This window comes from Bradyrhizobium sp., from assembly GCF_035484855.1.
GTDB lineage: Bacteria > Pseudomonadota > Alphaproteobacteria > Rhizobiales > Xanthobacteraceae > Bradyrhizobium.
The window spans coordinates 1-48,712 of the sequence record NZ_DATHOP010000081.1 but is presented as its reverse complement, the minus strand read 5'-3'; the positions used below and the strand labels follow the sequence as shown (position 1 = coordinate 48,712).

Annotated in this window: 41 protein-coding genes and 1 pseudogene; 20 read left to right on the top strand and 22 right to left on the bottom strand. The window is 63.7% G+C overall.

All coding sequences use genetic code 11. The features are described from left to right. The 3 genes and pseudogenes from VK804_RS09190 to VK804_RS09180 form a co-directional block, all read left to right on the top strand. Positions 1-308 (top strand): annotated as a pseudogene (locus VK804_RS09190) (hypothetical protein); the annotation flags it as partial. A gap of 52 nt (positions 309-360) precedes the next feature. After that, the gene (locus tag VK804_RS09185; protein WP_325370132.1) at positions 361-1,296 is read left to right on the top strand and encodes a glycosyltransferase family 2 protein; all 936 of its coding nucleotides are present in this window, start codon (positions 361-363) and stop codon (positions 1,294-1,296) included. Between the two features lie 67 nt (positions 1,297-1,363). Then, positions 1,364-1,876 carry an N-acetyltransferase gene (locus VK804_RS09180; protein ID WP_325370130.1) on the top strand — a complete coding sequence of 171 codons (513 nt, stop codon included), beginning with the start codon at positions 1,364-1,366 and terminating at the stop codon, positions 1,874-1,876. Positions 1,877-1,886: 10 nt separating this feature from the next. On the opposite strand, the gene VK804_RS09175 is transcribed toward VK804_RS09180, so the two are convergent. The 8 genes from VK804_RS09175 to VK804_RS09140 form a co-directional block, all read right to left on the bottom strand. Beyond that, positions 1,887-3,044, bottom strand: a complete 1,158-nt coding sequence (locus VK804_RS09175; RefSeq protein ID WP_325370128.1) for a nickel/cobalt transporter — start codon at positions 3,042-3,044, stop codon at positions 1,887-1,889. 11 nt (positions 3,045-3,055) lie between these two features. Continuing rightward, positions 3,056-3,724, bottom strand: a complete 669-nt coding sequence (locus VK804_RS09170) for a DUF1007 family protein (protein ID WP_414642741.1) — start codon at positions 3,722-3,724, stop codon at positions 3,056-3,058. After that, positions 3,721-6,252, bottom strand: a complete 2,532-nt coding sequence (locus VK804_RS09165; RefSeq protein WP_325370124.1) for a TonB-dependent receptor — start codon at positions 6,250-6,252, stop codon at positions 3,721-3,723. The genes VK804_RS09170 and VK804_RS09165 overlap by 4 nt, the downstream gene beginning before the upstream one ends. A gap of 154 nt (positions 6,253-6,406) precedes the next feature. Beyond that, complete coding sequence (locus tag VK804_RS09160) at positions 6,407-6,763, bottom strand: DUF2946 family protein (RefSeq protein WP_325370122.1); 357 nt, start codon at positions 6,761-6,763, stop codon at positions 6,407-6,409. Between the two features lie 165 nt (positions 6,764-6,928). Beyond that, positions 6,929-8,992 carry a hypothetical protein gene (locus VK804_RS09155; RefSeq protein ID WP_325370120.1) on the bottom strand — a complete coding sequence of 688 codons (2,064 nt, stop codon included), beginning with the start codon at positions 8,990-8,992 and terminating at the stop codon, positions 6,929-6,931. A 9-nt stretch (positions 8,993-9,001) separates the two neighbouring features. Beyond that, complete coding sequence (locus VK804_RS09150) at positions 9,002-11,803, bottom strand: DUF4159 domain-containing protein (RefSeq protein WP_325370138.1); 2,802 nt, start codon at positions 11,801-11,803, stop codon at positions 9,002-9,004. Further along, positions 11,803-12,747, bottom strand: a complete 945-nt coding sequence (locus VK804_RS09145; RefSeq protein WP_325370118.1) for a DUF58 domain-containing protein — start codon at positions 12,745-12,747, stop codon at positions 11,803-11,805. The genes VK804_RS09150 and VK804_RS09145 overlap by 1 nt, the downstream gene beginning before the upstream one ends. Beyond that, the gene (locus VK804_RS09140; RefSeq protein ID WP_325370116.1) at positions 12,747-13,751 is read right to left on the bottom strand and encodes a MoxR family ATPase; all 1,005 of its coding nucleotides are present in this window, start codon (positions 13,749-13,751) and stop codon (positions 12,747-12,749) included. The genes VK804_RS09145 and VK804_RS09140 overlap by 1 nt, the downstream gene beginning before the upstream one ends. 273 nt (positions 13,752-14,024) lie before the next feature. Between VK804_RS09140 and VK804_RS09135 the strand changes: the two genes are divergently transcribed. The 12 genes from VK804_RS09135 to VK804_RS09080 all read left to right on the top strand — a co-directional run bounded on the left by VK804_RS09135 (position 14,025) and on the right by VK804_RS09080 (position 25,403). After that, positions 14,025-14,636: a DUF1285 domain-containing protein gene (locus VK804_RS09135; protein ID WP_325370114.1), complete on the top strand. Its 612-nt coding sequence runs from the start codon at positions 14,025-14,027 to the stop codon at positions 14,634-14,636. A gap of 8 nt (positions 14,637-14,644) precedes the next feature. Beyond that, positions 14,645-15,304 carry a CoA pyrophosphatase gene (locus VK804_RS09130; RefSeq protein ID WP_414642740.1) on the top strand — a complete coding sequence of 220 codons (660 nt, stop codon included), beginning with the start codon at positions 14,645-14,647 and terminating at the stop codon, positions 15,302-15,304. After that, positions 15,301-15,564 carry a DUF6111 family protein gene (locus VK804_RS09125; protein WP_325370110.1) on the top strand — a complete coding sequence of 88 codons (264 nt, stop codon included), beginning with the start codon at positions 15,301-15,303 and terminating at the stop codon, positions 15,562-15,564. Before VK804_RS09130 ends, VK804_RS09125 begins: the two co-directional genes overlap by 4 nt. Then, positions 15,561-16,814, top strand: coding sequence for a CCA tRNA nucleotidyltransferase (locus VK804_RS09120; protein WP_325370108.1), 1,254 nt, complete (start codon positions 15,561-15,563; stop codon positions 16,812-16,814). The genes VK804_RS09125 and VK804_RS09120 overlap by 4 nt, the downstream gene beginning before the upstream one ends. Continuing rightward, on the top strand, positions 16,811-17,578 hold the full coding sequence (locus VK804_RS09115) for a sulfite exporter TauE/SafE family protein (RefSeq protein WP_325370106.1): 768 nt from the start codon (positions 16,811-16,813) through the stop codon (positions 17,576-17,578). Before VK804_RS09120 ends, VK804_RS09115 begins: the two co-directional genes overlap by 4 nt. Positions 17,579-18,159: 581 nt before the next feature. Then, complete coding sequence (locus VK804_RS09110; RefSeq protein WP_325370104.1) at positions 18,160-19,401, top strand: MFS transporter; 1,242 nt, start codon at positions 18,160-18,162, stop codon at positions 19,399-19,401. Positions 19,402-19,491: 90 nt separating this feature from the next. Then, on the top strand, positions 19,492-21,312 hold the full coding sequence (frdA, locus tag VK804_RS09105; RefSeq protein ID WP_325370102.1) for a fumarate reductase (quinol) flavoprotein subunit: 1,821 nt from the start codon (positions 19,492-19,494) through the stop codon (positions 21,310-21,312). Beyond that, complete coding sequence (locus VK804_RS09100) at positions 21,305-22,063, top strand: succinate dehydrogenase/fumarate reductase iron-sulfur subunit (RefSeq protein WP_325370100.1); 759 nt, start codon at positions 21,305-21,307, stop codon at positions 22,061-22,063. The genes frdA and VK804_RS09100 overlap by 8 nt, the downstream gene beginning before the upstream one ends. After that, positions 22,060-22,464 (top strand): fumarate reductase subunit C, encoded by a 405-nt coding sequence (locus VK804_RS09095; protein WP_325370098.1) that lies wholly within the window; start codon positions 22,060-22,062, stop codon positions 22,462-22,464. The genes VK804_RS09100 and VK804_RS09095 overlap by 4 nt, the downstream gene beginning before the upstream one ends. After that, on the top strand, positions 22,461-22,841 hold the full coding sequence (frdD, locus tag VK804_RS09090) for a fumarate reductase subunit FrdD (protein ID WP_325370096.1): 381 nt from the start codon (positions 22,461-22,463) through the stop codon (positions 22,839-22,841). The genes VK804_RS09095 and frdD overlap by 4 nt, the downstream gene beginning before the upstream one ends. A gap of 41 nt (positions 22,842-22,882) precedes the next feature. Then, positions 22,883-23,602, top strand: a complete 720-nt coding sequence (gene rquA / locus VK804_RS09085) for a rhodoquinone biosynthesis methyltransferase RquA (RefSeq protein ID WP_325370094.1) — start codon at positions 22,883-22,885, stop codon at positions 23,600-23,602. Between the two features lie 1,267 nt (positions 23,603-24,869). Continuing rightward, positions 24,870-25,403 carry a VIT1/CCC1 transporter family protein gene (locus tag VK804_RS09080; protein WP_325370092.1) on the top strand — a complete coding sequence of 178 codons (534 nt, stop codon included), beginning with the start codon at positions 24,870-24,872 and terminating at the stop codon, positions 25,401-25,403. Positions 25,404-25,914: 511 nt separating this feature from the next. Here the strand turns inward: VK804_RS09080 and VK804_RS09075 are convergent. From VK804_RS09075 to VK804_RS09065, 3 genes are read right to left on the bottom strand one after another with little or no spacing between them, the layout of a single operon-like run. Then, positions 25,915-26,661: an HAD family hydrolase gene (locus VK804_RS09075; RefSeq protein WP_325370090.1), complete on the bottom strand. Its 747-nt coding sequence runs from the start codon at positions 26,659-26,661 to the stop codon at positions 25,915-25,917. After that, positions 26,652-27,539: an oxygen-dependent coproporphyrinogen oxidase gene (gene hemF / locus VK804_RS09070; RefSeq protein WP_325370089.1), complete on the bottom strand. Its 888-nt coding sequence runs from the start codon at positions 27,537-27,539 to the stop codon at positions 26,652-26,654. The genes VK804_RS09075 and hemF overlap by 10 nt, the downstream gene beginning before the upstream one ends. Before the next feature lie 9 nt (positions 27,540-27,548). After that, entirely contained in the window at positions 27,549-28,016 is a 468-nt protein-coding gene (locus VK804_RS09065) for a tRNA (cytidine(34)-2'-O)-methyltransferase (RefSeq protein ID WP_325370087.1), read from the bottom strand. Positions 28,017-28,295: 279 nt separating this feature from the next. Between VK804_RS09065 and petA the strand changes: the two genes are divergently transcribed. The 3 genes from petA (at position 28,296) to VK804_RS09050 (ending at position 31,903) form a co-directional block, all read left to right on the top strand. Then, entirely contained in the window at positions 28,296-28,826 is a 531-nt protein-coding gene (gene petA, locus VK804_RS09060) for a ubiquinol-cytochrome c reductase iron-sulfur subunit (RefSeq protein WP_325370136.1), read from the top strand. A 65-nt stretch (positions 28,827-28,891) separates the two neighbouring features. Beyond that, positions 28,892-30,958: a cytochrome c1 gene (locus tag VK804_RS09055; protein WP_325370085.1), complete on the top strand. Its 2,067-nt coding sequence runs from the start codon at positions 28,892-28,894 to the stop codon at positions 30,956-30,958. A 270-nt stretch (positions 30,959-31,228) separates the two neighbouring features. Next, positions 31,229-31,903, top strand: coding sequence for a dienelactone hydrolase family protein (locus VK804_RS09050; RefSeq protein WP_325370082.1), 675 nt, complete (start codon positions 31,229-31,231; stop codon positions 31,901-31,903). Between the two features lie 116 nt (positions 31,904-32,019). On the opposite strand, the gene VK804_RS09045 is transcribed toward VK804_RS09050, so the two are convergent. Next, positions 32,020-33,024, bottom strand: coding sequence for a VOC family protein (locus tag VK804_RS09045; protein ID WP_325370080.1), 1,005 nt, complete (start codon positions 33,022-33,024; stop codon positions 32,020-32,022). 320 nt (positions 33,025-33,344) lie between these two features. On the opposite strand from VK804_RS09045, the gene VK804_RS09040 reads away from it, so the two are divergent. Both VK804_RS09040 and VK804_RS09035 read left to right on the top strand, forming a co-directional pair. Continuing rightward, positions 33,345-35,513, top strand: a complete 2,169-nt coding sequence (locus tag VK804_RS09040) for an anthranilate synthase component I (protein ID WP_325370078.1) — start codon at positions 33,345-33,347, stop codon at positions 35,511-35,513. Positions 35,514-35,622: 109 nt separating this feature from the next. After that, positions 35,623-36,162 (top strand): adenine phosphoribosyltransferase, encoded by a 540-nt coding sequence (locus tag VK804_RS09035; protein WP_325370076.1) that lies wholly within the window; start codon positions 35,623-35,625, stop codon positions 36,160-36,162. Between the two features lie 29 nt (positions 36,163-36,191). Here VK804_RS09035 and VK804_RS09030 read toward each other — a convergent pair whose 3' ends face one another. From VK804_RS09030 to VK804_RS08985, 10 genes are all read right to left on the bottom strand, one after another. After that, positions 36,192-36,842: an N-acyl amino acid synthase FeeM domain-containing protein gene (locus tag VK804_RS09030; RefSeq protein ID WP_325370074.1), complete on the bottom strand. Its 651-nt coding sequence runs from the start codon at positions 36,840-36,842 to the stop codon at positions 36,192-36,194. 262 nt (positions 36,843-37,104) lie between these two features. Further along, positions 37,105-37,821, bottom strand: coding sequence for a pyridoxal-phosphate dependent enzyme (locus VK804_RS09025; protein ID WP_325370134.1), 717 nt, complete (start codon positions 37,819-37,821; stop codon positions 37,105-37,107). An 8-nt stretch (positions 37,822-37,829) separates the two neighbouring features. Continuing rightward, a complete protein-coding gene (locus VK804_RS09020; protein ID WP_325370072.1) occupies positions 37,830-39,377 on the bottom strand; it encodes a ThiF family adenylyltransferase in 1,548 nt (515 codons plus the stop codon). Positions 39,378-39,512: 135 nt separating this feature from the next. Beyond that, entirely contained in the window at positions 39,513-40,181 is a 669-nt protein-coding gene (locus VK804_RS09015) for a hypothetical protein (RefSeq protein ID WP_325370070.1), read from the bottom strand. A gap of 60 nt (positions 40,182-40,241) precedes the next feature. Beyond that, entirely contained in the window at positions 40,242-40,997 is a 756-nt protein-coding gene (locus tag VK804_RS09010; RefSeq protein ID WP_325370068.1) for a hypothetical protein, read from the bottom strand. 254 nt (positions 40,998-41,251) lie between these two features. Then, positions 41,252-42,466 (bottom strand): M48 family metallopeptidase, encoded by a 1,215-nt coding sequence (locus tag VK804_RS09005; protein ID WP_325370066.1) that lies wholly within the window; start codon positions 42,464-42,466, stop codon positions 41,252-41,254. 121 nt (positions 42,467-42,587) lie between these two features. Further along, positions 42,588-43,148 carry a LemA family protein gene (locus VK804_RS09000; RefSeq protein WP_325370063.1) on the bottom strand — a complete coding sequence of 187 codons (561 nt, stop codon included), beginning with the start codon at positions 43,146-43,148 and terminating at the stop codon, positions 42,588-42,590. Positions 43,149-43,491: 343 nt separating this feature from the next. Further along, positions 43,492-44,469 carry a small ribosomal subunit Rsm22 family protein gene (locus VK804_RS08995; protein WP_325370060.1) on the bottom strand — a complete coding sequence of 326 codons (978 nt, stop codon included), beginning with the start codon at positions 44,467-44,469 and terminating at the stop codon, positions 43,492-43,494. Between the two features lie 118 nt (positions 44,470-44,587). Then, entirely contained in the window at positions 44,588-48,052 is a 3,465-nt protein-coding gene (gene smc, locus VK804_RS08990; RefSeq protein WP_325370057.1) for a chromosome segregation protein SMC, read from the bottom strand. Positions 48,053-48,280: 228 nt separating this feature from the next. Beyond that, the coding region (locus VK804_RS08985) for a DsbA family protein (protein ID WP_325370054.1) at positions 48,281-48,712 on the bottom strand (432 nt) is incomplete at its 5' end.

Genomic DNA, 48,712 nt, shown 5'->3' with positions numbered 1-48,712 from the left:
AGTTCAGTCTCGGGATCATCCGGAGCTACCTCGCAGACACCCAATCCGTCCTGCTGCTGCTGGCGATAGCGGGGACCGCCGCCTTGCTGCTGGTCGCGGGCCGGGGCAGCGGCGCGAGACAGGTCGCGCTCGTCACCGCGGGCAATCTTGCGATCAATCTCGCTTTCTTCCTGAGCCATCCGGTCGTCACGCCTTATTACACGATACCCATCGCCATGCTTTCGATGTGGAGTCTGTTGTTTGCCTGGCTGACGCAGCCGGCGGAAGCGGTGGATGGCGCCGGTGCCGGGCAGGCGGCAAGCGCCTGACCATGGTATGGACTATTGAGTCGACAAATGTGGCCGGACAGGCGTTGCAGCGATGACGACACCGACGATGCGGATTGCGGTCCTGGTGCCGTGCTTCAACGAGGAAGCCGCGGTCGCGACCGTCGTCGCGGATTTTCGTAAAGCCCTGCCGACGGCTGAAATCTTCGTCTACGACAACAATTCGTCTGACCGTACCATCGCGGTCGCGCGCGAGGCCGGCGCCGAGGTGCGCAGCGAGCGCCACCAGGGCAAGGGCCATGTGGTTCGGCGCATGTTCGCCGACGTCGATGCCGATATCTATGTGCTGGTCGACGGCGATGCGACCTATGACGCGGCCAGCGCGCCGCGCATGATCGACCGGCTGAACTCGGATCATCTCGACATGGTGGTGGGCTTCCGCGTCGATCAGGTCCAGGCCGCCTACCGGCCCGGCCACCGCACCGGCAACTGGATGCTGACCAGCTTTCTGTCGTCGGTTTTCGGCCAGGACTTCAAGGATATTCTCTCCGGCTACCGCGTGTTCTCGCGCCGCTTCGTCAAATCCTTTCCGGTGCTGTCGGACGGCTTCGAGATCGAGACCGAGCTGACCGTGCATGCGCTCGAGCTGGCGCTGCCGGTCGCCGAGGTTGAGACGCCGTATTACGCCCGGCCGGAGGGATCGTTCAGCAAGCTCAACACCTGGCGCGACGGTTTCCGGATTCTCGGCACCATCCTGAAACTCTACCGGTCGGAGAAGCCGTTGCGCTTTTTCACGGCCATCGGCATCTTCCTGATGCTGGTTTCGGTCGGGCTCGCGATTCCCGTCATTGTCACCTACCTCGAGGAAGGTCTCGTTCCCCGCCTGCCGACCGCGGTTCTGTCGATGGGCCTGATGATCGTGGCGGTGTTGTCGGTGTCATCGGGGCTGGTGCTCGATACCGTGACGCGCGGACGCCGCGAGATGAAGCTCTTGGCCTATCTGTCGCAACCCCCCATCAACAGGAACTGAGGCGGTTCGGGATTTGGCGGGACTGCGACGATGGACCGCGCCGCCGCCAGATGCTATCCCGCGCGTCATGAGCGACCTCTCTCTCACCATATTGGCCGAGACCGCCAATGACGCGCAGGCGATCGAACGCCTGCATGAGCGCACCTTCGGGCCCGGCCGTTTCGTGCTGAGCGCCTACCGGCTCCGCGAGCATGTCGATCATCTGCTCGAGCTGTCGTTCACGGCCTGGATCGGCACGCTGCTGGTGGGTTCGGTGCGCCAATTGCCGGTTCTGATCGGCGACACCAGGGCTCTGCTGCTGGGGCCTTTGACCGTCGAGCCGCCGTTCCGCGGCCGCGGCGTCGGCCGTGCGCTCCTGGATCGCGCGCTGAAGGATGCGAAGGCAAAAGGCCATCGCCTGGTGCTGCTGGTCGGCGACGAAGCCTATTACAGCCGCGTCGGCTTCAAACTAATCCCGAAGGGACGCGCGAGCATGCCGGGACCGGTCGACTACAGCCGGCTGCTGGTGGCGGAACTCGCCGCCGGCGCATTTACCGACGTGTCCGGCGCGATTCGACCGGACTGGAGCATGGCGCGATAGCGTCCGCTTCTCAGAAGCAGGTCACGCGCTCGGCGGCGACGTAGCCCAGCAACAATCCAACGCCAAACAGCAGCACTAGTCCGGCGGCCCCGAACTCGACCCCGCGCATCAGCAGCGCACCGCTACCCTCGCGGCCGGCAGTCAGCCGCCGCGCCAGCCCTTTTGCCGAGACCGCGATGACGGCGATGGTTGCAACGGTGATAGCGGTGCCGAGCCCCATGACGAAGGTGGCGGCGACGCCGGCCCAGAACAGCCCCTGCGCCAAAGCGAACACCAGAACCAGAATGGCCCCCGAACATGGCCGGATGCCGACGGTGAGAACCGCGCTGAAACCTCGCCGCCAGCCGCCGGGACCGGCAAGTTGCACGGGCTCGGGACCATGGGAATGTCCGCAATGCGCGTCATGGATGTGGCGATGATCGTGATGCGCGGCATTGCCGTGTTCAGGCACATGCTCACAAACGACAGTTGCGTGCGCAGGGGCATGGTCGTGATGATGATGATGATGATGCCCGTGATCGCCGTGATCGTGCGAGAGTTGCCTGTGATTGAGACGAGGTGACGCCGCATGCGCGAGAACGGGCGCCAGTTGCGGGCCGGCCCTTCGCCAGGACGATCGCAACGCCCGGATGAAGCCGGCGCCCTTGCTCCAGACCAGCCGGACGCCGAAGGCCGCGATCAGCGTGTAGCTGGCGATCTCGATCACGCGCTCGGCGCCGCACATGGTTTTCGCGGTGACGTTGAGCAGCCAGGCACCGATCCCGACGATCAGCACCGCGATCAGCGATTGCATCATCGCTGAGACGAACGACAGCACGATACCGCGTCGCGCGGTCTCTTCGTTGGCGACCAGATACGACGAGATCACCGTCTTGCCGTGGCCCGGGCCCGCGGCGTGGAATATGCCGTAGGCGAACGAAATCGCCAGCAGCGTCCAGACCGCGCTGCCGTCGGCCTTGGCGGCGCGAATGGTGGACGACATCTCGCGGTAGAATTCCGATTGCTTCATCAGCAGCCAGCCGACGATGCCACCCACCTGTGCATCGGGCGCCGCGGGCGGGCCGCCAAACGGATTTTGCGCCAGCGCGTCATGCAGGGCGCCGTCGATTGCCAGACCGGCCAAAGCGATCGCCAGGCAACTCAACGCGATCTGTCGGTTCTTTTTCATATTCGTGATCCTCAAGGACAATCCACCGTGATCCTGTTGGCGAACATCGCCCCGTAATTGGCGTTCACGCCATTGAGAAAGGTGTCTTCGCTGAGCTTCTGGGCCGCGGCCGTGCCGTCGCTGGGACGCTGGACTGCGGCGGTGCAAGCGGCGGGCGCGCCGACCAGGCGAACCGGATCCTGCTTTTGCAGCGAAAAATCGACGAAATAGGAGGGGTCGAAGATCTCGACCACGAGCTGCCTGGTCGTGATCGGCGCCGCGAACGGAAGCGTGAAGTGGAGCACCAGCGTGCCATCGTGGTAGTCGAGAAAGTAGTCGGTCGGATTGCGAAATTTCTGTTTTATTCCCTCGACCTTGGTGAAGGTGAAGAAACCGTACGCTTTCAGCGATTCCATATTGGTCTGCGCCAGCGGCGCCAGTTCTTCACGGGTATAGGCGCCTTTCTTTTTTGCGACCGTCCCCTGCAAGGCATAGGCGGAGAACATGTCGTCGAACGTCCAGGCGTGCCGGATCGCCGTAACCGAGCCGTTCGGCGCATAGATCAGTTCGCTCGCCGCGGTAACCCAGACGTGCGGATGGGCCTGCGCCGCGCCTGCGCTGAAGGCGAGCGCCGCTGCAGCCGACAATAGATGAAGCAACCGATGCCAACGGTCCCGGTGGCCGGACCTTGCGCAGCTCATATTTTTTTCGAGATGCCAAGGAAGAAGCCGCGGCGCGGCCCGAATTGCGGCGCGAACACGCCGATGCCCGAACCATCCCTGATCTCGTAGATCTCGTCGAACAGGTTGACGACGTCGAAGCGAACCGTCATCGGCAGGGGATCGTTGGGCAGCAGGAATTCGCGCTTGATGCCGACATTGACCTGCGTGTAGGCCGGCACCGTGCCGATATTGGCGTCGCCGGCCCGCAGGCCGCTGCCGTAGATCATGTCGGCGCTGAGTTTGGTGCCGCACCACCAATTCCCGCCGGTTCCGAACGTTTCCGCGACCGTCGCCGGCCGGCCGCCGCAGAACTGATAGAGCGCGCCCGCCGAGGCAGTGACGAACTGATTGTGGTCGGTATAGACGAAGTGCGTCTGGATGTACTGAAACTCGGTCAGGCCGCCGAGGTCCGCGAGCGGCGTGGTGTTGTTGAACAGGTACTGGTTCGACACCACCTGGCTCGCTCGCTGCTGAGCCACGGCGACGTTGGCATAGGCCTGGAAGTTGCCGCTGTTGTACTTGGCGTGGAATTCGATGCCTTCGTTGTATCCGTTGGCATAGTTGAATGCGCTCAGCACCAGGGCTTGGCCGAAAAGGCCATTGTCGATGAGGTCGGTCGCGATTTTATAGTAGGCATCGACGCCGAGCTCGAGGCTGGAGCAGTCCTTTGGCGATGACGCGGTGCATCCCAACGGAATCTTCTGATCGACGCCGGCGTCGAAATAATGCGAGCGCTCCGGCTGGACGGGATCGTTGGCCTGACCGGCATTCGGCGCGCCCGTCGTGTTGGCAAACAAGCCGATATTGGCGGGAGCCGCCTCCACCAGCGTCGGCGGCGTAAAGTAGCGGGCATAGCCGGCATGGAACGTGGTGTTCTCGAACGGCTTGTAGGTCGCACTCAACCGCGGGCTGAGCTGGTTGGCGCTGACGAATTGATACATCTGGTCGAAGCGCAGGCCGGCATTGATGGTGAACTGGTTGGTCAGCTTCCACTCGTCCTGGGCGTAGACCCCCATCAGCACGCCGAGCTTCGAGACATTGTCGGTGATCGACTCCGGCGCACCATTGTCGCTGCCGTCGCAGACCATGCACGGCTCGACCAGCGAGGTATTGCCGACGAAGGCCTGTTCGCCGCTGACGCTGAAGCCGGCGCGGATCGTATGGGCCGAATTGATCTGGTACGAACCGTCGCCCTGGATGCCGTTGGTGAAGGAGGTGCGGGTGATGGTCGAGGCGATGCCGTTCAGCAGGAGATCGCCGACCGGATCCGGCAGGTAGTGCAGGTTGTTGTAGCGGGTGAAATAGGACAATTGCCCGTCGAAACCCTCGTAGGATTTCTGCACCGACAGCACGCCGAAGTGAGTGACCTCCCACTGGTTTTCGTTGAGCTGCGCTGAATTGAAGCTGTTGATGCCGAAGGCGCTGGTGACCGGCGGGTTTCCGAGCGTTCCGATCGGTTGACCGGGGTTGTTGGGAATCTGAAAATTGTTGTTCGAGGTGCCGGCGATCAGGCTGACCCGGGTGGTCGGGTCGATGAACGCGGACATGTAGGCAAAGCCTTTTTCCTGCTGGGAGAAATCGTGGATCGCGTTGTACGCCCCCGTCGGGGGCTCAAGTCCCAGCGTGGTCTGCAGGTAGCGGCCGGTGAAATAGTACTGGACGCCGGCAAAGCAATCCGCGGACGCGGCCGGTGCCTTGACATAGGTTGGCGTGGTCGCGGGCGTTGCGGGGCAATTGCTGCCGAACGTGCCGCCATATTCGAAGCTCGGCGTAATGGTGCCGTGGCTGCCGCCGTAAATGCCGACGCTGCCGCTGTTGTTGAAAATGTCGCTGCGGGTGGTCATGTCGACCAGGCCCACCGTGCGCAGCCCGTATTCGGCCGGCAGCGCGCCGGTGACCAGTGTCATGGTGCCGATGAAACTGGTGTCGAAGATGCTGCCGAAGCCGGTGACGCCGTCGGGCAGCATGATCCCGTTGATCCGGTATTGCACGTTGGCATGATCGTTGCGGACATGCAGCGAGCCGCTGGCGGCGGAATCCTGCGAGACTCCCGGCGCCTGCAGCAGCACTTTCTCGACCGGCGCGGCATCGCCCCCAGGCAGATCCTGGATGGTTTGGTGGCTGATGGTGTCGGAGGTCGTTCCATTGGTCGTGAACAGATTGCTCCGCGCCTGATCGAACACGCTGGATTTTCCGGCGAGCTGCGCCGCCGGCGAGACCGGCGGCGGTGCGCCGGGCTCCTCGCGCGGGCGCCCGGCAGTTACGCGCGTCTTGGGAGGGCGCGGCTTCGCGGTTCGCGGTGCCGTGACCTCGACCTCCGGGAGCATTTTGGGGCCGCTTGCGGCGGGCGCCGGCGCCGGGGCCGCCGGTGGTGCAGGTGCAGGCGTCGCCGTGGCTTCGGGCGCAGGCACAGGATTGGGCGTCTGCGACCGCGCCGTTTCGATGCCGCACAGCATCAGACAGGCCGCACCGTAGCTGGCCAACATTCGTTTCGAGGATACCGGCATTGTCCCGATCCTGATAAAGCCGCCGCCGTATTCGTCGTCGACGAATGAGGAAAGCGCCTGCCGCCGACGTCAGGCGGACTGATTTCGTCTGATCCATCGGTGCCCCGCCACGCGCGGCGCGGCGGTCCCCAAGGGAATCACGAACCGATCGAGGTCAGGAAGTCGGGGGAGCGCGGGGCTGAAAGGCGACGCGAACGGCGTTCAGATGGACGAACTCGGCGTCGGTGGTCAGGCGCAGAAATTCGATCGCCTGCGGCAGCAGCAGCAGCGGAGGCGTCGCAAACAGCACCGTGTTCGCCATCGCCATGACGGCGCAGATCGCGCAGGTGTCGCCCGGCTGCTGGTCTGAATCGGGGCTGGATGACGGCGATTGCTGCTGGACCGAGGCAATAACCGGCGCGGCGTGCGCGGCGACCCCGTGGAAATGTCCGAACGAAAGTGCAAACTGGATCGCCAGCGCAACGAGCGCCGCGCGCGAACCATGTCTGATGTTCGATCGGAACCACTTCATGCAGCGTTGCACCTTGCGCCGGGAGGCCGAGGCATTTCGACCGCTTGCGACGTTACACTATAACATCGCAAGCGTCTGCGCTGGATGTCAACCGTAGTCCGTCCGTCCCGCTCGAAAATTCGCAAGCGCTGTGTGATTCGCGCAACGCCGCGGCGTGGGCCGCGATCAGCGTCCCTCGCGCAGCCAGGTGGCCGCGAACGCGCCGAGCAGCAGCAGCAACCCGATCAGCCCGGCGAACATCGGCAGCACGCCGACGCCCTTGACGATGCTGGCATCGCGCATCCGCACGCCCATCCAGCCGTCGCCGTGGAACACGCTGGATGAACGCACCGGCACGATGCGCGGAAGCTCGACACCGGAGCCGTCGGCGATGCGCCTGGTGTCGCCGCCGCTGGCCTGCGTCAGCGGCTTGAGCAGGTCGGTGGTGGAAGTGACTTCGGAAAATTCCTTCGGATTGGTCGGGCCGACATTGATCAGCGCCTTCAGCGTGCCGTCGCTGGCCTGCCAGAGGCCGAGTTCGCCGGCAGGGATGGTCGAGCGCCAGGTCCCCGGCTCGCTTTCGCTGAGCGTCACTTCGCGCGTTGCCCCCGTCGGAGAGGTTACCGTCACCGGCGCGACGCTGTCGGCCATGGTCTGGCGCAGCACCACGAGATCGTGGCCCTGGACCTGCAGGCGCAGCGCCTCCTCGTCGAGATCGGGCTGCTGCATCAGCCAGTGCGACATCCGCCGCAACAGATCGAGATGCGGTCCGCCGCCTTCATAGCCGCGCGCCCACAGCCAGATGTGGTCGGATAACAGCAGCGCGACACGGCCCTCGCCAAAGCGCGACAGCAGCAGCAACGGCTTGCCGTCGGCGCCCGTCATCAAGGGCGGGCTGGTCGCGTTGCGGGTGTCGACGGTGCGGAAGAACCGGCTCCAGTGCGGCGGCTCAAAGCTCGATCCTTCCAGCCCGCGCGTCACCGGATGGCGCTTTCCGGCATCGCTCAGATGCGCGTAATAGGGCTTCTCGGTGACGCCGACGGGTTCGGCCGGCAGCACCGAATCCAGCGGCGTGCGCCAGATGCTGGTGTTCGACGCGTAATCGGGACCGGCGGACACCAGCACCGCGCCGCCGGAGCGCACATAACGGGCGATATTGTCGAAATAGGCGATCGGCAGCACGCCCTGGCGGGCGTAGCGGTCGAAGATGATCAGCTGGAATTCGTTGATCTTCTGCTGGAACAATTCGCGGGTCGGAAACGCGATCAGCGACAATTCGTTGATCGGCGTGCCGTCCTGTTTCTCCGGCGGGCGCAGGATCGTGAAATGCACGAGATCGACGCTGGGGTCGGATTTCAGCAGGTTGCGCCAGGTGCGTTCGCCGGAATGCGGCTCGCCCGACACCAGCAGCACCCGCAATTTGTCGCGCACGCCGTCGATTGCGACCACGGCGCGGTTGTTGACCGGCGTCAGTTCGTTTTCCAGCGGAGAGGCCTCGATCTCGACGATGTTGGGTCCGGAATGCTTGATGTCGATGTCGACATTGACGGTCTGGCCGCTCAGCACGGTGCGTTCGTTGATCACTTCGCCGTCACGGCGCACCGTGACCTTGGCGCGGTCGCCGCTGACGCCCTGATCGTCGAGCCGGTAGGTGATGGTCTGGGGCTGGCCGACGATGCCGAAGCGGGGCGCGGCTGATATCGCGATGCGGCGGTCACGTTCGTTGCTGCGTCCGGTGATCAGCGCATGCACCGGGGCCTGGAAGCCCAGCGCTGCGGCGTTGGCGGGAATGTCGTGCACCCGCCCGTCGGTGATCAGGAACGCGCCGGCGACGCGATCGACGGGAACGTCGGACAATGCGGAAGACAGCGCGCCGAACAATTTGGTGCCGTCGGTCTCGCCATCGGCCTGGCCGGCCTCGACCACCCGCACTTCCAGCCCCTTGATCTTCTTCAGGCTGTCGACCAGGGCTTCGCGGGCCTGTTCGGTCTCGCGGGTGCGGTTGCCGAAATTCTGGCTCGGGCTCTTGTCGATCACGACGGCGGCGACCGACGACAGCGGCTCGCGGTCCTCGCGGGTGAACGACGGATTGGCCAGCGCCAGCAGGATCAGCGCCAGCGCGGTGACGCGGATCACTGCACCGCGCGCGCGTCCGAGCAGCAACAGGACGGCGATCACCGCGATGGCGGCGAGCCCCAGCCACAGGACGAAGCTCGGAACCAGCGGCGTGAACGCGATACCGTACTGCATGTCGCGATCCTATTGCCCGAGCCGTTCGATCAGCGCGGGCGCGTGCACCTGGTCGGCCTTGTAGTTGCCGGTCAGCGTGTACATCACGATGTTGACGCCGGCGCGGAAGGCGAATTCGCGCTGTCGCGGTTCGCCCGGCGTCAGCGGCAGCATCGGCTGTCCGTCGGGGCGCATCGCCCAGGCGCCGGCGAGATCGTTCGAGGTGATGATGATCGGCGAGACGCCGTCGCCGCCGCGCGCCGGCCGCGAGGAATCCTCATCGTCCTCGCCGCGCGGCAACGCCTCGACCCAGGTCTGGCCGGTGTTGAAACGGCCGGGAAAATCGCGCAGCAGATAGAAGGTTTTGGTCAGGACGTGCTCGCGCGGCACCGGCTCCAGTTCGGGAACGTCGAGCGAGGACAACAGCTCGCGCAGCGCCACCATGCCCGGCGTCTGCGACGCGCCGTTGTCTCCCGGCGGCGCATCGATGGCGTCGCGGGTGTCGAACAGCACGGTGCCGCCCTGTTTCATGTAGGCGTCGATGCGGTTGATGGCGTCCTGCGGCGGTTTTGCGGCCCCCGGCACGACCGGCCAGTAGATCAGCGGGAAGAACGCCAGTTCGTCATGTGCGGGATCGACGCCGACGGGATCGCCGGCTTCCAGCGCCGTGCGCTGCGCGAGGAACAGGGTCAGTCCGGCCATGCCGGCCTTGACGATGGAATCCACGTCGGCATTGCCGGTGACGACATAGGCGAGCCTCGTCTGCGAGGTGGCCTGCATCGCGAAATCGTCCTTGTCGTCGGCATGCGATGGCGAGGGTGCGAAGGCCATCACCGACAACATCAGCGCCAGTGCGGCCGGCACCGCGCGCCGCCGCAGCAGCGCCGCGATGCCGCCGCCGAGCATCGCCACCACGACGGCGTCAATCAGGAACAGTGCCAGCGCCGCCGACAGCAGGATTCCGCGCAGGTCCCGCGGCTCGGCATTGGTGTAGCTGGCGCGCCGGGCGCGCAAGGAGGCAGTATTGAGCGGCGCGATGCGATCGGCAGCGGCCAGCGTGTTGACCGCGAGCGGACCGTCGGCGGGGCCATAGAATCCGGGCGGATGCTCCGGGTTCGCCCGGTCGCGGAAATCGGCCGCCAGCGGTTTTGCGGTCGAGGGCGGCGGTCCGAACGCGCCGAAACCGTCGAGCGTGTGCAGCGGCGCCACCGTCTCGGTGCTGGCCTGGGTGGCGACGCCGGGGCCCGGTTTGGCGGTGTAGCCGGACATGTCGACGATCCTTCTCAGCATCTCCACGAAAGTGCCGGACATCGGCAGGTCGGACCAGCGCATGTCGGCGCTGACGTGAAACAGGATCACCATGCCCTTGCCGCGGTGTTCGCCGGTCACGAGCGGGGTGCCGTCTTCCAGCGAGGCCCAGCTTTTCGTCGCCAGTACCGCATCCGGCTCGGCCAGCACCTGGCGGTTGACGGTGACGTCGCCCGGCACCGCGATGCCGGCGAACGGCTGATCGGCGGCGAAGGCTGCGAGATGCTGCGGCTTTTCCCAGGTCAGGCTGCCGCCGAGGCTGCGGCCGCCGCGGCGCAGTTTGACCGGCACCAGGTCGTCATCGGCCTGCGCCAGCCGCGGTCCGGCAAAGCGCACCAGCACGCCGCCCTGCTCGATCCACGCGGTCAGCCGTTCGCGGATTTCCGGCGACAGCGTGCCGACATCGGCCAGCACCATCATCGGCAGCTTCTGGTCGAGGAATTGCGTGATCACCTGCTGCGGCGCGCCCTTGTCGCCGAGCCGCACATCGGCGAACGGCGCCAGCGCCCGGGTCAGATAGAACGTCGAGGCCAACAGCGGCTGCGCTGTATCGGTGCTCGATCCGGAGACCACGCCGATCGCGCGCCTGCGCCAGCGCTTGTCGAGCAGCTGCACCGCGCCGGCCGATCGTTCGCCGGAAATCTCGAGCCGCGCGATATCGTTGCGCAACTCGACCGGAAGATCGAAGGCGGCTTCGGTCTCGCGCTCGCCCGGGGCAAAGCTGTAGCGGGCATCGCCGATCGGCGAACCCTTCTGGTCGAGCGCGCGCACCACGCCGGCTTCAATGCCGCCATCGGCGCGCAGCACCTTTACCGTCATCTTCGCGGCGGCATTTTCGGCCGCCGCCAGCGCCAGCGGCGGCGGCGTGCCGCCTTCGAAAATCGTCAAGGTCCGATCCCCGATGGTCTTGTTGAGGCCCTCCAGGAATTCCGGCCCGCGCCCGGTATCGACACCGTCGGTCAGCCAGGCGATCTCGCAGTCGCCGGTCATTTTAAGGAAACGCTCGATTGTGGGCAGGGTTTCGACCCGCTCGATCGAATAGGGTTTTGGCACCAGCTGGCGCAACGCCACGCGCGCGGTGCCGCCCGGCATGATGGTGACGTCGCGGGCGGGCTCGGACAGCGGTACCAGGGCTACGCCGCGCCGGTCGTTGTCGGCGTTGGCGATCAGTTCGTCGGCAGCCTTGATCCTGGCATCCCAACTCGAGGCAGCGCTCCAGCCGTCATCGAGCAGGATCAGAAGCGGCGCGCGCGAGCCGGCAACACCGGTTTGCGGATTCCAGATCGGCCCCGCCGCCGCCAGGATCACCAGCGCAGCCGCGGCCAGGCGCAAGGCGGTGAGCCACCACGGCGTGCGCGCCGGGGTTTCCTCTTTCGGTGCGATGTCGAACAACAATCGCGTCGGCGGGAATTCGATGCGCCGCGGCCGCGGCGGCATCACCCGCAACACCCACCACAGCACCGGCAGGCTCAACAGGCCGAGCAGCAACATCGGTTCGGCAAAGGAAAGCGGAAGACCGGCGATCATGCGCTTCGCCCCGCTTTGACGGTTGAGGTGCGCGCGCTGCCCTTGGCTACCATCATGCCGGAATGCAGGAACAACAGCAGTTCGGCCGCCGAGCGGCTGGTGGTATGGGTCGAGAACAGCCAGTCGAGCTTGTCGGTCTCGGCGCGGATCTGGTCGCGATGCAGCGCCACCCGCGCCACATAATCGCCGGCCCATTTCTCGGCGCGGCCGGCGGTGATGATGCCGCCGCCTTCGGGCTCGACGAATTCGATCCGGCCGGAATAAGGAAAGCTTTCTTCGGCGGGATCGACGATCTGGATCAGCGTGCCGTGCGCGCCCGATGCGGACAGTCCGGCCAGCATGGTCCTGATCTCCGATATCGGCGACCAGAAATCCGACAGCACCACAACCTCGGCCAGCGCCGAGGGCACAAACGACGGCGGCAGGCTCAGCCGTGCGGCATCGTCATGCAGCATCGCCTGCGCCATCTTGTCGATCACGCTGCGGCTCGCGGTCGGATTCATCAGGCCGGGGATGCCGACGCGTTCGCCGCCGGCGACCAGCAGTTCGGCGAGCGCAAACGTCACGATCAGCGCGCGTTCCAGCTTGCTGTCGCGCGACTGCTTCGAGGCGAACGCCATCGACGGCGAACGGTCCGGCCAAAGCCAGACCGTATGGGCGGCTTCCCATTCCTGCTCGCGGACATAGAGATGATCGTCGCGCGCCGAGCGCCGCCAGTCGACGCTCTGCGACGGTTCGCCGGAGACGAAGCGGCGGTATTGCCAGAAACTTTCGCCGGCGCCGGCGCGCCGTCGTCCGTGCAGGCCATGGATCACGTTGGCGGCGATGCGGCGGGCCTCGAGCACGAGACGCGGCAGCGTTGCCGCCAGCGTCCGGCTCTCACCATCGGCACGCCGGATTGCGGTGATCTCCTGGGCGGCGTGCTTGGTTTCTGCGGCCATCAACCGATCCGCGTTTTCAACTGTTTGATCACGTCGGGAATGGTGCGGCCCTCGGCGCGCGCGGAGAAGGTCAGCGCCATGCGGTGCTTGAGCACGGGCTCGGCGAGATCGAGCACGTCGTCGATCGACGGCGCCAGCCGCCCGTCGAGCAAAGCGCGGGCGCGGACCGCCAGCATCAGCGACTGGCTGGCGCGCGGTCCCGGTCCCCAGGCGATCAGCTTGCCGGCTTCGCCGCCCTCGGGGCCCGGTCTGGCCGAGCGCACCAGCGTCAAGATCGCCTCGACCACGGAATCGCCGACCGGCAGCCGTCGCACCAGCCGCTGCGCCGAGATGAGAATGTCGGCGTTCATCGCGGCCTTGGCCAGCGTCTCCTCGGCGCCGGTGGTCTCGAACAGGATGCGCCGCTCGGCGTCGCGATCCGGATAGTCGACGTCGATCTCCATCAGGAAGCGATCGAGCTGCGCCTCCGGCAGCGGGTAGGTGCCTTCCTGCTCCAGCGGATTTTGCGTCGCCAGCACGTGAAACGGTTTCGGCAGATCGTGGCGCGCGCCGGCAACCGTGATGTGCTGTTCCTGCATCGCCTGCAGCAGCGCCGACTGGGTGCGCGGGCTGGCGCGGTTGATTTCGTCGGCCATCAGCAATTGCGCGAACACCGGACCCGAGATGAAACGGAACGAGCGCTTGCCCGAACTGCTCTCGTCCAGCACCTCGGCGCCGAGAATGTCCGACGGCATCAGGTCGGGGGTGAACTGGATGCGCTTGGCATCGAGCCCGAGCGTGATGCCGAGCGTCTCGACCAGTTTGGTCTTGGCAAGACCGGGCACGCCGATCAGAAGCGCGTGACCGCCGGACAGGATCGTCACCAGGGTATTTTCAATCACCCGGTCCTGGCCGAAGATGACGGTGGAGACCGCATCCTTGGCGGCGCGGATTTGTCCGGCGACCTGTTCTGCCGAGCGGACGATCACGTCCTCGAGTTTTTCGACACCTTCTGCGCCAGCCATTGATGAGTTCTCCTTCGACCCGATCCTTCGACTTCAAGCTCGTCTTGGACGCCGCCGATTGCGTCGTCCTGCCATGAACCCCATGCTAAACTTATGCGAAGGCCATGTATTTGTTGAATTAAACTATCCCCACATTATCGGCATTTCGGGGTATGAACGGCATCACGATGTGGCGACTTGATCCGTTATATTACGGGCGGAACTCGTCGAGGACACACGTCGAAGACTTGCACCAATCGTGCCAATTTTCGGCGGTCAGAGTCAGGGCAAACCATGGCGAAGCAAGGGCAGACCACGCAACAAGGCCTTGAAGGGCTGACGGCTGCCGCCAAGGACGCTGCGAACGACAGCGTTGCCGGAAAGGGGCTGCCCCCGGTGCATCTGTGGAATCCGCCGTTCTGCGGCGATCTCGACATGCGAATCGCCAGCGATGGTACGTGGTTTTACCTGGGCACGCCAATCGGAAGGCCGGCGCTGGTGCGATTGTTTTCGACCATCCTCAAGCGCGAGGACGGCAAGCACTTTCTCGTGACACCGGTGGAGAAGGTCGGCATCCGCGTCGACGATGCGCCGTTCCTCGCGGTCGAGATGGTCAGGGAAAGCGATGATCGCGGCCCTCTGCTTTCCTTCCGGACCAATGTCGACGACTGGGTGACGTGCGACGCCGCCCACCGCCTGCGCTTCGAGGCGGCCGCCGACGGCGGATTGACGCCGTATCTCCACGTTCGCGCCGACCTGTGGGCCAAGGTTACCCGCGCGCTCTACTACGATCTGGTTGACATGGGCGAGGAGCGGGTGGTCGATGGTGCCAGGATGTTCGGCGTCGCATCGGGCGGGGAGTTTTTTGCAATGGCCGATGCGGAGCAGGTGAGGGGCGCGCTTTGAACGGACCGATGCTGAAGACCGATCCGGCTGCGATCAGCGCGGCGGAATTTTTCGCCCGCGCCCGCGCGCGGCTCAATTTCGACGTCCCGCCCGGTCTCGTCGACCCCAACATCATCCCGAGGAGCGGCGATCGCGGCAACGACCGCATGCTGGAGATCGTCGCGCGCGAGCAGCCGGTTCGCCCCGCCGCGGTCTTGATTCCGGTGGTCGACCGTCCGCAGCCGACCGTACTGCTGACGCAGCGCTCGGCCCAGCTCAACGAGCATGCCGGCCAGATTTCCTTTCCCGGCGGCAAGATCGACGCCACCGATGCCTCACCGCTCGCCGCCGCGCTGCGCGAGGCCGAGGAAGAGGTCGGATTGAAACGCGAGTTCATCGAGCCGATCGGCTATCTCGATCTCTACGGCACCAGTTTCGGGTTTCGCATCCTGCCGACGGTGGCGCGGGTGCGGCCGGGCTTCGAGCTGCTCATCAGCAAAGCGGAAGTCGATGACGCCTTCGAGGTGCCGCTGGCGTTCCTGATGGACCCGGCCAATCATCAGACGCACACGCGGGAATTTCGCGGCATGGAGCGCTCCTACTACGCGATGCCGTTCGCGGAACGCTATATCTGGGGCGCGACCGCGGGAATCCTGCGGGTGCTGTACGAGCGGATCTGCCTGTCATGATCCGTCCGGCCCTCACCGAGGTCCTGGTTTTCCTGAGCCCGTTCGCGGTCTATGTGCTGTTCCTGCTGGCGACCCGTTCCGGGCTGATCGTGCAGTCGTCGTGGCCGCTGCATGTCATCGCCAAACTCTTGATCGGCGCGCTGCTGCTGGTGATCGCCAGTCTCGTCCTGCTCGCGGAATTTTCCGGCGCGTCGCCGAATTCGACCTACGTTCCGGCGCACATCGTGAATGGCAAATTCGTTCCCGGAGTTGAAAAATGAGCGACGCGCGGGTGCTGGACGCGCCCTGGCTCAGATCCGGTCCGTCCGCCCGCGTGCTGAAACTCCTGAACGGCGACGGCGAGGAGGCGCGCGTGGTCGGCGGCGCGGTCCGCAACGCGCTGCTCGGGATTCCGATCGGCGACATCGATATCGCGACCACCGCGCCGCCCACCGAAGTGGTCCGCCGTGCCAGGGCCGCGGGCATCAAGAGCGTGCCGACCGGCATCGAGCATGGCACCGTGACGCTGGTGCTCGACGCGCAGCCGTTCGAGGTCACGACCCTGCGCGAGGATACCGAGACGTTCGGGCGCAAGGCCAAGGTGGCGTTCGGCCGCGACTGGGTCGTCGATGCCGAGCGGCGCGACTTCACCATCAACGGCCTGTCGGTCGACGCCGATGGCGCCATATACGATTACGTCGGCGGGCTTGCGGACATTGCCGGCAAACGCGTGCGCTTCATCGGCGACGCTGCCCAGCGGATCGCCGAGGACTATTTGCGCATCCTCAGGTTCTTTCGCATCCATGCCGCCTTCGGCGCGGGCGAGCCCGATCGCGCCGGCTATCTCGCCTGTATCGCCGCGCGCGCCGGCCTTGCCACTTTGTCCGCCGAACGGGTGCGCATGGAGATGATGAAGCTGATGATCGCCGATGGCGCGGCCGGCGCGACCATCGCGATGGCGGATGGCGGCTTGCTGCAGACGATCCTCGGCGGCGTCGCCTATACCGGGCCGTTTGCGGCGATGGTCGCAGCCGAGCGGCGGATGGGACTGAAGCCGGACCCGGTTCGAAGGCTCGGCGCGCTCGCGGTCGCCGTCACCGAGGATGCGAGACGCCTCGCGGCACGGATGCGGCTGAGCAATGCCGAGGCCCGCGCGCTGGATTCGATGGGCCATCGCTGGTGGCGGCTCGCCGGAATGGACGAGGCGACCGCGCGGCGCAGGCTCTACCGGCTCGGTGCGGAGCGCTATCGCGACCGGCTGATGCTGGCCTGGGCGCGGGCCGGCGGCGACGGCGATGGCGCGCGGTGGCAAATGCTTGCGACCTTGCCGGAGCGCTGGAGCGCGCCGAAATTTCCGCTGAAGGCCGCCGATTTCATCGCGCGCGGCATGGCCGAAAGCCCGGCGCTCGGGCAAGTGCTGGCGCTCGCCGAAGACGCCTGGCTCGCGGCGGAATTTCCGCTCGATGAGGCCGCGCTGAAGGCCATTGCCGATCAGGCCGTAACGCGATACACGCGCGACATCCGGCCGTGAATATCCTTTCGGGCTTTGCCGATATCTCGCTGTTGCAACTCCTGCTGGTCGCGGGCGTGGCGCTGTTTGCCTCCGTCATCGGCGGGCTCGCCGGCTACGGCACCGGCGCGCTGATGCCGCTGGTGCTGGTGCCCTTGATCGGCGCAGAACCGGTGGTGCCGATCATCGCCATTTCGGCGATCTTCACCAATCTCAGCCGCATGGCCGCCTATCTGCGCTATGCCGACCGCCGTCGCGCGGTGATCGTCATCGTGGCGGGCGCGCTTTCGACCGCGCTCGGCGCCTACGGCTATACGCGGCTGACGAATTCCGGCGCGGCGCTGGTGATCGGCGCCATGCTGATATCGAGCGTGCCGCTGCGCCGCCTGGCCAGGCGCCGCGATATCAGGATCGGCGATACCGGGCTTGGTCTCGGCGCGGTCGGATACGGCGTCGTGGTCGGCGGCACCTCGGGCTCCGGCGTGATCCTGTTGTCGCTGCTGATGGCGGCGGGGCTTCAAGGCGCCGCGGTGATCGCCACCGACGCCGTGATCTCGGTCGTCACCAGCCTGATCAAGATTTCGGTGTTTGGCCTGGCCGGCGTGGTCACCGCGCAGGTGCTCGCCTTCGCACTCCTGATCGGTGCGATCTCGTTTCCGGGAGCGTTTTTCGCGCGAGCCTTCGTCGAACGCATGCCGGTGCATATCCACACCGCGATCCTCGACGTCGCCGTCATCATAGGCGGCGTGGTGATGATATCGTCGGCGCTGCGGAGTTTGTTCTAGTTCAACGATTTCGACGTTCGACTCATATCGGCATCGTCCCCGAACCTCATCCTGAGGAGCATCGCATGAGCGATGCGTCTCGAAGGATGGCCGCGGGCGATGGCCGTGCAAGCCGCCATCCTTCGAGACGCAAGCCATCGCCCTTGGGGCGATGGCTTGCTCCTCCAGCGATAACGGCGAAGCCGTTACGCGGGTATGAGGTCAGAGAGCCTGGAAACGACCGGGTTCAGTTGGCGGCCTCTTTTATTTCAAATGCGAGGGCATGGCGCCTATTGGCACCAAACGGACCAACCGGGTCGGTCTGATGAAGTCCGTTGATCGGGGTAGACCGGAAGTGGCCGGACCACGGTCAAAATGACGCAAATGAACCCAACTCGGACATCAGCAGCCTCCAAGCAACCGGCGCTCGCGGTTGATGCTGATCGAATATTAGCCTCGAGGTGGGAGCCGCAGTGCGCCGGGGCATCCTATTTCCAGAACTGAGCACTATTGACCAGTAAGGCGGCCTCTTAATGCGCCATGATTATCCACCGCCGCCCAGCCCTCGGCACGCAATCTGACGCCGAAATGGGCGACCATTTATGGAAGACTTGGGACGAGTAGTCGTCATTTTAACGAGCACTCAAAAGAAGACCGTTCTCGCCGCATTCCTGGGCTGGATGCTCGATGCTTTTGATTTCTTTCTGCTCGTCTTCTTGTTGGGAGACATCGCTAAGGAGTTCGACGTCAAGGTTTCAGACGTCGCTTACGCGGTTTTTCTTACACTCGCCATGCGCTTCATCGGCGCATTCATTTTCGGCCGCCTCGGCGATCGTTTCGGGCGCAAGCCAATTCTTATGCTGGACATCGTCTCCTACTCTGTCATCGGCGCTCTTGCCGCCTTTGCGCCAACTCTGTGGGCCTTTCTAGCGCTGCGCGCCTTGTTTGGAATAGCGATGGGTGGCGAGTGGGGTCTCGGTAGCGCACTTGCAATGGAAGCAATTCCGCCACAAGCGCGGGGCTTCGTTTCTGGCATTTTGCAATGTGGTTATCCCTTTGGTTATCTGCTCGCCTCGATCGCCTATGGCCTTTTATATAAAGCGAATATCGGCGATTTCACCATAGGCTGGCGCGCGATGTTCCTCCTCAGCGTACTACCCGCGCTCATAGTCCTTTTTATTCGCGCGCATGTACCGGAATCTCCGGCCTTTGCCGAAAGAAAGGACGCCCCTAAGCCTAAACTGATGGAAACGCTGCGCTCGAATTGGGGCGTCGCACTCTATGCGGTCGTGTTGATGATGTGCTTCAATCTGTTCAGCCATGGCACACAAGACCTCTATCCGACATTCCTGCAAAAGCAGCATGCGTTCGATAGCGCAACCGTCAGCTGGATTACGATCGTGGCCAACCTCGGCGCGATCGTCGGCGGCCTGTTCTTCGGCTTCGTTTCGGAGAAAATCGGCCGGGTCAACGCCATCACCGTCGCCGCGCTCATCGCGCTCCCGGCTCTGCCGCTTTGGGCCTATTCATCGACCCCGTTCATGCTGGCGCTCGGCGCCTTCGTTATGCAGATCAGTGTGCAAGGCGCCTGGGGCGTTATTCCGGCGCATCTGAATGAAATCTCGCCGGGCGCGGTGCGCGCGACCTTGCCGGGCTTCGTCTATCAAGCCGGCAATTTCCTCGCTTCCTACAATGGACCGTTCCAAGCCAAGCTCGCCGAGTCTTCGGGCGACAATTATAGTTTCGCGCTCGCGGTGGTGGCAGGCGTTATCGCGGTTGCAATCGTCGTCATCATTCGCTTCAGTCCAGAACGCCGCGGCGAAGTTCTGACTGTCACGAGTTGACATCCAGCGGATGGAAATCACGCCTGCCAGCGGTCGTTCTCCTGCTGGTCGGCGTGCCGATCTCGCTTTTTCTGATCTGAGCGGACCACGATGGACCATTTTGATGCCGACATCCTGATCCTCGGCGCTGGCGGCGCCGGCCTGCGGGCCGCGATCGCCGCCGCGCAGTCCGCTCCGGAGTCGACTATCGCCCTGGTCTCCAAGGTCTATCCAATGCGCAGCCACACGGTTGCGGCGGAAGGCGGCTCGGCCGGCGTGGTGCAGGACCATGATAGCCTCGACAACCACTTCAATGACACCGTCGCAGGCGGCGACTGGCTGTGCGAACAGGACGTCGTCGAATATTTCGTCGAACATTGCACGCCGGAAATGGTGCAGCTCGAGCATTGGGGTTGCCCGTGGAGCCGCAAGCCGGATGGCCACATTAACGTTCGCGCATTTGGCGGGATGAAAATCGAGCGCACGTGGTTCGCCGCCGATCGCAGCGGCTTCCATATTCTTCACACCTTGTTCCAGACCTCCACTAGGTTCCCCTCTATCAGACGCTTCGACGAACATTTCTGCGTCGATCTATTGACCGAAGACGGCCGCGCCCAGGGTGCGGTGGTGCTCTCGCTTTCCACCGGTGAATTCGCCGCCATCCATGCCCGCGCCGTAGTGATTGCGACTGGCGGTGCCGGCCGGGTGTTCCGGCAAAATACCAATGGCGGCATCGTTACCGGTGACGGCATGGCTTTGGCCTACCGACACGGCGTGCCGCTACGTGACATGGAATTCGTTCAGTACCATCCGACCTGCCTGCCCGGCACCGGCATTCTGATCACCGAGGCGTGCCGCGGCGAAGGCGCGTTCCTCCTCAACAAGGATGGCAATCGTTACCTGCAGGACTACGGGTTGGGGCCAGCCGAGGCTAAGCCACGTAACAAATACATGGAGCTGGGACCGCGCGACCGTCTGAGTCAGGCGTTTTGGCACGAGCAGCGCAAGGGTCGTACTCTCACCACGCCGCAGGGCGAAGCGGTGTTGCTTGATCTGCGCCACATCGGGAGCGCCCGGATCAAGGAACGGCTGCCCCTGATCTGCGATCTGGCCAAACAATTCATGGGTGTCGACGCGACGACAATGCCGATTCCGGTGCGTCCCGCTGTGCATTACACGATGGGCGGCATCTTGGTGGATATCCGCACCGCCTCGCCGCTTGCCGGTTTGTTTGCCGCCGGCGAATGCTCCAGTGTCGGCATCCATGGTGCCAACCGGCTGGGATCAAACTCGCTCGCCGAGCTCTCCGTATTCGGCCGTGTTGCCGGCGAGCAGGCAGCCCTATTTGCGCGGGGCAGCTCGGCCGCCCGCCGATCGGACCAGGCGGCTGACGTGGCGGCCAAGGCGTTGGCGTTGCTGGACCAGAAAGGCGCCGGCGAGCGCCATGCAGTGCTGCGGGCCGAGATGGGAGCCAGCATGGAAAAGGGCTGCGGCATCTATCGGCTTGGACCGGAGATGCAAAACACCTGCGACACGTTGGCGGAACTTCGAAAGCGCTATGCAGGGATCACGCTGGAAGACAAGTCGCGCGCCTGGAACACCGATTGGATCACGGCCATAGAACTCGGCTTCCAGCTGGACGTTGCTCAGGCGATGGCACATTCGGGTTTGGCACGCACCGAATCCCGCGGTGCTCACCAGCGTCTGGACGGTTTCGAGCAGCGCGACGATGCCAATTTCCTGCGTCACAGCCTCGCACATTATCGGAGTGCCGACACTCCCCATATCACTTACGCGCCGGTAACCATCACCAAGTCGCCTCCGGGTCAGCGCGCTTATGGTGCGCTGGGCGAGCACGAAGAGGCCGCAAGCAAGGACGTGTCCCCAAAGGGCGGGCGTCCACCAGCCCCTAAGGATCCTGCGCATGTCTGATACCATTGCCAGTTCGAAGACCATCGAACTGCGCGTGCTGCGCTACCGCCCCGCTTCGGATGCCGAGCCGGTCTTTGTCAGCTATCGCGTGCCCTACACCGATGACATGTCGGTTCTGCAGGCGTTGCAATCCATCAAGGATACGCAGGATGGCAGCCTGTCGTTCCGTTGGTCGTGCCGTATGGCGATCTGCGGCAGCTGCGGCATGATGATTAATGGCGAGCCGAAACTGGCCTGCAATACCTTTGTCCGCGACCTCACCCCCAACGCCGCAGTCATCGAGCCGCTGCAGAATTTCCCGATCGAGCGCGACCTTGTGGTGACCGTGGGCGATTTCGTCAAGAAGATCGAGAGCATCTATCCCTACCTCATGCCAAAGGTGCCGAAGCCGATCGAGGACGGCACCTATCTGCAGACACCCGCGCAAATGACATCGTATGAATCCTTCAGCGACTGCATCAATTGCATGTTGTGCTATGCCGCCTGTCCACAGTTCGGAGCTAATCCCGATTTCATCGGTCCTGGCGCAATGGCCCTGCTGCAACGATATAATGGTGACTCGCGCGATGGCGGACAACAATTCCGGCTGGACCGGATCCACGGGGAAGACGGGGTATGGGCCTGCACCGCGGTTGGCGTCTGCTCCGAGGTCTGTCCAAAACAGGTCGACCCAGCCAACGCCATCAATCAGAACAAGACCAACAGCGCGCTTGATTTCTTCTTGCGTTATGTTCGGCGAGAACAGCCATGAGCGAGCGACGCCCGTTCCATCGCCTGCAGCCGCGCCATTGGTGGGCTCATAAGCCCTATCGCGCCTATACCGTGCGGGAACTGTCCGGGGTCGCCGTCGCGGTGTATGGCGCGATCCTGCTGGTGGGTCTGTTCTGCCTGTGGCGGGGGCAGGACGCCTATGCGGTCTACCGGCGGATCCTCGCCAGCGATTGGTCCTTCGTGGTCCATGCGGTTCTGCTCGCCGCGGTGCTTTGGCACGTGGTGACCTGGTTCGAGATCCTGCCCAAAACCATGCCGAAGCTGATCCTGCGAGGCCGGCAACTGCCGCAGCGACAAGTGACCGCGATGGGGCTGCTGATTGCCTTGGTCTGTTCTGCCGCTCTGCTGGTTGTCGTCGTCGCCATAGGGGCCATGTCTTGAGACCCATTAATCACACGGCGCCGAAACGGTCCGCTGCGCCGGTCTTCTGGCTACTGTTCGGTGCCGGCGGCATGTTGTCGGCACTGTTCGGCCCGGCACTGATCATCCTAACCGGATTCATGATCCCGCATGGCTGGGGATTGCCGGCAACCTTCGGCGATTTTCCCCATGTGCTCGCCTTCGCGCGTCACCCGCTCGGAAAGCTGGTGGTTTTGGCGGTGATCGCCTTGTTCGTTTGGCACGGGGCCGAACGTATGTTTCTAACCCTCAAGGATATGCGCGCCGGCAAGCCGCGGCTGTTGCGCCTCGTGACGTATGGCGTCGCAGGCCTGCTGACGCTGGTGACCGCCTCGTTGCTGCTGGCCATCGGCTTTTGACCGACCTGGCAACCCATTCCGCTCGTCCTGGGGGAAAGGCCTTGCTCGACCTATCCTCATCACCGCTGACCGCGAATCCGATACCCGACTATCTCCGTGACGTTTATGCCTGGGCCTACCTCACGCCCTGGCTAACCGGATTCCTGGATCGCCAGGTCGTGGTCCAGGCCATTCTCTGGGGAAATGCGCAGCGGTTGATCCGGGATGTCCTGACTGCGGTGAAGCCGGGTGATCGCATCTTTCAGCCGGCCGCGGTCTATGGCAGCTTCTCCCGTCAACTCGCCGAGCAGATCGGTCGGCATGGCCGTCTCGAGGTCCGCGATATTGCTCCGCTCCAGGTCACTTTAACCCGGCAGAAACTCGCAGGTCTGTCGCAAGTTCAGGTGGCATGCGGCAATGCGGTCGATCCGGAACGAGGGGAATTTGACGCAGTCGCCTGCTTTTTTCTACTTCACGAAGTGCCGGACGACGTGAAGGTGCAGGTCGTAAAAGCCATGCTGGGCTTAGTGCGGCGGGGCGGCAAAGCGATCTTCGTCGATTACCACCGGCCGCATCGTTGGCATCCCCTTAAGCCGGTGATGAAACGGGTTTTTGCTTGGCTTGAGCCGTTCGCCCTCGCAATGTGGTCAGGCGAGATTCAAGAGCTCGCTGGATCGAGCGCTACGGACTTCCGCTGGAGCAAGCGCACACGTTTCATCGGGCTCTATCAGACCGTCATCGCGGAGCGCGAAGGGATCAGCCGCAAAGCGAAGCCTGCCTAAACTGCGGCACCTCTCGTGGCTTTATGACGCTGACAAGCGCGCTGGAACTTGCCCCGCCTCGATGCCCCCCTTTCGGACGGGGTTTTGTTTGATCCGATCACGACGGGTCCCTTTTGTTCTCCCGTAGTGCCGCCCTAACGACATAGGAACGTTTCGGGACTCGGTGCATAACGATGACAACCCGCGACCATTGGATTGAAAATCTTAGCTGTCCGCAGTCTACACCTTGAATTACGACTCACTTTCTAAGAAAACGGGGTACAAAACGGGGTACTAGGTGCAGATCGCGAGCCCACTGAACTCAACCCGGCGGGCTTTTGTTCGGCTGTTGCCGGCAACGGCGAATTGCGAACGCGGCGTTTCAAGCTGGTGCTTTTGGGCGCGACCGACGCAACCGGCGGGACAAATCTGGTCGCCCATCTCTGCTCGAAGCGTCTTTGAAGGTGAAGAGGAATTGCGCTCACAGCCAAGCTCCTGGCTTCCGATCGTCCCAGTCAAGGCTTCAACTCACACCATCGCTTAAAGGTCCGCCAATGTGCCACACATCTTTGGTATCACCCGGACGCGGTCACCACGTACCTTTGGATAGCAAAAGAAACAGGGCGTCATCACCCTTGATTTGAGTGGTTTCGCGAGTGGCCTCGAATCCTTGAGCAAGGGGAACGCCGGCGTCGCTAACCTGCCACTCCCACCGATCTGGTTGGAGGGCGCGGACATTAACGTCAAGAAGGCGTGGGCGGGACTTATCGGCCATCTCCGAATATGCCTCTCCGGTTTGCCGGTTCAACCCCAACTACGTGCGCGACAGATAGAGGCGGACCCGGAGAGGATTGCCCGGGGTGCCTGACATACCGGAACAACATCCTTCCCTGTGGAACCGCTCGGCTATGCTGCTCAATCATTCACGATGGGGTGGTACGTTCAACGGTTCGCGAGTCGCTCAGCCAAAAAGAAACGGCCGCGGCGCTGGGGCAGCTGAGGCCGCCTAATAAGAACTCCCGATGGAGGGGGCTTGTTTCCAGTCGGGTGTTCCTTGCGCTCGACACCGCCAAGCGCAGGCGAGTCTAAGCGAAGGATTCGTAGGTCTGCGAAGTAAAGGTCTGTCGACCGAATCACAAAATCGCAGGCAACGACTGCCCGAGTAGCTTGACCTGGATCAAACGCGTACAGGAGAATTTGTCAGACCGTTAAAGAAGCGAGAGGGCCGCGGCGTACTGCGCTTTTGGCGATGTTCGGACCTCAAAATATACGATCAAGGGGGCGGTACGTGGAGATTGAGCTGGAGCATAGTCACACGAAAGAAGAAATTCGCGCCCGGCTCGCGCGGGACCCCGGCATTAGCTATCTTCGTGACTGGATCTACGGGGGGATAGACGGAGTCGTGACCACTTTTGCTGTAGTCGCAAGTGTGGTCGGCGCTGACTTGTCCTCACAGGTCGTGCTTGTTCTTGGCCTGGCCAATCTTGTCGCCGACGGGTTCGCCATGGCGGCGGGCAATTACAGCGGCACTCAGGCCGAGCGGGATGATTATAATCGTCTGCTAGCTGTCGAGCGCAAGCACATAGCCGTTGTTCCGGATGGCGAGCGGGAGGAGATCAGGCAGATCTTCGGTGGCAAGGGCTTCTCGGGCGATAACCTGGAGGCAATAGTCGATGTAATCACAGCAGATGAATCCCGCTGGGCAAAGACTATGGTGGTGGAAGAATACGGTCTTGCTCCGACCCCGAAGTCTCCGGCATTGGCAGCGCTCAGCACGTTTGCTGCGTTCACATTATGCGGTTTGGTCCCGCTTGTGACTTAATCTCTGGGCGGGCGGGCTGATCCCGTGCGTTGCCGCAACTGGCATGGTTTTCTTCGCTATCGGGGCCATCAAGAGCCGTTGGTCTCTGACGACGTGGTGGCTATCGGGATTTGGAACTTTCTGTATAGGCATGTTCGCCGCCGCGCTGGCCTTTTGGGTTGGTTTTGGCTTGAGGACACTATTTAATCTTTCTACGGGTTGAAGATGGCGGACACTTCACGTCTGTTCATGGCACTTTTTGGACGTGATGCGATGTCGGACTTGAGTCCGAAATCCGCACCAAAGCGGACGTTGACCAACGTCTTTGACCCCCGCAAAAAGGTGGGAGAGGTGAAGTGAATTCACGCGTGTCTCCGCACCCTAAATCAGTGCCGCTGATTTGCCCGACGTGTCAAATGCAGTCGCTGGCATCGTCCATCCCGGCGCCCCGGCCTGCTACTTTGCATGGGGTTGTTTTCGATATTTTTGGTTGGGACCGCGAACCGGGCCGAGCCTTGCCTCGGCAAAGCCTTCATGCTGCTTCACCCGGCAGCAACTCGGTCAGCGAACGGATGATGCGATCCGGCTTGACCGTAGATTGCGCCGGCAGACCTTCGCCGTGGACGTCGATCCAGATCGCATAGATGCCGAGGCGTTGCGGCACCTCGACTTCCCATTCCAGATTGTCGCCGACCATCCAGGTCTCGGACGCGGTGACGCCAAGCGCCTGCATGGCGTGCCGATAGGCGCGCTCGTCCGGCTTGCCAAAGCCATGCTCGCCTTCGATCTGGATATGATCGAAGCGGTGCGCGAGCGCGAAGCGTTCGACCTTGGCGCGCTGGGTTCCGGCCGCGCCGTTGGTGACCAGCGCGAGCTTCACGCCGCGCGCCTTCAGCGCGTCGATCGCGTCATGCGCGCCGGGGAACACGAACATCTCCTCCTCGCGATAGGTAGTGAAACGGTCAGCGATGCGGATCGCGAGATCGTCGGGCAGGGGAGGATGGCCGTTCGCGGCCAGCGCGGCAAAGCCGCCCTTCACCGATACGCGCCGCGCTTCCTCGAGCTTTAATCGCCACGCCGGTTCGGCCGTTGCCCAGAAATTTCGTGCGAACGTCAGGATCGCGGCGGCGGCCTGTCGTGATGGTACCGGCGCAAGCTCGCCGGCGAATTCGGCGGTGATCATATTCCACGCAATCTCGGGCCGCCCATAAGCCGACAGGATGGTGTCGTCCATGTCGATCAGCATCGCGCGGGGCAGTGGCATTGTCGTCACGGCCATTTCACTTCCGGGGGCATCGACGACAGGATGGAGTCGACATTGCCGCCGGTCTTCAGGCCGAAGATGGTGCCGCGATCGTACAGCAGGTTGAATTCGACATAGCGTCCGCGCCGGATCAGCTGTTCCTCGCGGTCCTGCGCGGTCCATGGCGTCTCGAAATTGCGCCGGACCAGCTCGGGATAGATCTTCAGGAGGGCGCGGCCGACTTGCTGGGTAAAGCCGAGGTCGGAATCCCAGTCGCCGCTGTCGAGCCAGTCGTAGAAGATGCCGCCGATGCCGCGCGCCTCCTTGCGATGCGGCAGATAGAAATATTCGTCGCACCATTTCCTGTATTTCTCGTAGTCGGCAACCCCATTGTGTCCGCCGCAGGCGGCTTTCATCGCGGCATGAAAGGCAACCGTGTCGGGGTCGTGCTGGGTGCGGCGCCGCTCCAGCACAGGCGTCAGGTCGGAACCGCCGCCGAACCAGGCTTTGGTGGTGACGACGAAGCGGGTGTTCATGTGCACGGCCGGGATGTTCGGATTGTGCGGATGCGCGATCAGCGAAATGCCGGACGCCCAGAAGCGCGGGTCGTCGGCCGCGCCCGGAATCTGGGCCCGGAACTCCGGGGCGAACTCGCCATGCACGGTCGAGCAATGCACGCCGACCTTCTCGAACAGCCGTCCGCGCATCATGCTCATGACCCCGCCGCCGCCGCTCTCGCCGGTATGATCGGTGCGGTCCCAGCGCGTGCGCGCGAAGCGGCCCGCGGCACCTGCATAGAGCGAGGCCGGCGCATCGTCTTCGAGTTGCTCGAGCGCGCTGCAGATATCGTCGCGCAGGCGCTCGAACCAGGTCCTGGCGCGCGCCTTGCGGTCTTCGATCACGGAGATGTCCATTGCTGAAATCTAGCTGTTTGCGCCGGTTGTGGAAGCTGTTTGCCGCAGTGCCTCGCCGAGCGCCATCGCCGCGGCCATCGCCACGTTGAGCGAGCGCAAGGGGGGCTTGATCGGGATCACCAGCCGCGCATCCGCCGCATTGACGACATCGTCGGGAACACCAGCTGATTCCCGCCCGAACAGCAGGATGTCGGCCGGGCCAAAACGGTAGTCAAGATATGAACTGACCCCCTTGGTCGTGAACAGGATCAGCCGGGAGTTGCCCTGCTTGCGCCATTGCTCGAATTTTGGCCAGGAATCATGACGCGTGATGCTCACCTGGTCCAGATAATCCATTCCCGTCCGGCGGAAATGCCGGTCCGATACCGGAAAACCGGCGGGCTCGATGATATGGGCCGATACATCGAGGCACGCGCAGAGGCGCAGAATCGTCCCGGTATTCTGGGGGATGTCGGGCTGGAAAAGCGCAATTTGCATTTCGTTTTGGTAGCTCGGTCAAGCCCGCGATCTCTCAAATAATTCATCGCTCCGGGCGGAATTAGTGCATTGCACGCATGGCAGCCGATAGCGGGCTTGCGCTCGTCCGGCAAGGGTGCCAATAGAACGATTCTGGACTGCTGGTTCCGCCCGCCGGGGCAGGGGAAAGCGGTCCATTTGCCGCCGCGGGGGTCGCGGGCGCCGGCAGCCTCCCCCGGGTCGTCAATGCGTTGCCTGGGGCGGTTCCACCGGCTGCAGCTTGGGAAAGGGTTTGGGATCGTGACGACAGCGTCTTCGGCGGATCATCCAACACGCCGTGATTTCCTCTTTGTTGCAACCGGAGCTGCCGCCGCCGTCGGTGGAGTGCTCTCGCTCTGGCCGTTCGTTTCGCAGATGAATCCGGACGCCTCGACGATCGCGGCCGGCGCGCCGATCGAGGTCGATCTGGCACCGATCGCCTCCGGGCAGGACATCAAGGTGTTCTGGCGGGGAAAACCGATCTACATCATGAACCGCACCAAGAAGCAGGTCGACGAGGCCCGCAGCGTCCCCGTCGCGAGCCTGCCCGACCCGGCGACCGATCAGTCCCGGGTCAAGGAGGGCCATGATAACTGGCTCGTCGTGATCGGCATCTGCACCCATCTCGGCTGCATCCCGATCGCCTATGAGGGCAATTATGACGGGTTCTTCTGCCCCTGCCATGGCTCGCAATACGACTCCTCCGGTCGCATTCGTCAGGGACCCGCCCCGGCCAACCTGGCCGTGCCGCCCTATCAATTCGTTTCCGACAGCAAAATCCAGATTGGCTGACCTCGCGGATCGGTATCCGAGAGCTTGAGCCCGTCGCGTCGTTTTACTTCCCCAGGGATCGCATCATGAGCGGACCATCCGACTACCAGCCGACCCACCCCGTCCTGAAGTGGATCGAGCGGCGCCTGCCGATCCTGGGCTTTGCGCATTCCTCGTTCGTCGCCTATCCGACGCCGCGCAACCTGAATTACTGGTGGACGTTCGGCGCCATACTCTCGTTCATGCTCGGGTTGCAGATCCTGACCGGCGTGATCCTGGCGATGCATTACACGCCCGAGGCCACCATGGCCTTCCGCTCGGTCGAAAGCATCGTGCGCGACGTCAACTACGGCTGGCTGCTGCGCAACATGCACGCCTCCGGCGCCTCGATGTTCTTCCTGGCCGTCTACATCCACATGTTCCGCGGCCTTTATTACGGCTCGTACAAGGAGCCGCGCGAGGTGCTGTGGATCCTCGGCGTCATCATCTACCTCTTGATGATGGCGACCGGCTTCATGGGCTATGTGCTGCCGTGGGGCCAGATGAGTTTCTGGGGCGCCACCGTCATCACCAATCTGTTCTCGGCCATTCCCTATTTCGGCGAGAGCATCGTGACGCTGTTGTGGGGCGGCTATTCGGTCGGCAACCCGACCCTGAACCGCTTTTTCTCGCTGCACTATTTGCTGCCGTTCGTGATCGCAGGCGTGGTGGCGCTGCACGTCTGGGCGCTGCATGTCGCGGGCCAGAACAATCCGGCCGGCGTCGAGGTGAAGACCGAAAAGGACACCGTGCCGTTCACGCCTTACGCCACCATCAAGGACATGTTCGGCGTCTCCTGCTTCCTGATCTTCTTCGCCTGGTTCATCTTCTACATGCCGAACTATCTCGGCGACGCCGACAATTACATCCCCGCCAATCCCGGCGTGACGCCGCAGCACATCGTGCCGGAATGGTACTACCTGCCGTTCTACGCGATGCTGCGCAGCATTCCGAACAAGCTCGCCGGCGTGGTCGTGATGTTCTCCTCGATCCTGCTGCTGGCGTTCCTGCCGTGGCTCGATACCGCGAAGACCAGGTCGTCAAAATACCGTCCGCTGGCCAAGCAGTTCTTCTGGATCTTTGTCGTGGTCTGCGTGCTTTTGGGCTATCTCGGCGCGCAGCCGCCGGAAGGCATCTATGTGATCGCCGGCCGCATCCTGACCTTCTGCTACTTCGCCTATTTCCTGATCATGCTGCCGCTGCTCAGCCGGATCGAGACGCCGCGGCCGGTTCCGAATTCGATCGCAGACGACGTCCTCGCGAAGACCGGAAGCAAGACCACGCCGATGGTATCCACGGTGATCGCGCTTGCGCTCGCCGGCAGCCTGTTAGCGGGAAGCGTGCAGAACGCCCGCGCCGAGGATCAAACGCCGGTCTCGCAGAAATGGTCGTTCGCAGGTCCGTTCGGCAAATACGACCGCGGCGCGTTGCAGCGCGGCTTGAAGGTCTACAAGGAAGTCTGCTCGGCCTGCCATTCGCTGAACTATATCGCGTTCCGCAATCTCGCCGATCCCGGCGGTCCCGGCTATTCGGACGCGCAGGCGGCGGCGCTGGCGGCCGAATACAAGGTCAAGGATGGCCCCAACGATCAGGGCGAGATGTTCGACCGGCCCGGCCGGCCGGCGGATTATTTCCCCCCGCCATTCCCCAACGAGCAGGCGGCACGCGCGGCCAATGGCGGCGCGGCGCCGCCCGATCTGTCGCTGATCGCGAAAGCGCGGTCCTATGAGCGCGGCTTTCCCTGGTTCATCTTCGACTTCTTCACCCAGTTCCAGGAGCAGGGCCCGAACTACATCGTCGCAATCCTGACCGGCTTCGAGGACAAGCCCCCGGCCGGCGTGACCATTCCCGACGGCTCCTACTACAATAAGATTTTCCCCGGCCACGCCATCAAGATGCCGCCGCCGCTCTCCGACGGCCAGGTCACCTTCGACGACGGCTCGCCGGCAACCGTGCCGCAATACGCCCATGACGTCGCCACCTTCCTGATGTGGGCCGCCGAGCCAAAGATGGAGGCGCGCAAGCAGATGGGCCTGGAGGTGTTCGTGTTCCTGATCCTGTTCGCGGGATTGATGTATTTCACCAAGAAGAAGGTCTGGGCCGACGCGCACTGACCTCTGTGACGATGACGTGAATTTGAAAAAAGCCCCCAACGGGGGCTTTTTTGTTTTGTAAAACCACGCACACCGTCATCCTGAGGCGCGAGCCCTTGCGAGCCTCGAAGGATGCTTGCGACCCATCCTTCGCGGCGAAGACGCCGCTCCTCAGGATGACGATTGTGTGTGCGGCGAGACCATCATGCTCTCGCTAACCGATTGCATCCCGCCCGCACAGCGGACAAAATAGCCGCCAATCTCCCCTCGAGACAATCACGGAGGATCCCCATGGGCACCAACATCACCTTCAAGCGTCCCGACGGCAAGGACGCCGGTGGCTATCTCGCCAACGCCGCGCGCGGCAACGCGCCGGGCGTGGTCGTGATCCAGGAATGGTGGGGGCTGCAGGACCAGATCAAGGGCATGTGCGACCGCTTCGCGCTGGCCGGCTTCGACGCGCTGGCGCCCGATCTCTACAAGGGCAAGGTCGTGCCCTATCACGACACCGATGCCGCCGGAAAAGAGATGAACTCGCTCGACTTCATGGACGCCACCACCCAGACCGTGCGCGGCGCCGCGCAATACCTCGCCAGGAACGGCGCCAAGGTCGGGCTGACCGGCTTCTGCCTCGGCGGCGCCGTGACCATCATCGGCGCCACCAAAATCCCGGAGCTTGCCGCGGGCGTGGTGTTCTACGGTATCCCGCCGGAACAGGCGGCCAAGCCCGCAGACGTCAAAATCCCGCTGCAGGCGCATTTCGCCACCAAGGACGACTGGTGCACGCCGGCCCTGGTCGACACCTTCGAAAAGGGCATGAAGGCCGCCGGCAAGTCGCTCGAGATTTTCCGCTATGACGCCGAGCACGGTTTTGGCAACGAGCAGCGCCTGTCGGTGCACGATCGCGCGTCGGCGGAACTGGCCTGGGGCCGGGCGACCGAGTTTTTCAAGAAGCATTTGGGGTGAAGTGCTTCGTCATCGCGAGGAGCGCTTGCGACGAAGCGATCCATACGTTTGCAGAGCGAACGGCTTGGATTGCTTCGCTTCGCTCGCAATGACGATCGTCTCGCCCAAAGCAAAACCTATCCGCCAGCCTCGCTCACCCCATCCCACCACGGGCATGTCCCCGGCATCAGCTTGTAATTCCCCTCCATCACCTGCACCGGGGCGCGCAGGCCGGAGGCAGCGGCGCGCATTCGCATCTCGCGCGCGACCTCGCGGTCCTTCTCCGGCAGCCAGACCCGCTCATGGCCCCACAGGCTCGGGCCGTCATGCATCTCGACCGGTTGCCAGTTCGCCGGGTTGATCTCGCGGCCGCCCCAGCCGCATTCGATCATGAAGGAGGACGGCGACTTGCAGTAGAACGAGGTCATGAGGTCGTTGGTGTGGCGGCCGAGCGTGACGCTGACGCGCTCTTCTTGTGTCAGCGCGATGTCGTAGCACTGGCCGACATCGTCGAGCGAAAACAATTCCATCATCAGATGGTGCATCCCGTTCTTGCCGGTCTCGATCAGCGCCAGCGAATGATGCCGCGCGTTGACGTGAAAAAAGAAAGCGCGGAACGGTTTCAGGATGTAATCGGAGAGGCCGAAGCCGAGCACGTCGACATAGAACGACATCATGGGATCGATGTTCTCGACCGTCAGCACGGCATGTCCAAGGCCGAGCGGACCGGTGCGGAATCCCGAGATCGAGCGGCCCGGGAGAAACGGGGTGTCGTCGATCTCCGGGCCGTAAAACGCCTCGAGCCGGTTGCCGGCGGGATCGCTGAACGAGATCAAGGCATGCACACGCCTGGCGTCCGCCAGCGTCTGCGGCTCGGCGGTGACCTGGATCTGGGCCGCCTCCAACCGGGCGGCCAGCGCCTCCAGCGCCGCGGCATCGGCGACTTCCCAGCCGAAGAAGCGCGCGCCGTCCGGCAGCGAACGGTCGATGACGATGCGCTGCTTGCGATCGTCCATCCGGAACGCCAGCAGCGAATTGCCGCGCTCCACCGCCTGCAGGCCTACCAGGCCGGTGCCGAACTGCCGCCAGTCCTCCAGCTCGGACGAGCCGAAACCTGCATATCCCAGAGCCTGCACCGTCATCGCGCGCCTCCCGTTTTCCTGAGGTCTTGGGACCAAATCCTACGCATATTTTCGGCCTTTCACACCAAAAGATGCGTCCTAAAACGGCAATCCATTGGGCCAGACGGCGGCAATCCCTGCTTGACGGCCGCTCCGGTCCTGGTGTTTACGTTGCCCATGAGCACCGTCGTCCGCAATACCCGCCTGTGGTGGCGCACCTCCTAACGAGGTGGCCGGTGCGATTTCATTTTCCCCAATCGTTCGAGGCCGTCATCGCAGCGCGACGGCCTTTTCGTTTGTCCTGTGTGGCGTTCCCTCGGCAAGTTTCGTAAGAGGATGCCATGAACAGGACAGCCTTCTCCCTGCCGGCGAGGTACGAATACCGCACCCGTGGCGGGCTTGCGGTGACCCGCTCGGTGGAACAGTTTTCCGGCGGCGCCAACCGGCTCGACGACCTGATCGATCTGCTCGACCGCCGGCCCGGCGTGGTGCTGTCTTCGGGCACCACGGTGCCGGGCCGCTACGAAAGCTTTGACCTTGGCTTTTCCGATCCGCCGCTGCGGCTGGAAACCCGGGGGGCCGAGTTTACCTTGCAGGCCCTGAACGCGCGCGGTGATGTGCTGATCGCCTTCATCGGCGATGCCTTGCGCGAGCCCTGCGTCGTCGTCACCGAGAAAAACGCCTCGCGCCTTGCCGGCCATATCGTGCGTGCCGCAGCTCCTGTCGACGAGGATCAGCGCACCCGCCGCGCCAGCGTGATGTCGCTGGTGCGTGATCTCGTGGCCGCATTCGGCGCCAATGACGATCCCTTGCTCGGCCTGTTCGGCGCCTTCGCCTACGACCTCGTGTTCCAGATCGAGGACCTCGTCGAGAAGCGCGCCCGCGAAAAGGACCAGCGCGACATCGTGCTCTACGTACCCGATCGGCTGCTGGCCTATGACCGCGCCACCGGGCGCGGCGTGATGTTGAGCTACGATTTTGCCTGGAAGGGCAAATCCACCGAGGGCCTGCCGCGCGATACGCCTGAAAGCGTCTACGCCAAGACGCCGCGCCAGGGATTTTCCGATCACGCGCCCGGCGAATACCAGGCCACCGTGGAGACCGCGCGCGCAGCGTTCGCGCGCGGCGATCTGTTCGAGGCGGTGCCGGGTCAATTGTTCGCAGAGCCCTGCGAGCGAACGCCTGCCGAAGTATTTCAGCGGCTGTGCCGGATCAATCCGTCGCCCTATGGCGCGCTGATGAATCTCGGCGACGGCGAATTCCTGGTGTCGGCCTCGCCCGAGATGTTCGTGCGCTCCGACGGTAGGCGTGTCGAGACCTGTCCGATCTCCGGCACGATCGCGCGCGGCGTCGATGCAATCGGCGATGCCGAACAAATTCGGCAACTCTTGAATTCGGAGAAGGACGAATTTGAACTCAACATGTGCACCGACGTCGACCGCAACGACAAGGCGCGCGTCTGCGTGCCGGGAACGATCAAAGTTCTCGCGCGGCGCCAGATCGAGACCTATTCAAAACTGTTTCACACCGTCGATCATGTCGAGGGCATGCTGCGGCCGGGTTTCGATTCGCTCGATGCGTTCCTCACCCACGCCTGGGCGGTGACCGTGACCGGCGCCCCGAAATTGTGGGCGATGCAGTTCGTCGAGGATCATGAACGTTCGTCGCGGCGCTGGTATGCCGGCGCGATCGGCGCCGTCAATTTCGACGGCAGCATCAACACCGGGCTGACCATCCGCACGATCCGGATGAAGGACGGTCTCGCCGAAGTGCGGGTCGGCGCCACCTGTCTGTTTGATTCCGATCCTGCCGCCGAGGACCGCGAGTGCCAGGTCAAGGCGGCGGCGCTGTTCCAGGCGCTGCGCGGCGATCCGCCAAAACCGCTGTCGGCGTTCGCACCCGATGCCACCGGAAGCGGCAAGCAGGTGCTGCTGATCGACCACGACGACAGTTTTGTGCATATGCTGGCGGATTATTTCCGTCAGGTCGGCGCCACCGTCACTGTGGTGCGGCACGTTCATGCGCTGGATATGCTCAAGCAAAAGAACTGGGACCTGCTGGTGCTGTCGCCGGGGCCGGGCCGGCCGGAGGATTTTGCAATCGCCAAAACCATCGACGCTGCGCTCGGCAAGAAACTGCCGATCTTCGGCGTTTGCCTCGGCGTGCAGGCGATCGGCGAATATTTCGGCGGGCAACTCGGCCAGCTCGGCCAGCCGGCGCATGGCCGGCCGTCGCAGGTCCAGGTCAACGGCGGGCGGCTGATGCAGAACCTGCCCAGCGAGATCGTGATCGGCCGCTATCATTCGCTCTATGTCGAGCGCGACAGCATGCCGGAGGTGCTCGCCGTGACCGCGAGCACCGAGGACGGCGTCGCCATGGTGATCGAGCACAAGAGCCTGCCGGTCGGCGGGGTACAGTTTCACCCGGAATCGCTGATGTCGCTCGGCGGCGAAGTGGGGTTACGTATCGTGGAGAACGCGTTCCGGCTCGGCGTGCCGGTCAACTATTGAGGGGACGTCATTGCGAGGAGCATTTGCGACGAAGCAATCCATCCTTCCCCGGTGTTTCTGGATTGCTTCGCTGCGCTCGCAATGACGAAAGGGAGAAAAGAGAAAACCGATGAATTTTGAAAACGACCTGAAAGCCTCCGTCCGTACCATTCCGGACTACCCGAAACCGGGCATTCTGTTTCGGGACATCACCACGCTGCTCGGCGACGCCCGCGCCTTTCGCCGCGCGGTCGACGAACTGGTGCAGCCCTGGGCCGGCAACAAGATCGACAAGGTCGCCGGCATCGAGGCGCGCGGCTTCATTCTCGGCGGCGCGGTGGCGCACCAAGTCTCGGCCGGCTTCGTGCCGATCCGGAAAAGAGGCAAGCTGCCGCACACCACGGTGCGGATCGCCTATTCGCTGGAATACGGCCTCGACGAAATGGAAATGCATGCCGACGCCATCCTTCCCGGCGAGCGCGTGATCCTGGTTGACGACCTGATCGCGACCGGCGGCACCGCCGAGGGCGCGGTGAAGCTGATGCGCCAGATCGGTGCCAATGTGGTGGCGGCCTGCTTCATCATTGACCTGCCGGACCTCGGCGGCGCGGCCAAATTGCGGGCGATGGACGTGCCGGTGCGAACGCTGATGTCGTTCGAGGGGCATTGAGCGGCAGAGCACCAGCGATTTTCGTTGGGTTACGCGGAAGCCTGACGGTCATGCAGCGGAACGGTCCACGAGCCGGAGTTTCGCATGGCTTCCGCCGCGCTCACAGCCTCTCTTTGGCCGTCCCCCAAGGCTCGCAGATCGACCGCGATCGGAACGACCTCATGCTTCATGTAGTGGATCGAGCCCAGACGCTCCAGCAAGCGGCAGCCACAGCGCGCATAAAAGCCCAACAGCCGCGACGGAATCAGGGCCAAGCCCAAGTCTATGCCGTTGATCAGCGCCAGACCGTAAATGGCGTAAACCAGGTGTGGCCCGAATTTGCTTTTCTGCCAGTCAGGATGAATGACGAGGCGGCCGAACTCAACCAGCTGGCGGCCGGACTCTCTTGACCAACTCACGACTTCGTCGAAGTCCATCTGCTCCTGGGCGGCATAAGCACGTTTGCGTGGATCAGGGACGGGATGACGCTCTTGCGCTAACAGTTCGTCCAGGGCTGCCCCGTTGGGTTCGCCTTCGGCCAGGATCAACCGGACCCCGCCGATCATCTCCTCGATCCCTTGGCCATCCTGATAGTAGGCGCCCACGAAGCGGCTGTGACGATCGTAGCAATCGACGTCGATGCGACGTGAGGATGCGTCCAGATAGCCCTGATGAGAGTATACGAGCTGGCGCAGGCGCAACAGTGGAAGCAGTTCGACAGAGCAAGAAATCTCGCGGAGGCTTAGTTGGCCTCCCGCTGTACGAGCTTGGGCCGCCTTCGGTGACAAGTCCATGACGTGACCTTTCTCTGAACGTCGGTTGGCCGGAAGACGGGTCCTCCGGTCTCCGAATGCCCTATCACATCATTAGATGTCTTAGGTGTGGCGGATTGAAATATCTACTTTAAGTCGTTGGTAGACCCGGAGCGGCTTTGCAAGGAAAGCCGTGGGAAGCAGCCAATTGCTAGCGGCCGTCGACCGAGATTCCGACGGCGTTTTGCAAGCCCTCCATGACGTGCAGCACGGCTTGAGTGGAGTCGGCGTGGTGCTCGCGGCTCATCGTGTAGGTTTGCAGCCGGTCGCCGAAAACGCCACGCAGCTCCTCCGGTGATCCAACGTCCCGCAATCCGGCGAAGTCCAAGGTCATCCCCGGGGGGCGCAGGCCACCCAAGTCAGAGGACAGGATGGCGTGCAACTTCAAGGCGGGGTTACGCTCCTGAAAGAAACCTCCAAAAGAACGCAGCGACGATCCGGTTCCCACTCCGGCTACCAAGTGGTCGGGTCTCCCCACCGTCAGTCCTTCGGCCAAGCCACGATAGGCATCGCAGGTCCGGTAGTTTTGCCTGGTCCAATAGAACTCCTTGCTCTCGTGCCCCACTGCCAGCTCGGTCAGGGCAGCCGCCAGGGCATCCATGGTGGGAGGACAAAGGCGAACGTCAGCTCCAGCCTCGCGCATCGTCGTCACGGCCGCGGCCGGTGCCGATTCCGGCACATAGACCCGGCAGAAGAGTTTGCGCCTGCGTGCGGCCTGCGCCAGCGCCACAGCCCCCAACCCCGCTGACAAATCTGCGACCAAGCTGCCGGCGGGCAGATCGGCCTCCGCCAACAGGGCGTCCATCAGGTGGTATTTCAGCGATCCCCCCTGGACCCGCCCGCCCAAAACAAGATGACCCCCAGGCACTGCACGGATCACTTGCGCGCCACGATGTAGAAGTTCAGGCCGGCATAGGCGACCTGCTGTTTCTCCACGGCAGTGAATCCAATGGCTTCCAGCATCGCGGTCACCTTGTCCATGCCGTGGGTCTGCACGCCGTGGCGCAGGGCGCGGCCTTCAAACATCTCCAGCTGGCAGGCCAGGAATTCCCTGACCGTGCTCTCATCGACTCCCAGTGCAACGATCCTCTCGACGCCGCCGCCCAAGGACTGGAGGCTGGGAAAGATCTGAACACTGGAAATGGCCAGCTTGCCGCCTGGTTTGAGGACCCGGAAAGCCTCCCGCAGCGTGCGCTCGATGTCAGCGTCGAAGACCACATTGTTCGAAACGTAGCCGTCAAAATACTGATCGGGAAAGAACAGTTCCTCCACATTGCCCTCGCCCACCACCAGCGTGCCCTGCCCGCTGCTGCGCAATTTCTGAGAGCGGCGCACGGCGTGGCTCAGCATTCCCAGGTTGCGATCGATGCCGAAAACCTCGCTGCCCTGTTTGGCCAGAGCCTCCGCGATTTGTCCCGTGCCAACGCCTGCCTCGAGAATGCGCTCGCAGCCCTTGAGATCGCCGAGATAGCGCTCCAGCAAATCGGTGTAGATCGTGCGAGCGCCGGAGCGAGGCATCAGAAAATCGTCGTAGACCGGGGCGATGCGTGTCCAAATGGACTCGCGATGTTCACGCACCACCGGTTCCAGATCGATGATTCCCATCGATAGGGAGGAGGGGTCGCAGTAACTGATCTTTGGAATCGACGGCACCGGCAATCCCAGAATCAGATTGGTCACCATGGTGTCGAACAACATGTGGCACGTGCCAGCGGAGAGCGCGTTGCTGGTAATCGGCAGACGTCCGCCCAATACTTCGAACGTGTGCATCAAGGCGCTGCGTTGGCTTTGCGTTGGCCCGACCTGGTCGGGGAAGAAGGTGGTATGGGGCATGATGCGACTGGCCGGCATGGTCCAGGTTTCGCGCAAGCCCGGGTCGCTGGGCGCGGCGAAAAACTCTTCGAAGTCCGGCCCGTCGTGCGTGAAGCAGTAACAGATCGCGCCTTTGCCCACCAACAGGCCGGTCACCACCGGAATTTTCAACCGCCGCGCCAAGCTGTGCAGGGCAAGCTTGACGTCGGGACGCAAGAAGTCGACGGCGTCCACCACCAGGTCGCAATCGGCGAGGAATTGCTGCAGGTTTTCCAGAGTGATACCGTCACGAAACGGTTGCAGGCGAATTTCCGGCACCAGATCGCGGATCCATCTCGCCACGGCGTCGGTTTTGTTGTGACCGGTGTGCGAACAGGTGGCGAAAAGCTGGCGATTGGCGTTGTGACGCTCGAAGACGTCCGGATCGGCGATGCGTAGCCAGCCGCGCGCACCACTGCCGATGCCCAACTGCGCCAACGTCACCGCACCGCCGGCAAAGGCGCCTAGTCCAGCGACGGCTACGCGGGCATCGGCCAGACGTTCGAGCTGTCGGGCACTGAAGGCACCCTGATTTTTGTAGAGGTAAGGCGGAAAAGCCGTCGTTTGCTGCATGAACTGCCGTCTGATGGAATCAGCGATTTCCGTCGCAGGACTAGCCTTGCTGACCAGCCCAACTTAAGGCCTTAGCATGAATTTGCAACTTATGGTTTCTTCGCGAAGACTGAAGAGGCCTACAACGGCTCTTGCTCACGACTTCAGCAGGATCAAGCTCAGCTCCAGCTCCCGAAAACTCGTGTAGTTCCGGCGGATCCATTGATGCAGTTCGGTCGATGAATCCTTCTCGTTGCGCAGATAGCCGGTGAACGAGAAGGTCAGGCGGTCGACATAGGTCTTGAGAAACACCGGCAATGCGGCGATGCGCAGGACACGGCCCTGCGCCATGGCTTCGGGCAATTCGCCGCGCACCACATGTTCGTTGTCGACAACGACCAGGGCGGACCTCGGGATCTGCTCCTTCAGGACCGGGAAGGCGCGCGCCGAGACGCGGTCGGTGTCGGCGACGAACAGGATGATGGGCGCGACCGCGCGCCGCGCCGCTTCCTTCATGAAGCCGATTTCTTCCGACATCTTGAAGAACTCGTCGAAGGCGTGAAAGCCGAGATCGATCACCTTGGCGACGCCGTCATTGACGATCAGCCGGTCCATCAGCGCCATCTTGCCGAAGGTGTTGTCGACGTCGGCGGTCTCGGCGATCGCTGGCAGGAATTCCAGCAGCGACGGTTCTTTCAGGTTGATGTCGAACGCCGTCACCTGGCCGTGCTTCAGCAGCAGGAATTCGCTCAACTGCCGCGCGATCAGCGTCTTGCCGACCAGCGGGCGGGGCGAGCAGATGATGAAGACCGGCGTGATGGACATCGTCAGCTATATCAGGCGAAATCCGCGTCCGATCCAGCCCGGGAGCCCTCGATCCCGCAATTATTTTTCGCCGCCCCGCGCGCCCGGTTTGCCCGAGCCGACCAGGTCGGTCAGCTTGATGCGGTCGAATTCGCTCCAGACATTGGCCAGCCAGTGCCGGACATAGCCGCGCAGCACGAACGAATAGTTCGCGGCCTCGTCATGGACGCCCTTGTTGGCGACGAATTTGAGGAACGGGACGGAGGCGACCTCGACCTGCTCATAGGCCATTTCGTTGAGCTTCGGAATCGTCAGCTCGGTGGCGTCCTTGATGCGGTGGAAATAGGAATTGTAGGTCGCCTCGTCCCACTGGAAGAACTGGGTGTCGTTGATGAAGTTCTTGACCAGGAAATATTTCGCGCCGACCATGAAATTTGCGGTCTCGGCGATCTCGTCCAGCGAGGCGATCGACGGGCCCAGTATATGGAACACGGCAAAGGTGATCTGCCCGGACTTGGCGGCGTCGAGAAAGCCGATGTCGCGCAGCGAGGCCAGCGACGGCGAGAGCAGTCCGGCGCGGACGTCGATCACGGTGACGGAGGGGCTCGCCGCATTCAGGGTGTCGAAGATCTTCATCTGATCCGAGGTCGTCGTCATGTCGACGATCTCGGTGAGATCAGGGTGGAAGCGCTTCAGGGTGCCGCGCGGAGACTCGGTATCGAAGGCGCGGGTCGGCACATTGTTGGCGCTGAAATAATCAAGCAGGGTGCGCGAGACGGTGGTCTTGCCGACCCCGCCCTTGTCAGCACCCACCACAATCACTACTGGCTTCGCCATAAACGTCCCTTACCCGCCATTTTTGCCGGCAGCACGATCCCTTAACAAACCAGGCCGCCTGTTTCCGGGAAAACCGGTGATCTGCCCGCGGATCATGTCCTCAAAATCCTCCGACCGATAGCGAGAGTCCCCCGGTCGGCGCAAGCCTGCTTTGGGCGCGAACATGGCAGAAACAAGGGGGAATTCAATTCATTAGACTGCCGTTAGGGTTAATCCTGTCGGCGTCGTTAACGCCGCCCGGGCGGGCCAAATCCCTAATGCGGCCCCCACGGGCCGGCGGGCGGACTGCCCCAGGGGCTTGGCGAGGGGCCTTGTGAGGCCCCCGCGGGGTCCTTGGCATCGCCCCATGGTCCGGACGACGGCAAGGGCGGCGGGATTTGACCCTCGCTCGGCCCCATCGGCCGACCGTCCCCGGCCGCGTCGGCCGGAAGCGCCAGCGGGCCTGGGTCGTGTCCGCCGGCATATTTCACCAGCGCCTGCACCCTGGCGTCGACCGATGGATGGGTTGCGAACAGGTCGTGAAACCCCTCGCGCGGGTTGTCGAGGCACAATTCCATCACCGCCGAGGTGGCGCCGGGAAGCTCGCCGCGGCCCTCAATCTTGCGCAGCGCCGAGATCATGGCGTCGGGGTTTTTGGTCAGTTCGACCGAGCCGGCATCGGCCAACAGCTCGCGCGAGCGCGACAGCGCCAGTCGTACCAGCTGCGACAATAGCCAGGCCAGCGCGATCAAGACCACCGCGATGATGATGACGATGATGGCGCCGCCGCCGGAACTCTTGCGATCGCCATCCGAAGAAGAGGACGACGATGAGGAAGAGGACCACGAGCCGCGACCGTAGCCGCCGCCATAACCGCCATAATAGCCGAAATTCGTGAACGTCCGGAAGAACAGTTCGGCGAAGAAGCCGACCACGCCGGCGATGATTACCGCGATCACCATCATCTGAACGTCGCCGTTGCGGATATGGGTGAGTTCGTGGCCGAGCACCGCCTCGACCTCCTGGTCGTTGAGCGCGTTCAAGAGGCCCGAGGTGACGGTGATGGCATATTGCCGCTGGTTCAGCCCGGTCGTGTAGGCGTTGAGCGCATCGCTGTCGATGATCTCCAGCTTCGGCATCGGGATGCCGCGCGAGATGCAAAGATTTTCAAGGAGATTATAGAGCCGGGGCTGCTGCTGCCGCGTCACCTCCTCGCCGCCGGTCACGGCGTCGACGATCGATTGGTGGAAGAAATAGGCGATCACGATCCACAGGATCGCGCCGCCGGTCGCATAGGGGAACGCCGTGATGAGATCGCGCGCCGCCGCCGCCAGATAATAATCGACCGGCCCGCCGCTGTTGCGCACGACCTCGGCGATCAGCGCGCCGGCATAGACCATGACGTAGACCAGCACGAACAGGCCTGCGAGCAGCAGCATCGAACGAAACTTGTTCGAGGCGATGTGGGTGTAGAGACCGTACGCGGCCATGATGGGCTTCCGCTAACCACTGTCATTCCGGGGCGCGCTGAAAGCGCGAACCCGGAATCTCGAGATTCCGGGTCTGGTCCTTCGGACCATCCCGGAATGACGGCGATAGGCAATCATCGCCTCAAAACTTCACCTGCGGCGCGGCCTCGACTTCGGTCCTGGAGGCGCCGAGGTCGAAGAAATCCTTCCTGGTGAAACCGAACATGCCGGCGAAAAGCGCCGCCGGCATCTGCTGGATGCCGGTGTTGTATTCCTGAACCGCGTTGTTGTAGAAGCGGCGGCTCGCCGCGATCTTGTTCTCGAGATCGGACAATTCGCTCGCCAGCTGCTGGAAATTGGCGTTGGCCTTGAGGTCCGGATAGGCCTCCGACAGCGCGATCAGTTTTCCGAGCGCGCCGGACAGCTGGTTTTCGGCGGCCGACACCTGCGCCGGGCCCTGTGCCGACATCGCAGCACCCCGCGCTTTCACCACGTCATCGAGCGTGCCCCGCTCGTGCGCGGCGTAACCCTTCACGGTCTCGACCAGGTTCGGGATCAAATCGTGGCGCTGCTTGAGCTGCACGTCGATGTCGGCAAAAGCCTGGCCGACACGCTGGCCGAGCGCGACCAGCCGATTATACGCGCCGAACGCGAACAGCACGAGAATGACGAGGATGCCGAGAACAATCCAGCCCGATGACATGGCAAGCAACTCCTGGTGAGACAACGAATGCGGGCAGCCTAGACGAAAACGACGCCGGGCGTCAGGCCGCCACGAGGTGGGTATCCCCTTGGTCTGCCGCAAGGCGGGATAAGTTCAAGTGGGTGCCCCGGACGCGATGCGGTGCCTGCCGCAGGGGCCTCTACAAAAATCGCGAAAACAACCCCATGCAAAGTAGAATGCGCGGCTGAGGCCGGTGAGTTGCGTGTGTCCATGTTTCGAGGCGGTCGTCTCATCCTTAGATTGTTATATTTTAAAAATCAACCTCATCCTGAGGAGGCCACGAAGATGGACGGCAACACCAACTTGTAATTTCGGGTACTGGTTAGCTTTCCTCCATCAACGCATCGCCCCATCGCCAACGTCTGGCGCGGGCGTAGTCCGCTTTGGCGCGGCGCGGCACTTTTGCGAGGACGACACCGTCTGACGTGCAGAGTTTCGTTGCTATTTCGACTTTTGTAACCACCGGCTGTGTCAGCACGCGGGACAAGCGCTGCACCACCGGCGCACGTGTCAGCGCGACATAGGCGAATTTTTCGTCCTCGAAAGCAAGCTCCGCGCCCTTGATTTGCTTGTGCGCGCGCGAGCGCGGCAGCCGCTGCGTAAAATGACACCAGTCGGGTGCTGTCAGCGGACAGCCGCGGTCATGCGGGCAGGGTGCCGCGACATGCGCGCCCGCCGCGATCAATTGCGCCCGCATCGCGATGATCCTGGCGTAGCCCGCGGGCGTGCCGGGCTCGACGATCAGGAGCGTGTCGCGGGTTTTCGCCCACATCAACTCGGCAAGCTGGCGGCGGTCGCTCTCGCCGATCTCACCGATCATGTAGCTTGCGACCACGAGATCGGCTGGCGGTGCATCTGCCAGCGCGGCGCGGGCTTCGCCCTGCTGATATTTGATATCGCGAAAGCGCGCACCGTCGCTGGCGAGGTCCAGCGCCAGCGCGCGCAAGGCGCGGTTGGCGTCCAGCAGGGCAAAATCTTGTAGCGACGAAAACGCTTCTGCCGCGGCCCAGCTCGCGGTGCCCGGCCCGGCGCCGACATCGAGCAGGTTTTTGGGCGCGAAGTCGGGGGCAATCGCGCACAGCGCATTCAGGCTCGCGGTCACCGCGGCATAGGTCGCGGGCATCCGCGCCAGTGCGTAAGCGAGTGCATCGGCCTCGGAGAGGATCGCGCCGGAGCCGCCGCCGTCGCGGTAGGTTTTCGAGATCGACGCGGCGCGCGCGGCGGCGTCGTTGCGCGAGAATCCCTGCAGCTTCGCAGCGAGGGCGGCCTTGAGTTCGGCGGGAAGATCGGGAGCGGTCATCGCATGCCGTCATCCTGAGGTGCGAGCCCTTGCGAGCCTCGAAGGGTGACGGCATCGCTGCGGCCCATCCTTCGAGACGCCGCGCCAAGCGGCGCGGCTCCTCAGGATGACGAGACTATCACGCCACGTTCTGGTCGAGAATCTTCACCGCGTCCTGCAGGTCGACCGAGACCAGTTGCGAGACGCCGCGCTCGGCCATGGTGACGCCGAACAGCCGGTTCATCCGCGCCATGGTGATCGGATTGTGCGTGATGATGATGAAGCGCGTCTCGGTGGAAGCGGTCATCTCGTGCAGGAGGTCGCAGAATCGCTCGACATTGTGGTCGTCGAGCGGCGCGTCGACTTCGTCCAGCACGCAGATCGGCGAGGGATTGGTGAGGAACACCGCGAAGATCAGCGCCAGTGCGGTCAGCGCCTGTTCGCCGCCCGAGAGCAGCGACAACGTCTGCGGCTTCTTGCCGGGCGGTTTGGCGATGATTTCGAGGCCGGCTTCCAGGGGATCGTCGCTTTCGATCAGATGCAGCGCCGCCTCGCCGCCGCCGAACAGTTCTGTGAACAGCCGCTTGAAATGGCCGTTGACGATCTCGAACGAGGTCAACAGCCGCTCGCGCGCCTCGCGATTGAGGCTCTGGATGCCCTGGCGCAGCCGCTTGATGGCTTCCACCAGGTCGTCGCGCTCGGTGGTCAGCGAGGTGTGCTGGGCCTCGACTTCGCGCAGCTCTTCCTCGGCGCGCAAATTGACCGCGCCGAGCCGCTCGCGGTCGCGGCGCAGCTTTTCGAGATTTTCCTCGATCTCGGCAAGCGGCGGCAATTCCGCGCCCGGCTTGATCTCGGCGAGATTAGCTACGGCCTGCGGCTCGATTTCCAGCATGTCGTGGATTTCGCGCTCGATGTCGGCGAGGCGGCGTTTCGCACCTTCCAGCCGCTCTTCGGCGCGGGCACAAGTTTCGCGCGCAGCCGACAACGCTTCCAGCGAAATCTTGGCGGCGCGGTCGGTCTCCGCCATCACGTTTTCGGCTGACGCCAGCGCGTCGGCGGCGACGCGGCGGGCGGTCTCGGCGGCTTCGATTTCCGAAATCAGCGCGCGGCGCTTTTCGGCAAAGATCGCCGGCGCATTGTCGAGCTCGGCGCGCTCGGCCTTGACCTCGGTGACGCGGGCCTCGATGGTCTCGATCTGCGAGACCGCGCCGGCCTTGCGGTTTTGCCATTGGTTGCGCTCGGCCAGGATGGCTTGCAGCCTTCGGTCGGCGAGTTCGGCCTCGCGCGCCAGTGCCTGCGCTTCGGCGCGCACCTGGGCTGCGAGCCGGCGATGGCCGTCGATGTCGCTGCGGACGGCTGCGAGCCTTGTCTCGGTCTCGAGGCTCGCCGGCAATTCGTTGAGCGCCATGTTGGCGCTCGCTTGCGCGGCTTCCGCTTCGCCGCGATCGGCGTTGAGGCGGCTATGCGCCTCGGCCAGCGCGGATTTGCGCGCGGCGTGGCGGTTGATCTCGCGCTCGGTTGCGGCATGACGCTCGCGCGCGGCATCGGCCTCGCGTTGCGCCGTGCGCCAGGCCTCGCGCGCCGAACTCTCGGCCGTGGACGCCGCCTTGAGATTGGCTTCCGCGGCTTCCATCGTCTGACGCCTGGCGCCGGCCTCGATGCGGGCCTGCTCCAGCTCGTTCTCGATGTCGACCAGCCGCGCCCGTTCGGCGAGCCGCCGCGCCGCGCCGGTCGGGGCATGAGCGGCGGCGACAAAGCCGTCCCAGCGCCAGACATCGCCTTCCAGCGAGACCAGCCGCTGGCCGGTCTTGAGCTGCGACACCAGCTCCGCACCGCGCTCTTTCGCCACCACGCCGATCTGCGCCAGGCGACGGCCGAGTTCGAGCGGCGCCTGGACATGCGCGGCGAGCGCCTCGACACCTTCGGGCAGCGCCGGATCGCCCTCGGTGACGCCGGCGTCGGTCCAGCGCATCGGCGCCGACGGATCGACCGGGGCATCGAGATCGTCGCCGAGTGCAGCTCCAAGCGCCTTCTCAAAACCCTTGGCGACGGTGATGCCGTCGATGATCGGCGGCCACAGATTCTTGGTCTCGCCGTTGACCAGCTTCGAAATGGTACGCGCCTCGGTCTCCAGCCGTTGCACCCGCTTGTCGGCGTCGGTCAGCGGTGCGCGGGCGGCTTCCAGCCTTTGGCGGGCGGCGACGTGGCTCGCTTCGACCATCTGCACGGTGGTCTCGGACTGCGCGAGGCCCTGCTGCGCGATCTCCATGGCGTCGGCGAGCGCGGCGAGGTCGCCGAGCCCGCTGGTTTCCTGCGCAAGCTTCTGCTCTTCGACCGCGACGTTGGCGATCTCCTGATCGAGCCGCGCCAGCCGATCGCGATGGCTGCGCACATTGTCTTCGAGCTGATGGCGCTTGGCGGTCAAGTCGGCGAGCGCGGTGGTCAACTCGGCAAACAGGCGTTCGGCGGCGGCCAATGTCGTTTCGGCCTCAGAGACGCGCTCGTCAACGCCGCTGCGCTTTTCGACGCGGGTCCTGATCTCTTCCTTCAACTCGGTGTCTTCGGCATCGAGCCGGCCCAGCGCGACTTCGGCGTCGGAGGCCTGCTGCTGCTCGCGCGCGATGTCGGCCGAAAACTGCATCAGCCGGCGGTCGAGCTCGGCGACGCGCTCTTTGGCGCGCTCTTCCTCGCGATCGAGGGTTTCGCGCGCGCTGGTGAGCCGCTGCAGTCCCGCCGCGGCGCGAGCCTCGGCCTCGCGCAGCGCCGGCAGTTCGGAAGCGCGGATCGCCTGAATCCGCGCGGCTTCCGCCTGTTCGCGGGTGCGCTCGGCCATCTCGCGGACCGAGAGGTCATGGGTGGTGGTGGCTTCGGCAACGCCGGCATGGGCCTCGATCCAGCGCAGGTGAAACAGCAGCGCCTCGGCCTTGCGCACTTTCGCAGCGACCTCGCGATAGCGGATCGCCTGCCGCGCCTGCTTCTTCAAGCCGTCGATCTGGCCGGCGAGCTGTCCGATCACATCCTCGACGCGGGTGAGATTGGTCTCGGCGGCCTTCAGCCGCAGTTCGGCTTCATGGCGGCGGGCATGAAGGCCGGCGACGCCGGCGGCGTCTTCCAGCACGCGGCGGCGCTGCTCGGGCTTGGCCTGGATGATCTCGCCGATCTTGCCCTGGTGCACCAGCGCCGGCGAACGCGCGCCGGTGGCGGCGTCCGCAAACAGGATCTGCACATCGCGGGCCCGCACGTCGCGGCCGTTGATGCGATAGACCGAGCCGGCGTCGCGCTCGATCCGGCGCGAGATTTCCAGCATCTCGCGGTCGTTGATGGCGGCCGGCGCCGAGCGGTCGGAATTGTCGATCGTCATCACCACTTCGGCGTGGTTGCGCGAGGGCCGGTTGCCGGAGCCCGCGAAGATCACCGCGTCCATGTCGGCGGCGCGCAGCGATTTGTGCGAGGTCTCGCCCATCGCCCAGCGCAGCGCCTCGACCAGGTTGGATTTGCCGCAGCCGTTCGGCCCGACCACGCCGGTCAGGCCCGGTTCGATCAGGAAATCCGTGGGTTCGACGAACGACTTGAAACCGTGGAGGCGAAGGCGGGTCAGCTTCATGGACACAGATTCTCTGTTGGCAGGGCGCGAATCTCCCTGCCGGGACAATACCATAGAAGGCAATGTCGGTGTGTGGCCGAGTCGCATTTTGCGGCTCAGGCGAGCGACAATGGCGAGGCCGGGGCTTGAGGGCAACTGCCGCCCAGGGCTTTTCCCACGCCTTTTCCCAAGGCTTTTGCGGGGCTTATGCGGGGCAAAGGGGCGGCGGCCGGCCTGCCCAGGCGGGCATCAGATTTTCAGCAGCGCCTTGATCCGTTTGTCGAATTCCTCGTATGGCGGCACCCCATCGATCATCTCGCCATTGATGAAGAAGGTCGGCGTCCCCGGGATCTTCAGCACCTCGACGGCAAACTTCCGGTCGGCGGTGAGCTTGTCGAGCAGGGCCTGATCCCTGAGGCAGGCCTCGACGGCCTGCTGGCTGAGGCCGGCCTGCCGGCCGATCCGGGTCAGGGTTTCCGTGGTCTTCTCCAGAAATTCGTTCTGCTGCCGGAACACGACGTCGACGACAGCGAAATATTTTGCGCAGTCGTCCCCGGCGATGCCGCGCGCCAGCATCGAGCCGGCCGCGTCCTTGGGGTCGCGCGGAAATTCACGGAAAACGTAACGCACCTTGCCGGTGTCGATATATTCCGACTTGAGTTTTGGAAACACTTCCGGGTT

What these genes read in the sequence shown, in the direction of transcription:
- VK804_RS09055 (WP_325370085.1), top strand. Translation starts at nt 28,892, where the DNA reads ATGAGCGGACCATCCGACTACCAGCCGACCCACCCCGTCCTGAAGTGG.
- VK804_RS09170 (WP_414642741.1), bottom strand. Translation starts at nt 3,724, where the DNA reads ATGAGCTGCGCAAGGTCCGGCCACCGGGACCGTTGGCATCGGTTGCTT.
- VK804_RS09180 (WP_325370130.1), top strand. Translation starts at nt 1,364, where the DNA reads ATGAGCGACCTCTCTCTCACCATATTGGCCGAGACCGCCAATGACGCG.
- VK804_RS09185 (WP_325370132.1), top strand. Translation starts at nt 361, where the DNA reads ATGACGACACCGACGATGCGGATTGCGGTCCTGGTGCCGTGCTTCAAC.
- VK804_RS09005 (WP_325370066.1), bottom strand. Translation starts at nt 42,466, where the DNA reads ATGGCCGCGTACGGTCTCTACACCCACATCGCCTCGAACAAGTTTCGT.
- frdA (WP_325370102.1), top strand. Translation starts at nt 19,492, where the DNA reads ATGGACCATTTTGATGCCGACATCCTGATCCTCGGCGCTGGCGGCGCC.
- VK804_RS09135 (WP_325370114.1), top strand. Translation starts at nt 14,025, where the DNA reads ATGGCGAAGCAAGGGCAGACCACGCAACAAGGCCTTGAAGGGCTGACG.
- VK804_RS09095 (WP_325370098.1), top strand. Translation starts at nt 22,060, where the DNA reads ATGAGCGAGCGACGCCCGTTCCATCGCCTGCAGCCGCGCCATTGGTGG.
- VK804_RS09140 (WP_325370116.1), bottom strand. Translation starts at nt 13,751, where the DNA reads ATGGCTGGCGCAGAAGGTGTCGAAAAACTCGAGGACGTGATCGTCCGC.
- VK804_RS09065 (WP_325370087.1), bottom strand. Translation starts at nt 28,016, where the DNA reads ATGCAAATTGCGCTTTTCCAGCCCGACATCCCCCAGAATACCGGGACG.
- smc (WP_325370057.1), bottom strand. Translation starts at nt 48,052, where the DNA reads ATGAAGCTGACCCGCCTTCGCCTCCACGGTTTCAAGTCGTTCGTCGAA.
- VK804_RS09175 (WP_325370128.1), bottom strand. Translation starts at nt 3,044, where the DNA reads ATGAAAAAGAACCGACAGATCGCGTTGAGTTGCCTGGCGATCGCTTTG.
- VK804_RS09010 (WP_325370068.1), bottom strand. Translation starts at nt 40,997, where the DNA reads ATGGCGAAGCCAGTAGTGATTGTGGTGGGTGCTGACAAGGGCGGGGTC.
- VK804_RS09045 (WP_325370080.1), bottom strand. Translation starts at nt 33,024, where the DNA reads ATGACGGTGCAGGCTCTGGGATATGCAGGTTTCGGCTCGTCCGAGCTG.
- VK804_RS09155 (WP_325370120.1), bottom strand. Translation starts at nt 8,992, where the DNA reads ATGCAGTACGGTATCGCGTTCACGCCGCTGGTTCCGAGCTTCGTCCTG.
- VK804_RS08995 (WP_325370060.1), bottom strand. Translation starts at nt 44,469, where the DNA reads ATGACCGCTCCCGATCTTCCCGCCGAACTCAAGGCCGCCCTCGCTGCG.
- hemF (WP_325370089.1), bottom strand. Translation starts at nt 27,539, where the DNA reads ATGGACATCTCCGTGATCGAAGACCGCAAGGCGCGCGCCAGGACCTGG.
- VK804_RS09165 (WP_325370124.1), bottom strand. Translation starts at nt 6,252, where the DNA reads ATGCCGGTATCCTCGAAACGAATGTTGGCCAGCTACGGTGCGGCCTGT.
- VK804_RS09145 (WP_325370118.1), bottom strand. Translation starts at nt 12,747, where the DNA reads ATGGCCGCAGAAACCAAGCACGCCGCCCAGGAGATCACCGCAATCCGG.
- VK804_RS09050 (WP_325370082.1), top strand. Translation starts at nt 31,229, where the DNA reads ATGGGCACCAACATCACCTTCAAGCGTCCCGACGGCAAGGACGCCGGT.
- VK804_RS09035 (WP_325370076.1), top strand. Translation starts at nt 35,623, where the DNA reads ATGAATTTTGAAAACGACCTGAAAGCCTCCGTCCGTACCATTCCGGAC.
- VK804_RS09015 (WP_325370070.1), bottom strand. Translation starts at nt 40,181, where the DNA reads ATGTCCATCACGCCGGTCTTCATCATCTGCTCGCCCCGCCCGCTGGTC.
- VK804_RS09130 (WP_414642740.1), top strand. Translation starts at nt 14,645, where the DNA reads ATGCTGAAGACCGATCCGGCTGCGATCAGCGCGGCGGAATTTTTCGCC.
- VK804_RS09120 (WP_325370108.1), top strand. Translation starts at nt 15,561, where the DNA reads ATGAGCGACGCGCGGGTGCTGGACGCGCCCTGGCTCAGATCCGGTCCG.
- VK804_RS09040 (WP_325370078.1), top strand. Translation starts at nt 33,345, where the DNA reads ATGAACAGGACAGCCTTCTCCCTGCCGGCGAGGTACGAATACCGCACC.
- VK804_RS09000 (WP_325370063.1), bottom strand. Translation starts at nt 43,148, where the DNA reads ATGTCATCGGGCTGGATTGTTCTCGGCATCCTCGTCATTCTCGTGCTG.
- VK804_RS09125 (WP_325370110.1), top strand. Translation starts at nt 15,301, where the DNA reads ATGATCCGTCCGGCCCTCACCGAGGTCCTGGTTTTCCTGAGCCCGTTC.
- VK804_RS09020 (WP_325370072.1), bottom strand. Translation starts at nt 39,377, where the DNA reads ATGCAGCAAACGACGGCTTTTCCGCCTTACCTCTACAAAAATCAGGGT.
- VK804_RS09075 (WP_325370090.1), bottom strand. Translation starts at nt 26,661, where the DNA reads ATGGCCGTGACGACAATGCCACTGCCCCGCGCGATGCTGATCGACATG.
- VK804_RS09160 (WP_325370122.1), bottom strand. Translation starts at nt 6,763, where the DNA reads ATGAAGTGGTTCCGATCGAACATCAGACATGGTTCGCGCGCGGCGCTC.
- VK804_RS09110 (WP_325370104.1), top strand. Translation starts at nt 18,160, where the DNA reads ATGGAAGACTTGGGACGAGTAGTCGTCATTTTAACGAGCACTCAAAAG.
- VK804_RS09100 (WP_325370100.1), top strand. Translation starts at nt 21,305, where the DNA reads ATGTCTGATACCATTGCCAGTTCGAAGACCATCGAACTGCGCGTGCTG.